The sequence below is a fragment of the Pseudomonas sp. B21-047 genome, assembly GCF_024748775.1.
GTDB classification, from domain to species: Bacteria; Pseudomonadota; Gammaproteobacteria; order Pseudomonadales; family Pseudomonadaceae; genus Aquipseudomonas; species Aquipseudomonas capeferrum.
Genome location: NZ_CP087169.1, coordinates 5,147,844 through 5,204,701 on the forward strand (window position 1 = coordinate 5,147,844; position 56,858 = coordinate 5,204,701).

53 protein-coding genes (2 of these 53 cut by a window edge) are annotated in these 56,858 nt (G+C 61.5%); 15 read left to right on the forward strand and 38 right to left on the reverse strand.

The genetic code is table 11. From position 1 onward, the window contains the following. The 8 genes from LOY26_RS23270 to LOY26_RS23305 form a co-directional block, all read left to right on the forward strand. Positions 1–530, forward strand: partial view of a hypothetical protein gene (locus LOY26_RS23270; RefSeq protein ID WP_095063806.1) — the 3' portion only. Its footprint begins 304 nt before the window's first position; only the last 530 of its 834 coding nucleotides appear in the window; the start codon falls outside the window, past its left edge; it ends in the stop codon at positions 528–530. Between the two features lie 12 nt (positions 531–542). Continuing rightward, positions 543–1,298: a hypothetical protein gene (locus LOY26_RS23275; RefSeq protein WP_095063807.1), complete on the forward strand. Its 756-nt coding sequence runs from the start codon at positions 543–545 to the stop codon at positions 1,296–1,298. 46 nt (positions 1,299–1,344) lie between these two features. Next, entirely contained in the window at positions 1,345–2,436 is a 1,092-nt protein-coding gene (locus LOY26_RS23280; RefSeq protein ID WP_227696460.1) for a hypothetical protein, read from the forward strand. 7 nt (positions 2,437–2,443) lie between these two features. Next, a complete protein-coding gene (locus tag LOY26_RS23285) occupies positions 2,444–3,619 on the forward strand; it encodes a hypothetical protein (RefSeq protein ID WP_186652613.1) in 1,176 nt (391 codons plus the stop codon). Positions 3,620–3,632: 13 nt separating this feature from the next. After that, complete coding sequence (locus LOY26_RS23290) at positions 3,633–4,766, forward strand: M23 family metallopeptidase (protein ID WP_186652614.1); 1,134 nt, start codon at positions 3,633–3,635, stop codon at positions 4,764–4,766. A gap of 28 nt (positions 4,767–4,794) precedes the next feature. Next, entirely contained in the window at positions 4,795–6,114 is a 1,320-nt protein-coding gene (locus LOY26_RS23295; protein ID WP_258714158.1) for a hypothetical protein, read from the forward strand. A gap of 95 nt (positions 6,115–6,209) precedes the next feature. After that, the gene (locus tag LOY26_RS23300; RefSeq protein ID WP_095063812.1) at positions 6,210–6,635 is read left to right on the forward strand and encodes a hypothetical protein; all 426 of its coding nucleotides are present in this window, start codon (positions 6,210–6,212) and stop codon (positions 6,633–6,635) included. 15 nt (positions 6,636–6,650) lie between these two features. Continuing rightward, the gene (locus tag LOY26_RS23305) at positions 6,651–7,100 is read left to right on the forward strand and encodes a hypothetical protein (protein WP_095063813.1); all 450 of its coding nucleotides are present in this window, start codon (positions 6,651–6,653) and stop codon (positions 7,098–7,100) included. Positions 7,101–7,126: 26 nt separating this feature from the next. Here the strand turns inward: LOY26_RS23305 and LOY26_RS23310 are convergent, their stop codons facing one another. Beyond that, complete coding sequence (locus LOY26_RS23310; RefSeq protein ID WP_258714159.1) at positions 7,127–7,873, reverse strand: hypothetical protein; 747 nt, start codon at positions 7,871–7,873, stop codon at positions 7,127–7,129. An 85-nt stretch (positions 7,874–7,958) separates the two neighbouring features. Continuing rightward, a complete protein-coding gene (locus LOY26_RS23315) occupies positions 7,959–8,570 on the reverse strand; it encodes a hypothetical protein (RefSeq protein WP_258714160.1) in 612 nt (203 codons plus the stop codon). Between the two features lie 111 nt (positions 8,571–8,681). On the opposite strand from LOY26_RS23315, the gene LOY26_RS23320 reads away from it, so the two are divergent. Continuing rightward, entirely contained in the window at positions 8,682–9,029 is a 348-nt protein-coding gene (locus LOY26_RS23320; protein WP_095063816.1) for a hypothetical protein, read from the forward strand. Here the strand turns inward: LOY26_RS23320 and LOY26_RS23325 are convergent. Together LOY26_RS23325 and LOY26_RS23330 are read right to left on the reverse strand one after the other, a co-directional pair. After that, positions 8,997–9,704 carry an OmpA family protein gene (locus tag LOY26_RS23325; RefSeq protein ID WP_258714161.1) on the reverse strand — a complete coding sequence of 236 codons (708 nt, stop codon included), beginning with the start codon at positions 9,702–9,704 and terminating at the stop codon, positions 8,997–8,999. The two genes, LOY26_RS23320 and LOY26_RS23325, sit on opposite strands and share 33 nt — an antisense overlap. Further along, positions 9,701–10,192, reverse strand: a complete 492-nt coding sequence (locus tag LOY26_RS23330; RefSeq protein ID WP_095063818.1) for a hypothetical protein — start codon at positions 10,190–10,192, stop codon at positions 9,701–9,703. The genes LOY26_RS23325 and LOY26_RS23330 overlap by 4 nt, the downstream gene beginning before the upstream one ends. A gap of 305 nt (positions 10,193–10,497) precedes the next feature. On the opposite strand from LOY26_RS23330, the gene LOY26_RS23335 reads away from it, so the two are divergent. Both LOY26_RS23335 and LOY26_RS23340 read left to right on the forward strand, forming a co-directional pair. After that, on the forward strand, positions 10,498–11,031 hold the full coding sequence (locus LOY26_RS23335; protein WP_258714162.1) for a hypothetical protein: 534 nt from the start codon (positions 10,498–10,500) through the stop codon (positions 11,029–11,031). 38 nt (positions 11,032–11,069) lie between these two features. After that, positions 11,070–12,323, forward strand: a complete 1,254-nt coding sequence (locus tag LOY26_RS23340) for a DUF6685 family protein (RefSeq protein WP_258714163.1) — start codon at positions 11,070–11,072, stop codon at positions 12,321–12,323. A 48-nt stretch (positions 12,324–12,371) separates the two neighbouring features. On the opposite strand, the gene LOY26_RS23345 is transcribed toward LOY26_RS23340, so the two are convergent. From LOY26_RS23345 to LOY26_RS23365, 5 genes are all read right to left on the reverse strand, one after another. After that, on the reverse strand, positions 12,372–12,806 hold the full coding sequence (locus LOY26_RS23345) for a hypothetical protein (protein ID WP_227696463.1): 435 nt from the start codon (positions 12,804–12,806) through the stop codon (positions 12,372–12,374). A 132-nt stretch (positions 12,807–12,938) separates the two neighbouring features. Continuing rightward, positions 12,939–14,738 (reverse strand): DUF2235 domain-containing protein, encoded by a 1,800-nt coding sequence (locus tag LOY26_RS23350; RefSeq protein ID WP_186665806.1) that lies wholly within the window; start codon positions 14,736–14,738, stop codon positions 12,939–12,941. A gap of 26 nt (positions 14,739–14,764) precedes the next feature. After that, positions 14,765–15,217 (reverse strand): hypothetical protein, encoded by a 453-nt coding sequence (locus LOY26_RS23355; protein WP_186652621.1) that lies wholly within the window; start codon positions 15,215–15,217, stop codon positions 14,765–14,767. Positions 15,218–15,314: 97 nt separating this feature from the next. Further along, positions 15,315–15,734: a hypothetical protein gene (locus tag LOY26_RS23360; RefSeq protein WP_258714164.1), complete on the reverse strand. Its 420-nt coding sequence runs from the start codon at positions 15,732–15,734 to the stop codon at positions 15,315–15,317. Between the two features lie 156 nt (positions 15,735–15,890). After that, positions 15,891–19,478, reverse strand: coding sequence for a DotA/TraY family protein (locus LOY26_RS23365; RefSeq protein ID WP_258714165.1), 3,588 nt, complete (start codon positions 19,476–19,478; stop codon positions 15,891–15,893). A 972-nt stretch (positions 19,479–20,450) separates the two neighbouring features. Between LOY26_RS23365 and LOY26_RS23370 the strand changes: the two genes are divergently transcribed. Next, positions 20,451–20,996: a hypothetical protein gene (locus LOY26_RS23370; protein ID WP_238347547.1), complete on the forward strand. Its 546-nt coding sequence runs from the start codon at positions 20,451–20,453 to the stop codon at positions 20,994–20,996. A gap of 11 nt (positions 20,997–21,007) precedes the next feature. Further along, positions 21,008–21,361, forward strand: a complete 354-nt coding sequence (locus tag LOY26_RS23375; protein ID WP_095063826.1) for a hypothetical protein — start codon at positions 21,008–21,010, stop codon at positions 21,359–21,361. Between the two features lie 133 nt (positions 21,362–21,494). Here LOY26_RS23375 and LOY26_RS23380 read toward each other — a convergent pair whose 3' ends face one another. From LOY26_RS23380 to LOY26_RS23495, 24 genes are all read right to left on the reverse strand, one after another. After that, positions 21,495–22,343 (reverse strand): hypothetical protein, encoded by an 849-nt coding sequence (locus LOY26_RS23380; RefSeq protein WP_258714166.1) that lies wholly within the window; start codon positions 22,341–22,343, stop codon positions 21,495–21,497. A 37-nt stretch (positions 22,344–22,380) separates the two neighbouring features. Further along, positions 22,381–22,959 carry a hypothetical protein gene (locus LOY26_RS23385; protein WP_238347546.1) on the reverse strand — a complete coding sequence of 193 codons (579 nt, stop codon included), beginning with the start codon at positions 22,957–22,959 and terminating at the stop codon, positions 22,381–22,383. After that, complete coding sequence (locus tag LOY26_RS23390; protein WP_095063828.1) at positions 22,959–23,801, reverse strand: hypothetical protein; 843 nt, start codon at positions 23,799–23,801, stop codon at positions 22,959–22,961. The genes LOY26_RS23385 and LOY26_RS23390 overlap by 1 nt, the downstream gene beginning before the upstream one ends. 174 nt (positions 23,802–23,975) lie before the next feature. Continuing rightward, on the reverse strand, positions 23,976–24,767 hold the full coding sequence (locus LOY26_RS23395; protein ID WP_186652624.1) for a hypothetical protein: 792 nt from the start codon (positions 24,765–24,767) through the stop codon (positions 23,976–23,978). Positions 24,768–24,779: 12 nt separating this feature from the next. Further along, positions 24,780–25,745: a hypothetical protein gene (locus LOY26_RS23400; protein ID WP_258714167.1), complete on the reverse strand. Its 966-nt coding sequence runs from the start codon at positions 25,743–25,745 to the stop codon at positions 24,780–24,782. Between the two features lie 134 nt (positions 25,746–25,879). After that, positions 25,880–27,199 carry a type IV secretion protein gene (locus LOY26_RS23405; protein ID WP_186652626.1) on the reverse strand — a complete coding sequence of 440 codons (1,320 nt, stop codon included), beginning with the start codon at positions 27,197–27,199 and terminating at the stop codon, positions 25,880–25,882. 79 nt (positions 27,200–27,278) lie between these two features. After that, positions 27,279–27,551, reverse strand: a complete 273-nt coding sequence (locus LOY26_RS23410) for a hypothetical protein (RefSeq protein ID WP_095063832.1) — start codon at positions 27,549–27,551, stop codon at positions 27,279–27,281. A 47-nt stretch (positions 27,552–27,598) separates the two neighbouring features. After that, on the reverse strand, positions 27,599–28,798 hold the full coding sequence (locus tag LOY26_RS23415; RefSeq protein WP_095063833.1) for an ATPase, T2SS/T4P/T4SS family: 1,200 nt from the start codon (positions 28,796–28,798) through the stop codon (positions 27,599–27,601). Then, positions 28,795–29,742 carry a type IV secretory system conjugative DNA transfer family protein gene (locus LOY26_RS23420; protein ID WP_227696468.1) on the reverse strand — a complete coding sequence of 316 codons (948 nt, stop codon included), beginning with the start codon at positions 29,740–29,742 and terminating at the stop codon, positions 28,795–28,797. The genes LOY26_RS23415 and LOY26_RS23420 overlap by 4 nt, the downstream gene beginning before the upstream one ends. Before the next feature lie 14 nt (positions 29,743–29,756). Continuing rightward, entirely contained in the window at positions 29,757–30,260 is a 504-nt protein-coding gene (locus LOY26_RS23425) for a DotD/TraH family lipoprotein (protein ID WP_238338538.1), read from the reverse strand. An 81-nt stretch (positions 30,261–30,341) separates the two neighbouring features. Further along, positions 30,342–30,866: a transglycosylase SLT domain-containing protein gene (locus tag LOY26_RS23430; RefSeq protein WP_227696470.1), complete on the reverse strand. Its 525-nt coding sequence runs from the start codon at positions 30,864–30,866 to the stop codon at positions 30,342–30,344. A gap of 2 nt (positions 30,867–30,868) precedes the next feature. Continuing rightward, positions 30,869–31,486, reverse strand: coding sequence for a hypothetical protein (locus LOY26_RS23435; protein ID WP_095063835.1), 618 nt, complete (start codon positions 31,484–31,486; stop codon positions 30,869–30,871). A gap of 109 nt (positions 31,487–31,595) precedes the next feature. Further along, entirely contained in the window at positions 31,596–34,535 is a 2,940-nt protein-coding gene (locus LOY26_RS23440) for a TraM recognition domain-containing protein (protein WP_258714168.1), read from the reverse strand. A gap of 11 nt (positions 34,536–34,546) precedes the next feature. Continuing rightward, the gene (locus LOY26_RS23445; protein WP_095063837.1) at positions 34,547–37,609 is read right to left on the reverse strand and encodes a type IV secretion protein DotO; all 3,063 of its coding nucleotides are present in this window, start codon (positions 37,607–37,609) and stop codon (positions 34,547–34,549) included. Between the two features lie 63 nt (positions 37,610–37,672). Further along, positions 37,673–38,419 (reverse strand): HNH endonuclease, encoded by a 747-nt coding sequence (locus LOY26_RS23450; protein WP_095063838.1) that lies wholly within the window; start codon positions 38,417–38,419, stop codon positions 37,673–37,675. Positions 38,420–38,492: 73 nt separating this feature from the next. Beyond that, positions 38,493–38,873 carry a hypothetical protein gene (locus tag LOY26_RS23455; protein WP_095063839.1) on the reverse strand — a complete coding sequence of 127 codons (381 nt, stop codon included), beginning with the start codon at positions 38,871–38,873 and terminating at the stop codon, positions 38,493–38,495. A 37-nt stretch (positions 38,874–38,910) separates the two neighbouring features. Beyond that, a complete protein-coding gene (locus LOY26_RS23460) occupies positions 38,911–39,495 on the reverse strand; it encodes a type IV secretion protein DotIE (RefSeq protein ID WP_095063840.1) in 585 nt (194 codons plus the stop codon). Between the two features lie 14 nt (positions 39,496–39,509). Continuing rightward, a complete protein-coding gene (locus tag LOY26_RS23465; protein WP_095063841.1) occupies positions 39,510–40,130 on the reverse strand; it encodes a type IV secretion protein DotF in 621 nt (206 codons plus the stop codon). 10 nt (positions 40,131–40,140) lie between these two features. After that, complete coding sequence (locus tag LOY26_RS23470; protein ID WP_186652627.1) at positions 40,141–41,583, reverse strand: DotG/IcmE/VirB10 family protein; 1,443 nt, start codon at positions 41,581–41,583, stop codon at positions 40,141–40,143. Beyond that, a complete protein-coding gene (locus tag LOY26_RS23475; protein WP_095063843.1) occupies positions 41,580–42,599 on the reverse strand; it encodes a DotH/IcmK family type IV secretion protein in 1,020 nt (339 codons plus the stop codon). The genes LOY26_RS23470 and LOY26_RS23475 overlap by 4 nt, the downstream gene beginning before the upstream one ends. Before the next feature lie 2 nt (positions 42,600–42,601). Then, positions 42,602–43,366 carry a DotI/IcmL family type IV secretion protein gene (locus LOY26_RS23480; protein WP_095063844.1) on the reverse strand — a complete coding sequence of 255 codons (765 nt, stop codon included), beginning with the start codon at positions 43,364–43,366 and terminating at the stop codon, positions 42,602–42,604. Then, complete coding sequence (locus LOY26_RS23485; RefSeq protein ID WP_095063969.1) at positions 43,356–43,622, reverse strand: hypothetical protein; 267 nt, start codon at positions 43,620–43,622, stop codon at positions 43,356–43,358. The genes LOY26_RS23480 and LOY26_RS23485 overlap by 11 nt, the downstream gene beginning before the upstream one ends. 866 nt (positions 43,623–44,488) lie before the next feature. Continuing rightward, on the reverse strand, positions 44,489–46,882 hold the full coding sequence (locus LOY26_RS23490; protein WP_258714169.1) for a TonB-dependent siderophore receptor: 2,394 nt from the start codon (positions 46,880–46,882) through the stop codon (positions 44,489–44,491). A 117-nt stretch (positions 46,883–46,999) separates the two neighbouring features. Then, positions 47,000–48,547: an MFS transporter gene (locus tag LOY26_RS23495; RefSeq protein WP_258714170.1), complete on the reverse strand. Its 1,548-nt coding sequence runs from the start codon at positions 48,545–48,547 to the stop codon at positions 47,000–47,002. A gap of 176 nt (positions 48,548–48,723) precedes the next feature. On the opposite strand from LOY26_RS23495, the gene LOY26_RS23500 reads away from it, so the two are divergent. After that, positions 48,724–49,587, forward strand: a complete 864-nt coding sequence (locus LOY26_RS23500; RefSeq protein ID WP_186652631.1) for a LysR family transcriptional regulator — start codon at positions 48,724–48,726, stop codon at positions 49,585–49,587. A gap of 111 nt (positions 49,588–49,698) precedes the next feature. On the opposite strand, the gene gabP is transcribed toward LOY26_RS23500, so the two are convergent. From gabP to LOY26_RS23515, 3 genes are all read right to left on the reverse strand, one after another. Beyond that, positions 49,699–51,090, reverse strand: coding sequence for a GABA permease (gene gabP, locus LOY26_RS23505; RefSeq protein ID WP_186652632.1), 1,392 nt, complete (start codon positions 51,088–51,090; stop codon positions 49,699–49,701). Positions 51,091–51,469: 379 nt separating this feature from the next. Then, a complete protein-coding gene (gene gudD / locus LOY26_RS23510; protein WP_258714171.1) occupies positions 51,470–52,825 on the reverse strand; it encodes a glucarate dehydratase in 1,356 nt (451 codons plus the stop codon). Between the two features lie 19 nt (positions 52,826–52,844). Next, positions 52,845–54,197 carry an MFS transporter gene (locus LOY26_RS23515; protein WP_033701668.1) on the reverse strand — a complete coding sequence of 451 codons (1,353 nt, stop codon included), beginning with the start codon at positions 54,195–54,197 and terminating at the stop codon, positions 52,845–52,847. Between the two features lie 256 nt (positions 54,198–54,453). On the opposite strand from LOY26_RS23515, the gene LOY26_RS23520 reads away from it, so the two are divergent. Further along, on the forward strand, positions 54,454–55,155 hold the full coding sequence (locus LOY26_RS23520) for a FadR/GntR family transcriptional regulator (protein WP_033702574.1): 702 nt from the start codon (positions 54,454–54,456) through the stop codon (positions 55,153–55,155). A gap of 158 nt (positions 55,156–55,313) precedes the next feature. On the opposite strand, the gene LOY26_RS23525 is transcribed toward LOY26_RS23520, so the two are convergent. Then, complete coding sequence (locus LOY26_RS23525; RefSeq protein WP_258714172.1) at positions 55,314–56,075, reverse strand: ABC transporter ATP-binding protein; 762 nt, start codon at positions 56,073–56,075, stop codon at positions 55,314–55,316. Further along, positions 56,072–56,858, reverse strand: partial view of an iron ABC transporter permease gene (locus tag LOY26_RS23530; protein WP_258714173.1) — the 3' portion only. The gene runs 275 nt beyond the window's last position; only the last 787 of its 1,062 coding nucleotides appear in the window; its start codon lies off the right edge, out of view — the gene reads right to left on this strand; its stop codon occupies positions 56,072–56,074. Before LOY26_RS23530 ends, LOY26_RS23525 begins: the two co-directional genes overlap by 4 nt.

Consider the following 56,858-nt stretch of genomic DNA (forward strand, 5'->3'; position numbering starts at 1 on the left):
CGCTGTTCAGCGCCACGGCGGATTGCTTCGGTGGCCTTAGCAGCCTGTTCGACCTGTCGGGCTCCATCCCGAGCCTGGGCAGCATCCTCGCCTCCGCCCAGGCGGCGGTTCTGCAATACGCGCAGAAAAAGGTGTGTTCGGCGGTACAGCAGGTCGCCTCGATGGTTACCACGCCGATCAACCAGGCGATTGGCAAGGTCAGCAGCGGCACCTCGCTGGGCGACCTCAACGGCCTCACCAACGGCCTGGTCAGCCAGGGCATGAGCACGCTCGACCCAGAGCTGGGCAGCGGCTACCACAACGCCGCGGCAGGCTACGAAGCCACCTACACCGTGGATGTGAACCCCTTCAACTACGTGCAGACCGACTTCGGCGGTGGCGCCGGTGCCGGCACGGGTACCACGGCCCCAGCAAGCACCAATAGCGTAGCGGCGCCTGCCAGCGCAGCACCGGCCCCCGTCAGCACGCCAAGTGCCTCGCCAAACTCGAACAGCGGGTCGTCCAGCTCCGCTGCGGGCCTGTTCAACTAAAAGGGGCTGTCGATGAAAAAGATCGCAGCAGTTCTGGCGGTGGGTCTTGCGGTCGGGGCCACGGCGTTGCCGGCCCAGGCGCTGACCTGGGCATCGGTGCTGACGTTCTTCAACACGATGCAGAGCGAAATGAGTGCCTGGTCGGTGACGGTCAAGCAGACCGCGCTGTCGGCCAACGTCGTCTCGCAGGTGGACAGCGACTCGAAAAAGCAGCTGGCCAACGCGGTAGGCACCATCGACATGTCCGACCGGGTGATGAAGGCCGTGACATCGTTCGATTCTGCCGTTGGGCAGCCGGTAACCATCAAATGCACGGCCCAGGAGCAGGGCAAGCTGTTCGTGGAGGCCGTGTCCCAGCGTGACAAGGACACGGCAAGGCTGATGGCCACTTACGCCTCCCAGCGTGTGGGCTCCAGGGTTACGGCCGATCAGTCGGCCCTGGCCATGCACCGCGATACCTACTGCACCGTGTCCGAGGCCAGGCAGGGCATGTGCACGCTCAACGCCAACGGCATGCAGGGCTGGGATGTGGATTACGCCGGGCCGTTCAGCGAGAACACCCTCGCCCCCGAAGGCGAGGCGGCCGCGTATGCCTACACCGCGATGATCACCGATCAGCGCGCCGAGGCGCACATCGACTGCACCTCAGCCGCCTGCAACGCCGCCCAGTCGCAGCAGCTCGCCACCTCGGCGATGAGCGCGATGGCTGCCAACTCTCTCGTAGGGCAAGTGACGGACCGTCGCGTGCCAATGCTCACAGGGCAGTGATATGAATTTTCGGCTCAAGTTAGCGGGCATTGTCGCGGGGTCGACAATGCTCTCCAGTGTTTCCTACGGTGCGCTGTACGGTTTCGGCCCCGCAGAGGCATGGACCGCAGCGCAGATATCGACGCACACGGCGACAGTGGGCGCCAATATTGCCGCCTTTGGCACCAGCTTCGGTGCGCAGATGACGACCAAGTTCGAGCAGATCATTTCGGCGGTGGCCATTGCCACCAAGCAGGAAGCGCTGTCTGCAAACGTGGTGGCGGACAACAACCGGCAAACGTCTGAACAGCTGGTGAACGCCATTCGTGCGCAGCAGCAGAACACTGCGGTCGCCAAAGCCTACCTCGACTTCAACGCGGCGACCGGCCAAGGCTTCGACCCTTGCGGTACGGTGGCCAAGAACAAGTCGATGGACTTGGCCTTCACCACCCTGGCCGCCAAGGCCAAGGCGGCAGTCGGTGTACTCGACGCCTCCCCGGGTCGCCTGGTGACGTCAACCTCCCAGGCGATGCAAGCGCGCCTGAAAGAGCACCGCGACAAGTTCTGTACCGCCGCAGAGGCGGATGCCGGGCTGTGCACGCTCAGCGCCTTGCCCGGCGGCGATACCAATGCCGCCCTGCTGTTCGAGCCTGCGGAAGAGAACTCGCTGACCACCGAAGCGCGTACTGCCTACATTCAGCATGTGATTGGCCCGCCGGACGAGAAGCTTGCCAAAGAGGCCGGTGCGACGCCTGCCGGTGAAACCTACATGGTCCAGAAAAACCGCAAGGACTCGATGTTGTCGGTGCCGGCCTACAGCTTGTCGACGATCAACGCAGCCAACACCCGCAGCACCCAGTTCGGCGGCAAGTCGCCCAACGAAGTGCTCAAGCTGCGTGTGAACCAGTACTTCGGCGGCAAGGAAGCCGAGCAGTGGTCGGGCAACCTGGCGCGCCAGACCCAGCGCGGGCTATTGGTGGAGGCCGCCAAGATGGGCGGCCTCGAGGTATGGATCCATCAGCAGCAGTACGAGCAGAACCAACGGCTGATCGCCAACCTGGCGACACTGGTGGTCGCCTCGTCCGATCGCCTCGACGCGCCGCTGGAGTCGCGTTATCAGAAGGTGCTGTCTGAAACCGCCAAGCAGGCGGTGCAATGAGATGCGTATGAAAAAGGACTTCGACGAAGCGCGCGAGTCGCGTAAATGGAAGGTGTCGTTCGGCATATCGCTGGCCCTCACCTCTACGCTGGCCTGGGCCTACTGCCCACCGCAGTATCAGGAAACCGTCGTGGCGCCGGCGTTCACGGCGGCTACCCAGACGCTCAACGGGGCGGTGTCCACAGTCGACGCCTCCCTTTCGGCGTTGCTCGAGACCCAAAGCCAGCGCCTGACCTCCGCCATCGCGGTAATGACCAAGCAGAAAGCCCTGTCGGCCAACACCGTTGCCGAGGCAGGGCGCAATGCGGCGCAACAAACGGCGACCGCGCTGAACGTGCTGGCGCAGACCCAGCGGGTCAAGCAGGCCCGCTTCGACTATGGCGGTGAGTTCGGCCAAGGCTTCTCGCCGTGCAAGGTCTACTCGACCCGAACGCTGATGAGCAACCGCGATGCCGACATGACCACCGAGGTTCGCCAACGGGTCAAAGCCGAGATCGTCGCCGCACCGGGCACCTATGCCGAGCCGATCAGCGCCCAGTCAGCACTGGTGAAGGCACGGCAGAAGTTCTGCACGCAAGACCAGGCCGATTCGGGCATGTGCCAATCGACCGGGTCGATGCCCGGCGCCGACCTGACCGTGGCTACCTTGTTCGAACCCGCCATGGAAGGCGAAACGCTGTACGAGGCCAAGGTCGGGTTCGTCAACAACATCGCTGGCCTGCCTGACGGCCCGGTACCAGCATCGGCCGGCAAATCGTCTGCCGCCGAAGACTATTCCCTGTCCAAGGCCCGTAAAGACGCGCTGGTCTCGCCTGCACTCTCCAGCCTCAAGGCCATCCAGCTCGACTACTCGGGTGTAGAGGGCAAGGAGACAGGCTCCGACCTGCCGCTGGCGGTGCACTTCCGTAACGAGGTCAAACGCTATTCGGGCAACACCGCCGAATACGACAGCTGGGCCCGGGTGATGGCGGCGCAGAACGAGCGCGGCGCGCTGGTCGAGCTGCTGAAGATCAAGGCGCTGGACCTGGCCATCCAAGAGAAGCAGTACCGCCAATACGAAAGCATGGAAGCCCAACTGGCTTCGCTGGTGTCGCTGGAAGTTACTGCAGGTGGCGCACAAGCCCGCACCAGCCAAGCCGCCTCGGATGCCGCCAAGCAAAACGTGAAGCAGAGTGTTAAGTGACGGAGCGCAAGGTATGAACAGAACGATCTTGCGAGGCGTGGCTGCCTTGGGGCTGGCGGTTTACGCTCACAGCGCCATTGCCGACACTTGCATGGTATCGCCGACCGACAAGGAAGTTGTTTCCGGGCGTTTCGGCAAATTCCGCGGCGGCGGCTCGGGCAACTTCGGCTCGGCCAACAAGAAAGCGCACATGCACGATGGCCTCGACTTCTCTACCAGTGGCGCGTCGCAACCGGTGTACGCGACCACTGAAGGTGTCATCGCATTTGCCGGAAGCCGAGGGTCGGCGGGCAACACAGTGCTGATCAAACGGGACAACGGCGATATCGTCGCGTATTACCACCTTAGCGGTTTTGCTAATGGCGTGAAGCGCTACGCTACGGTAAAACCCGGGCAGCAACTTGGCCTGTCGGGCAATACGCCCAGCAGCAGCATGACCAAGCATTTGCACTTCACCTATGGCACCGCGCAAAAGGATGCGGCCAGGGCCAAGGCGTTTGCCGAAAATGCTCACCGTGGGCCCTTTAACCCGGCCCAGTTACCGCCCGTGTTCAATCGCCAGGACGACATTGGCTACAAGACTGACCCGGCCCCCTATTTCTGCCAAACTTATTCCATTCAGGATGGCCACCCGGAGCACTACCCGATCCTGGGCAAGGATACCAAGGCGCAACACCAGATCCTGTTCGGCAATGTGCCCTCAGGCGGCGTCGCCCCCGACTCCACGGCCGAACCCGTGCAGGTGGCCGCTGCCAACGCCGATGCCGCACTCGCCGAAGCAGATGGCAAAACACCTGAGATGTACTTGTCTGACGCCGATGGCTATGGTGCCTTGCCGACAGCCCCCATTGGTGGCTACGACACCATGTCGGTTTCGGAAATGATGATGACTGAAGCGACCCGGCGGTTCAGCGACGCTGAGTGGAACAACAGCATCACGCACGTTTCCAGCCGCGCCCTGTGGGTCGACTACAACCGGGCGACAGGTGTCAGCAATTACCTGTCGGAAGCGATTTATCGCAAGAAAGAAAAAGTTGAAGCATTGCTTGCCGTTTACGCGTCGCAGAAATTGGCAGGTCAACGGGCACAGACCGATTGGGCGCATCAGCGCGCCCAGAAAGGAGCTGTGTCCAGATCCATTGAATAACGCGGCGCCCACGAAAAGGTAATCAAAGATGGAACCCAAAGAACTCGAGAAGCCTGAACCGGCCGTCGCTCACTCTGCTGCCGGGCCGCACGCCGAGCCAGGGCGCAGTTACGCAGGCATCTTGGTCCATCATGGCGCGGCGCCCGCTCACAACGACCCTGCACAACCAAAAAGCTACTACGTCACCTTGAAATCCCCCGCTGGCGAGCAAACCCTGTGGGGCGCCGAGCTTGAGCAAGCCATACGCGGCGCTGCAGTGCAGCGCGGCCAGGCTGTGCAGCTGGATTACCAAGGCAACGCCGAGCATTCGGCGCAAGCCACCTGGAGCGCACGCTCGATCGATGCGGCAGCGTTGCAGGCCGCTGACGCCAACGCAACGCCGCAGGGGGCGGCTGCTGGCCGGGATACCCCCGCCAGCCAGGCGCCAACTGCCCGCACCGAGATCGACCCCGTGGCACTCGATGCGCTGATGCAGGTGGCGGGCGATGTGAAGAAGAAAATGGACTCGCTCGACCCCGAGGAAGTGCGGCGGATCAACGCCTCCTTGCATGAGAATGACGCTGCCTCTGGCAAACGCTCGGAGCGCGAGGCCAATGGTGCCGAAACCTTGTTGCGTGGCACTGCCGAGCTGGTGGGTGGCGTCGCGTCGTTGACGGGTGCTGCCATGCAGGGCCTTGGCAAGGGTGCGGACGCGCTGGCCAATGCCTGGCGCGGCGGCTCAAAGGCGCAGGAAGCCGCAGAGCCTGCGTTCTCGGAAGAAACGGCTGGCCGGGTGCCGGTTTTGCCTCGCCTTTCCGAATACCGGGTCGATCAGGTCGAGAAAGCCGCCAGCAACTACGAGAAGGCACATGTTGCCTTCTGGAATGCGGACAACATGCCCCAGGTTCGCCAGCAGATCGAAGCGCGCGCCGAGCAAACCGGCCTGACCGTGCCCGAAGTGATCGAGAAGATGAAGCCCGATGGCGAATTCACCGACCTGCACGAAACATTCGTCGAGGCTGTAGGCCGGTCGCCCGAGGCCCAGAGCAACAAAAAAGCCATGGACAAGGCCCTCACCGGCTGGGCGCGGCAATACGGGCGCGCCCAGGAAGAGCTGCTGAACCCGGAAACCGACGGCAGCCCGCATTACGACAAGCTCAAGAACCGGCTCGAAACGTCCAGCCAGAGCATGCATGCCAACGCCGGCAATACACCGGCCTTCGACGGCGAAGCGCAATCGCACCTGGAGCGCCTCAAAGACGTCATGCAGCGCATCGCCGAGCGGCTCAAGGAAATGCTCCAAGGGATCGTCGACATGGTCCGTGGCAAGCCTTCGGGCCCATCGTCAGGCAACGATTACACCCCGTGATGGGGGCCGCCACCCCGGCGGCAGGCTCAGCACCAGGCCAATGCCGAATGGAGCCATGAAGGCGCAGGCATAAACATCCAAGCAAGGAGAACGGAATGAAAGAATACAGCAACTGGAAAGAACTCACCGCCACGCCAGAGGCCCATCTGGATTTCCTGCGGGTGGTCGATGCCAGCCTGGACGAGGGCCTGGGTGGCAAGAACCTCTATCAGAAACTGGCCCAGGAAATCACCGTGGATGGCAAGGCGTTCAGCCAGGCCTTCCACTTGAACAACTTGGAGAACAACTCGGGTAACTGGGATACCGACGAAACACCTGACCCGGTGAAACTGGAAATCGTCTCGCTGACGTCGAAGATCAAACAGGCTGACCCTGGCTACGACATGGCCCATTTCACAGTCGGTTACGAATACATGATCAGTGAGATGAAAGAACGTGGCGTAGACGTGGATGCCGGCCTGGATCACAGCGACCCGGCACCCGCACGCACCAGCGGTTCGGACTACGAACCTGGCATGTAATGCCTGGAGGCGCCTGTGAAAAACACCCTATCGATCGCCCTGGCGTTGAGCGCATTGGCCCTGGTGAGTGCTGCCCAGGCTCAGAACGCCCCTGAGCCGGCTGAAGAGCAGTGGCAGGAGTTACCGCGCAACACCACCATCTACGTGCCAGTACCGACGCGGATCACCCCCGTATCCGCCTACCGGTCGTGTTCCGGTCGCTATGAAGGTGAACGTTGTGACTTCGCCACGCCTCAGCAGGGGGTCGTCGAAGGCACCTGCCAGGCCCCCGAAATGCGCCAACCGCCGGCGTATGGGTATCAGGTGCAGCAGTACCCTGCACAGGTGCGAACGGGGTTGGTGTGCGTGCCGCCGGACGCCCCACCTTCCGGCGGCCAAGGCGCTGAGCCTGGCAACCCTGGCCATGAGACCCCTTACGCGCCCCCACCTGCCCCACTGCCGCCCGCTGAAGCCCCGGCGCAATAGCCAGCCGAGGCTGCCCGGCTCAGCGCCTAGGGCGCTGGGTCCGAGTCGTCCGGTTGCGAGCGCGGTGCAACCGCCGCCTGCATGCTCAGGATGAACTGGTGTGTTTCAGGCAGCTGTTTCTGGAACGTTTCATCCTGCTCCGGCGGGCGTTGGATGTGCCCCTCACGCAGGCCCAGCGCCACCTGCTGCTGATAACGCTCGACGAACCGCTCACGGATACGCCGGGCCTCAGGCGTATCTTCGCCGGCAAGCTCCTCCAGCAGCCCTTGTGCCGCCTGCGTGAAGACCAGGGTGCGCTGGTACTGTTCGGTCTTCAGCTCAGATTGCGCAAACGTGGACTCGAATTGCTTCTCCATCGCCTTGATGGTGAGTTCCTGCAACTCATTGGCGCTGTTGAGGGCGGCGACCACACTGGTCAGGCGGGCCTCCTCGGCCACTGCGCTGCGGTTGGCTTCGTTGGCCTTGGCGACTTGCGACAACTGCTCGTACATCAGGTCGATTACCGCCTTCTGACGCTTCACATGGTCCCTGAGCTGTACCGCTTCTGCGAAGTACTGGCGCACGTGCCCACGCAGCGGCTCCAGCTTCTGGTTGGCGTGGGCCGCGCCCGCATCCCAGCCTTGTGAATAACCGCGGGAGCGCCCCTGCTCGAAGCCCTCCCGGCGCCCTTGGTCGCGGCCAACGTGGAGGTTGGCCTCAGCCTGTTGCGCAGAGCCGTTGTAGCCGCCGTCCAGGCTCATGTTGCCCTTGCGTGCTGCCCAGTTTTGGTCCATTTCGTTACCTCCTTCCATTGGCGCATCGTCGCGTCACACGCCTCACACTCTAGATGATGGGTGCCGCGATCAGGGCTGACAGCGCCTAACGTGTGGTCTTGATCTCGGCGCCGGCTGCCTGCTCCGCCGCTGCCTGGGGCAAGGCGAACTCCGTCAGCCGGTGCACGGCGACCGCTACCCAGTCGCCCCCGAAACGTTCGTCTTCCAGCACCGACTTCAGCGCCAGGATCGGCACACAATGCCGTGCATCCCCTTGGACATAGAAAGCGGCCAGCCATTCGGGCAGCAGGTGATTTATTGCATCGTGGGTTTCGACAGTGAACATCAGTGCCAGCGTTCCGGGCATGGCCTTGACCTCTCGGCTGGGCAGCGCATCGGCCAGCCAGAATGCCACGTCGCCCAACTGGTTGGCCTGGATCGGCAACAAGGCAATCAATTTGCCGCCGTCGTGACTCACCACGATACCCGGTTCGAGGTTGATGGTGGGTGCACCGAAGCCCAGCGCCTCATGGCGAATGGGCAACGTCTTCAGAAAATGCTCCAGCAGCGTGTACATCTCGAATGCCGCCGGGATGTCTTTTTGAATGGCCGGGGTGCTCTTGGCCATCACGCTGACAAAGCCGCCGCCTGACTGCGCAAACACATTGCCACTGATGGCCTGCGCCACGAATGCTTCAAGTTCACCAAGTGAATACATGTTCAACTTCCCTGCACCGGGTCGACTAGACTGAACTTGAAGCGGCTTCAAGGTCAAAGTTACTGTCAACAGTGTGTGTATGTTTGCAGCCCAAACTTCAAGGAAGTATCAATGAGCCATCAGTTTCATTGCGCATTTCAAGCTGCCCCCGGTAACCCGGGTGGAGTACTGAATATCGGCCCGGCCTCGGTCAGTATCGACCTTGAGAACCTGCGCCTGTTTGCAGACGTGGTCGGGCAAATCGAAAAACGTCGTACGGCCGGCGAAACCCGGTCTGAAATCCTCGGCGAGTGGGCTGCTCGCGAAGGGATCGACTGGGCCCATATCGGCTTTCACCCCTGCCGCGAAAGCTACAGCCTGCGTTACAACGGGGTGGCCTGGGAATCGCCCGCCGACGCTACGATCGCGGCAGCTGCCGAGGCACGGTTATTCCTGGATAACATGCGCCTGCAGGCCTGATACCGGTGCGCGGCCCTCACTGACTTCATAGGACGGCCTGGCTTCATTGGCCGTGGTCGAGAACTCGAATTCGACCCGGCGATTGGCGGCGCGGCCATTGGCTGTGTCGTTGGACGCAATATAGTCCCCCACCCGGCCTTGGGCACTGATCTTCGAGGCCTCCACGCCACGCCGAACCAGGTACATCTTCGCCGCTTCCGCTCTAAGCTGGGCAACGCGGCGATTCGCTTCCAGGGTGCCCACACTGTCGGTGTAGCCAAAGATCTTCACCTGCCGCGCGGCATGAGCAGAGCGCACCAACACGTCTTCATCGGCGGCGTTGGGGCGGAACCTTGAGTGGCCAAAGGCGAAGTTGAGCGTCATGTGGTTGATCGAGGCCTGGACCTGCTCCTGCCCCGCCCTGATGGCCAGCAATTCCTGGCGGCTGCCGTTGGCATCGGCCTCTGCAGCTGCCAGACGAACCCGCAGGCTCTGGATTTCCACACGCAGCGCGTTGATCGTCTGCTGCATCTGCGCAGTGTCGTCCACGTGGGGCGCCGTAGTTACATAAGACACCGGCGCGGCTGGGCTTTCAATCAATTCAAACCCCGCAAAAGCGTGTGGGGCAAGCGCCGCAGACACTACCGCCAACACCAACGGTAGCAATTTGCGCGGGGTGACAATCAGGGTGCTCATACATCTCTCCAGAACCGCAGGATCACGAAAACGATAAGCGACCAGGCATAGCCCAATAGCAGCGTCAGTGCGCCTGCCAGCAAGTACATGCGCAGCGGGTCGATAGTGTCCTGGCCAAGTGGCTTCAGGCCTGGCACCAAGGTGACGGGGAACCACGCAAACAGCAGCGCCACCAGCGGGACAAGCCACAGGCCCAGGCGCAGCCGACGGTGGTCAGCGCCGTGCGTCCACCAGGCGTACCAGCCCACGCTGAGCAGGTAGGCCGGCAGCAGAATCACGCTAAACAAAAGCACCGAGAACGACAGTGCCGCGGCGTAGAAGCGTGGCGAGCCTTCAGCCATTTCACCCATCATGGTCGCAGCGACCGCAATGACGAAGGCCAGCAGTGCCCCCAGCAATGGCACCAGCAAAAGCCACAAGGCCGCGCGGCGATCGCCCACCACCCTCAGGCCCGGCTCCACAGCAAGTGGCGGTAATGGGTAGGACATGCCTGAAAACTCCTTGTAAGGGCCAGCTGAACGGTGATGTTCAAGACAAGCGTCGCAGCATGCGGAGGCGATGCCGATCAGCCAGCGTTCAACGTCCTGTCAATTATCAAAATGGCCTGTTAGAAAAATGTTGCTCGTGATGGCGAGTATGAATTTGAGGCCATTTGCCGTCAAGGTGAAATCCTGAGGATGCACTGGCGTTTGCTTGACCAGCCGCAAGGCGTAGCGCACACTGCGGCCATGCAAAAAACGTTTTTCTAACAGGCTAAATTGATAGCACTTTGTCATCCAGAAGGATCTGCCGCATGAAAGCACTGCAACTCGCCGTACCGCTGCTGGTTTCGCTCGCCTGCTCTGGGGCGTACGCCGAGCAAGTCGACCAGCCTGAGGCCAACGCACGCCTGGCTCAGGTCTTGACCTGCCAACGCAACGTCTCGCCAGAAGAGTTCGAAGCACTGGTTAAAGCAGCCAAGGGCAAAGCCATCGTGCAGGCCTCGGACTTGTCCGATGGCGAATACACGGTGCCGAACCCGCTGGACGTTTTCGGTCGCCCCGTCACCCGGCTTGCACTGCACCCAGGCTCCAATGGCGAAGGTGATTTCAACTCCTACTCCGGCGCATTCAGCGGCGAAAGCATCCAGACGGTGGCCAAGCTGGCCGGCGTCCCCAAGGACCCAATCGGCGACTACAAGAAAGAGGTCGGCAACCATGACCAGTGGCTGTATGTAGATTCAGGCAGCACCTACATCAGTTGCGCGTACGATGTGCGCACAGTGGCGAAAACCATCAAACGCACAGCGCGCGACGCCGCGGACGCCGTCAAACGGGCCACCCAGTAACGCCACGCCAACCGACATGCGCTGAATGGAGTCATGCCATGAGCTTCAGAACACTGGCTGCAAAGTTTCTGGAAACGGTCAAGGACGACCTGGGCATCCCTGCCCGGCTGCGTCGGGTCATTGCCGAGCAACCCGCCCTGCGCAGGCGGGTCGATGACACTGCAAGTGTCATCGCGTTATCGAGCGTGGTTCGCTGGCATGAATGGTCGCACCGCATCGGCTTCGGCCACGGTAGCGAAAGCAGCGGCGAAGTCAGAGGTTGGCGCTCGGCCAACGGCCGCTATCAGGGTGAGCACCGGCACATCCCCGCACTGGCCCGGCTCAGCAGGCGCGAGACGACAGCAGACTTCGCCTGCGACATCACCGACGTGTCCGGCCTGTCGGCGTCGAAGTCCGAACTGTATCGCTTCAACTCCATGCAGCAGATGGCAGAGCAGGCCTGCCAGGCATTCACCCAAGACCTGAGCCAGGAGGGCCTTGCGCAAAACCTGCGCTGGCCCGAGGTGCGCATTGTTCATGGCGGCTCCGACTTCATGGTCAGGCACGACTGGGATGATGGCTTGTACCTGGTCAACAGCGGCGGTTCGCACCACTTTGTCGCGGCCCAGCATATCGCCAGGCACCTGCAACAACCCGTTGCCTTGCAAGGCCGCCTTGAGCGCTACGGCCTGGATGCCGATGCGGTGGCTCAGCTGAATGACGAATACGCCATCTACGCCGTTGCCAAGGACGCCTACTTCTCTGACGCGCTCGATGCCCTGCGCGACTTCAAGGCCACGCACTTCTGGGGCGATCTGCCACACCCTTATGACAATGGCCTGGCCATCTTCCTGCCCAAAGAGGAACCGCGCTCACGCAAGGTTGCCGAGGTTTTTGCCAGTGAAGGCTTTACCAACGTCGGCGAGATACTGGTGGAGCTGGCCTCGGAGAACGCAGCCGTGCAACGTCGCGACCGCCAGGACGAGATGCGCAAGCGCATTGAGGCCTTGCCTGGCCTGGAAGCAAAGGCTGGCGTGGCGCACGTGTTCGGCAAGCATGCAGCGGCGAGCCTGCGCCACGAACTGGCGACACAGGTGGACTGGCCAGCCGTGGAGCGAGCGACGCTGGAGGAAGCCTTTGGCGTGCATCGGCTCGACGCCCACAGCGTGTTCGAGGGCCTTTGCCAGCACAGCCCAGGCGCTGTCTCCCGCCACTCCCAGAACACCCTGCGCGCTACCGTGGACGGCTATGCAGCCCTTCATGAGCGGCAACTGGACAGCCAGGCAACCCCAGATGCACCGAGCCCCGACTGAAGGCGGGGCTCGGACGTTTCGGCTCGAACAAGCAGTTGGGTGCAGTCGCTACGCTGAACAATACTGCTTGGCCATCTGGTGGATGCGTGCTGCTGCTTGCGCCTGGCCTTGAGCCTGTTCGCACGCCCAAAGCAGTGTCGCTGCGTCAGGCACGGCCTGCGCCCCGCTCGCCCGCTTCGACACGAACCACAACGCGCGCATGACAAACAGCGGGTCGCTATCGAGGCGCTGATCACCCACTGCACGCAAATGGCCGACCAGCGCCTGAGTCGCCTTGACCAACCCGTTGCCCTGGCCAAACTGGGTCAAGGTGCCCAGCGCCTGCGGCGCCATGGAAGGGTGAATCGTCAGCGGTGTGCAGAGGTCGGAATCGAGTAAATCCCAGAACGTCACGCCATCCTTGCAGACCATCCCCACCCGGCGGCCACCGGCCATGTCATCGACCTCGATAAAGGTGCCTGGCTGGTATTTGTGGATTTTCATCATGTAGCCCTTACGGATTGACTGACCGACCCACGTCGGTAACAGGTGCATTCTAAGCAAGCAGCCTGCAAAAAGCGTAACCGCATGCGCCTACCGACACCTGTTGTTGATGCAACGCAACGTCGAGCCCTTTCACGGCTCGGGGGCATCCCAAGTGACGGTACGCTCCAGTTCGCGCTCGGCAGAATAGGCAATCATCGCACGCGCCAATGGCTTGCCATCCGCGCCGGGTATCTCGCAGGCGTCCTTCAAGGTGCCTTCCGGTCGCTCGGCGATCCAGGTTGCAGCTTGCTTGAAGCCATCGTAGAGCATCCCTGCCTGCGCCGCCGGGTCTATATGCTGCAGGTCGATCGCGACCAGCACGCCGCGCGCACTGGCAAACGATGGCGCTTCATGCACAGCCTCCAGGGTGCCCACCACATTGCCGTTGGTGTCATGCAGCATGAACGGATCATCGATACCCAAGGGCGCTTTGGCAAGGGCGCCGATAGCCGCATCGGCGACAATGCGGCTGGCCTCGTATTCAAAACCCAGATCGGCAAATGCCGAGGAGCCTTCGGGGTCAATGCGTACCACGGCATAGTTGGCTGAAAAGGCCGGCTTGGGTACCGGAACCTCTTCAAGCGCCAACCTTTTGAGGTGTTCGACTTCGGGCTTGGAGCTTGCTAGCAACGACGAGAGTTCCGCCACTTGCTGCTGGGACTGAGCTGCCAATCGTGACGCGTGCTCAGCCTTGCGGGTCGCCAGCCTGTCCTTGATGTTGCTGCCGGCAGGGTTTTCAGGGGTGGCCGCGCTATTTTCAGCCTTCTCGTCCCACGCGAAGAATTTCTCACCTACCTTTCTGCCGATGCGCTGGACAAGCGGCTCGCCCAGCGAGTCATCGTTTTCAAAGATGACCTTGCGACCATTGACTTGCTGGCCGAACGGCTGGTCCTGCCGCCTGAACGGCAAGAGCGTACCGCGCTCGGTCGGGAAGGCTTGATTATTGACAAGCGTGAACGACCCATCGGCATTGCGCTTGAACGCCTCGTTGCCTTTGATCAGGCGAGAGTCGATCAACGCTTCCTGCAGCCGTTCGGGGTCTTTGATCAATGCATTGTACTGCTCGATACGCTTCAACTCTTCCGGCGGCATTGGCCCCATCTCGATGCCCGCCGACTTCAAGCGATCGTACATGAACGCCAGCGGGCCAGCGGCCAACAGATCATTACGGTAGCCGCCACCGACCTGGGAATGCGCGCCCGCGAACTTCACCTCTTCAATGCGCGAGTTGTCGTCATTACGCAGCGCACTGGTCAAAGGGAACGTTGAGCGATATTCATGCATCGCCACCAGATGCGTGGTCGACTTGACGTTTTTGCTTATCTCCAGATTTTTGTTCGGGTGACTATCGGTGATGGGGATGCCATAGGAAGCAACGGTGTCGAATATGCCGAGCTTGTTAATCTCGGCCTGGCCCGGCGGGACAAGATACTCACGGGTGGGTTTCCAGTTGCTGTCGAGCCTTGGCACACCCCGGTCGATGATCTCGTTCGCCAACGCGCGGGCCTGCGCCGCACCACGGCTGAAGCCGATCACGTTGACATCGATATCGAGGTCCTGGTTTTTATTGCAGAAGGCGACGAAGGCGTCGTAGGCCTGCTCGATACGGTTCTGGCCACCCAAACCGGTTCCCCGTTCGAGCAACGCATTGGGCGTGCTCGACCTCTGGCTGCCCACGCCATCGAGGTAGATCTTCTCCGACTGCCCGGCGTATTGCGCCGGGTCGTACTTCAAGGGCACATGGTCGGAGTTGACAGCCAGATTGGTACCTTGCGCGGTATCCAGCTCGAAGAGCCGGGCTACATTGGTGTGGCTACCCGTGGGTTTATCATTATCTTTGCTATTAGCCGTACCATCCAGGTACACACTAAAGTACACAGATTTACTCATTTCATGTCCCTATGAACAACGACGGCTCAGGCTTCATTCAACTTGAGAATGTGGGCCTTTATTGCGTTACCCGCGCGCTCCATAAAATCTCCGTAGAACGCCTCACCCAGGTGGAGCAAGGGTGAGCCGTCCAAAGAATCTGCCGCCGCATCCAGCGCAATGACGCCGAATTGCTCCGCAATTATTTCGATACTGCGTGTGCGCATTTCTGGGTGGTCGTAGGGCTTCTGGTACCACGTGGCAATTTGGTACTGAATGTCATTTCGCTCGAATGCTGCATACAAATGCTCGGCTAACGCAATGACGGTTTCGCGGATCAGGCCGGGGTCGATAGCGCGCTCTTCGAGCAATGCTTCGACGGGGGCGTTGGCAACCGCGAGCAGGTCAGCAGTGGTGTAGCCTGGCATCGGCGGAAATACCCCAGGGGGTAGTTCTTCGTGGGGACCAGACGCTTGACGCGTGTTTTCGTCGTCGTGCATGGGATGCTCCTAGCGCGGCACTGTAGCCTGAATACTAACTACAGATATGGTGAAAATCAATTTTCTAACAGGCTATTTTGACAAAAAGATGCAGCGATCAGCTCGCCCCCCCCACCTTGTCAAAGGCACGCCCAGGGCCATCCTGCAAAGCTTGTACAGCAGCGCGGTACAACAGCGTCAGATCTTGCCTGGCTGCGAGCACCTCACCGTAGAAAACCGCCGCCACGAAGGGTGCCACCCGAAAGAAGTCAGGCAGCTCACCTTGAGGGCTGGCGTGCAGCGGAAAGATTGGGTTGGCAGGCGCAGCCAGCTCGAACTCATAGCCGAACCCGCCCAGCCCCGTACGCTCGGATAACGCCTGGGCAATGCACAACACGGCCACCAGGCCGATATCGGCTACATCGTCGGCATACAACTCCCCGCCATCGTAGAAGAACTGTTCACCACGCACGATGGCCTGATCAGCCAGCCCGGTAAGGAGCCGTCGAAGCTGGTCTTCCAGTGGATTATCAACCATGCGAAGCCTCTGCTCAGCGCGGCCTCAGCCGCGTATCAAGTTGCGCACACCCATTGCGCGTCACCGTCCAAGACAGCCAAGGGCGGGAATAATTCCCCGCCTGCCGGCTATCCGTGGGCAAATGGCCACCCGCTCGGAGCAAGGCGGCCTGCCTGCTTATCGATCTTCTTCGTGGCCGACATTGGAGCGGCCGGTAGCATAAGGCTCACCGGCACGCGATGTGCCGCGACCGGTCCACTGGCCATCGGCACCCTCCTGCGCAGTGCCGGCGGAGCGTTCGGTAGCTGTCGCTTGCCCGCCTTGGTGACTCGCCGAGGATGCCCCGGCAGCAAGCGTCGCGCCGCTGAACTGATGGTCCTTGGCCCCAGCGTCGCCTGCCCGCCCAGCGGAGGCTGCAGCCGGCTGCTGAGCACCGCCATCCGCGACGGACGCCGCACCACCTGGTGCAGCGCCGCTGGCGGCATAAGGCTGCCCGGCAGACGCCGTGGAGCGACCCGCCGACTGGCCAGCAGCACCAGCCTGCGCGTTGCTGCTGGCTCCGCCGGCAACGGCCCCGCGCCCGCCCTCGTTACTGGCCGAGGATGCCCCAGCAGCAAGCGTCGCGCCGCTGAACTGATGGTCCTTGACCCCAGCGTCGCCTGCCCGCCCGGCGGATGATGCAGCCGGTTGTTGATCGCCGCCACTTGCGCCGGTCGCCGCACCGCCCGGTGCAGCGCCGCTGGACGCATAAGGCTGCCCGGCAGACGCTGCCGAGCGACCCGCCGACTGGCCCGCACCGCCATCCTGCGCATTCAGGCCGGAGCCGTCGGCAGCTGCCGCTTGCCCACCTTCGTTACTGGCCGAGGACGCCCCGGCAGCAAGGGTCGCGCTGCTGAACTGATGGTCGCTGAGCCCGGAGTCATCCGCACCGCCGGCAGATGAGGCGGCTGATTCCTGATCGCTCCCCCCTCCGACAGGTGCTGCCCCGGCCGATAGCGATTCCTTGAACGCCTGGATACGTGCGTCAGCACCTTCGTGATACGCCGCCTTGCCTTCCGCACCAGCGGTCGAAAACGCTTGCTTGTAATCGGCCCCGGCGGCGCTCGCAGCAGACGCCAGACCGGCACCGGCCGTCAACGCGCCCGCCTTCACCCCATCACGCATGCGCCCACCAATAGAGCCTGCTTCCGAGCCGCGGAACGATTCCACGCCCGCACGGCCGGCAGACAGCGCAGCACTGCCGGCGCTGCGCATGGCCCTGCCTGTCGAAGCGGCCCCCCCCGCAACTGCCCGGCCAAGGGCAACACCGGCTGCATCACTGACTCGCTGGCCGTTCGTGCGGCTGTCACTCGGCGCACTGTCGCCGGTCGCATCCGACTCCCGCGATGCCGCCCCACCTGCGCCTTGGCCGTTTGCACTGAGCAGTGGCGTGCCGCCGCCTGAACCGCCGCCGCGAGGCCCACCCCCCTTGGGATCATTGGGCGAACCGCCATCAGGCGGTGGCAGCCTGCCCTGGGTGCCGCCACCCAGGCGCATGCCGGTACCACTGCCCTGAACGCTCGAGCCAACCCGGCTCATGCCGCCTCGCATATCAGCCACCGCACTGGTCTCACCCATGCTGCCGAGGCCCCCGCCGATCCAGCTGAGCACCTGGTCAGGCAGGGTCTGGGGCAAGCCGAAGATCATGTACAACACGGGCAACAACGTCAGCCCGAACACCATGAACCACCACGCGAAGGTCAGAAACTCCGAAATGATGCCCACATTGCCCGAGGAGGTCACCACCGCACCGCGCATGGCGAAAAAGCCCTGGGCTATGTAGTCGATCACCGGGTCGGACACCAACACCGCCGCGAACAAGCCAAGCACGGCCAGCGCCGGGCGAGCGAACAGCGACAGCAACAGCAGGTAGCCTTGCGTCTGCGAGCCCACGAACGTACGGTCCGGCGTCATGTGCATCACAGCCCAGAGCGGCGCCGCAATGATCGACTGCAACACAGCGAGCAACCAGCCAACAAAAACGATCATGAACAGCGTGTAGGGCAAGCTGGGGAGGAACACAGCAAAATAGAACGCCAGCGGCTCGATGTAGCTGGCCATCAACGCCAGTTGCTTGACCGGCACTTCCATCACCCAGTCCCACAGCGGGGTCACGACCTTGTCCAGGTCCAACCCGTTGCCCAAGCCTTTGACCGACGAAAGCGTACCCGCAAGCACCCTCACCGCTGTTCCCGCACTTTTGATGGCGACATCGGCCACCAGAATGCCGGCGCGAGCTACGACCAGGTAATCACCCACGCACTTCATGCGGTTGAGCGAGCCACCCATCTGCCCCGCCGTTCCGCAGAGCGGCGTCTGCCCATTGCTGCCCGCCCCCGTGGCGATCTCCACCACGTTCAGCATCACGCCGTTGACGAACGACGACATCTTCGCATCCATGTCGGCGCGCAAGGTGCTGACACTGATATCGCTGCCGGGGTCCTTGGGGATCAGGCTCGCGATGTCTTCGGGCTTGGCCGAGGTCGAAGATTTGTAGCTGGTTTTCTCTTCTGCCTTTTTGTCGATTGCCTCAGTGACCGTTGTCACGCTGTTGGCCAGCAAAAAGAACCGGGCATCGCCAGGCAGTGCACCCAGGGAGGGCGCACTGACCGCACCCACCGGCTCGGCAAGCACGCCTGCAATTTGCCCGCGGACCATGCCTACACGCTGGAACCACCCCCCGGCTGCCGCCCAGCCATCATTGGTAAGCGTCTTCAGGAAGTCGTCGAGGCCCCCGTTGACACCCGACGCCTGGTTGGTGACCTGGGCGACGATATCGGTCGCCACCTTCTGCTCCCACTTGTTCACAATGACGTTGAACTGGCCGGAGTCGACTTGATCCCAGCCCGTATCATTGATGGTGGCTGGCCACTGCCGCACCCAGTCATCCAGCTCTTTCATCATGTTGATGGCTGCTGCGCGCTTGATGCCCTGAACCTGCACGCGCATCTGCTCCAAGGCTTGGGCAGTGGCGTCCGTCTTCGTCTGCGCCTGGTATTCGGCCACTTTCACAGAGCCGCAAAACGCGGAGCCGCCCGCCAGGTTGGTAACCTTGTTGCGGTCTTTCAGGTCGAAAACCCATTCCTTGCGGCCATCCACAATGGTGAATTTGTCTTCGGTCCTGTTCTTTTTCGCGCCAACTTCAGGGAGTGCACCTGAGGCGGTGTTGTCGGCATAGATCGAGTTGGCCGCCGTCGCGCAGTAAGACCCCGCCAGGTAGCCGCGGGCAAAATCGCGCAGCCCATAGAAGTTGCCGGGGGAGTTCACCCCTTCGACAACACCGTTTGGGGACAGAACCCCCATGGCCATGCCCGCTTTATAGGTGCCGTTGGCAAAACCAACGCCCCACAAGGCGAACATCAGCACGATGAGCTGAATGAAAGAAAAGCCACTGGTTGTCGGCAGCAACACGGCGCCACCTGCCACGATCCGTACCGGCGTCCACAACGAGGACCAGCTCTTGCCCATCGCCTCACCGTCGTTGGCGGTGTTGGTCACGCCCATCACCGCTACGTACGAGACGATCAGCGAGCCGATGATCAGGATCCCGCTGTTGAAGAAGCCGAACATCGTCGCAAGGATATTCGCGCTTGCCTCAACCGTATTGGGGTCGGTGCCTTTGACCAATGCATCGATGACCGGGCCGAATATCCGGCCTAGCATCTTGACCGATTGGTCGGTGCAGGCGCTTGGATCGCTGCACGGAGAGAACGGCATCTGAGCCATTGTGAATACCTACCTGAATCGAATTGCGGACGGATTATCTGAATCGTTCGCGACGAATTCCCCTTGGAGTGCTCCGTCGTCCTTGAGATGAGCTGTCGTGCAGCCGCGTAAGCGAAGGCCTAGACGGGCATGCGTTCTAGCTTGAGCCATGGTTCCACCCTGTGAGCCGTAATCCTGCGGATAGCTAAGGTCGGGCAATCTTAAACCAGACATCACAGAATTATCAAAAAAATGTTACGAAAGAAAACTAACAAAACAATTTCAGAACGCGTGCGCTGCTGAAAATCGGCGATCTCACAAGCCACCCAAGCTTGCCAGCTCACCACAGTAAAACCTATAAAAACAGGCTATAAACGAGCTTAAATCCATGAAAAATCATGAATACTGCTTGAAATGCACATACTGCCCCTGGGGTTAAATCGACCTCCATTCGCATACTCGACCCGTTCTCGAATGATCCATGAAATGGCGAAATTTCATCTTCAATTAGGCTTTCACATGGCTGCAAAACCGCTAAAAAAGTAGATTGCTCTTACGCAGCCCCACCAGGCACGCAAACGCAACAACAGGCGAAAACGCCCGTATCACTGGGGTTTCAGCGCCTAGCTTGAAAATGGGCGGTTTTTTTCGTGCTCAACCCGCCTCGGCACATCCGGACATGGTGGGGGATACTATAAAACACTGAAAAAAGCGTTTGACTCGACTCGCTCACAAGAAATAAAACAGTAAAAATGCTATGGTCACTCATGGCAGACGCACCCAGGTCTGCGAGGGAGCACCCACAGCACGTCGCAAAGCCGCAATCGACGCTTCGCATCAGCCTATGCGACTGGCGTACGGTGAGCCGCGCAGGGAAGCTGACGTTGCTGGATGCCGACTGATTCGGGCACGTTCAAGCCCTGTGAAAAACGACGGACATAGATGCAGCTATCAATACGTGATGCCAGCCGATTCGTGATCGGCGCCGGGTTAATGCGCCAGAAAGCCATCGAGGCCTCGGGCAACCCGGCAATTAGTTTTGAGAACGTAGCGCAAGCCGCACTGCGCGAAGGCCCCGACGGCCAGAAAATCCGGCAAACCATCGACACGCTGGCTGACCAGGAATCGGCCTGGCTGCGCAATACGCCGCCTCACACCCTGAACTCCGATCGGGTCATGCAGAGCCGGGCAGCCGAAATCAGCGCATTCACAGCCATCCACCGCGCCGTGATCAGCACCGTGGCCTTCGACGCGGCCCCACAAGCCGAAAAAGGCGCCGCCGAAACCGAACTTCGCCAATCGCTGCTGCATGTACTCGAAGCGATCGACAACACGCCCGGCTCACGGGCCGACCGTGAAGGGCTGCTGAGCAATCTGCGCGATCAGGTGGTTGCGGTAGCGGGCGACGGCGACTTCATGAAGCGCGCGCTGCGCGACAGTGAACAGGCGTACCTGGCCGCCGACCTGGACAAGACATTTGCCCGTTACGCCAATCCATCGCTGTCACGCAGCGAGGGCCTCGACGACTACAGCATGTAAGGACGCACGCCATGCCGAGCGCACAGGATTTCCAGAGCTTCACAGCCTCCGTATTCCCCTCTCAAGCGGCGGAGATCGTCATTGACAAGCAGCCTGTTCTGGCCGATTACGGCCGAGAGCTGCGCAGCGCCATCAACCAGCTCCCACCGGAAGCGACCCGAACGCTGCTCAGCGAGTATGGCGGCGCGACCGCGCAGGTCGTCACCTCGATCGAGGACGCCATTCTGCTGCGCGAGTTTGCGCACGAGCGTGCCGCTCAACAGGCGGACCTCAGCCAGGAATGGCTGAACGCCGCAGACAGGCACGGCCCCGGCATCAATGAGGCAGCGGTGGCGGCTGACGATACATGGAACATGGCGCCATGACCGCCCTCGGCAACTGAGTGGCGCAGTAAACGCAGGCAAGTACCCCGCAGCATGGAAGATGATGGGCAACCACCTCCACACTGCGGGACTGGGCTTGCCGGCGATCAACTGCGCAGCAAGCCCACTGGCAGCGCTAGCGTGCAGCCGCCGAGAACTGCCGGGAGTGGTCTTTGCAGCCCATCGATGCCACCGTGAAGCGCACTTCATAGCGCGAATAGTCGCCAGCTGAAATATTCGAAGGCCGAGGGCCTTTATCGACGGCCTTGCTGTACCCAAGCACCGCCTCACAGGCAATCAACTCACCGATCTGGGTGTTGAGCTCTGCCACTCGCTTGCGCATACCCTGCGCGAAGCCAGCATCGTCCAGCACCACCGGCGTGCGCTCGGGCGTGGTGACCAAGTCTGCATACTGCCCATCGGCAGCACCCATGAAGCTCACGCGAATGGAGATGTTGCCGTTGCGATCAACGCGCGGATACCCGGCAAAACGGACCTTGAACTGGTTGATCGGCGCTAGCTGGCTGACGGTTCGGCCGGCCACTTTTTCCCAGTAGGCATTGGACGGGTTGGCAGGGTCATAGGCAGGCACGCCCCTGTCGTACGGCTTGCCCGCCATGCGCAGTTGCTCCTGGCGCAAGAAATAGCCGTCGCGGCAGGTTTTGCTGATTTTTGCATCCATGGGCTGGCCCGACTTCGCGCTGTACAGCATGGCTGCGGCACATTCGAAGTCGTATTGCCCGTTCAGGTACAGGTACTCGCCACTGTTGAGGGGGCTCAAGCTGTAGTTGAGATCCAGCCCACCACTGCCCGCGCCACCTGCGATCCCGCTCACGACGCCAGTAGGCATCAACGAGGCCAGGGAATTGGCGGCCTCATCGGAAAAGCGAATCTTGGTAGTCCCGTCCGGCATCTTCTCGGTGGTTACACAGCCCGCCATGGCCACAGCGGCCAGAATAGGCAGGATGAGTGTGCACTTAGTCATGCTCGTATCCTTACTTGTGAATTCTGCTTGAGCGCGATCAGAAGAATCGCCCCATGTCTTGCTGCTGAACTTTCGCCTGCTGGGTCTGCTGCAGTTGCTGCACCACATCACCTGGGCGCATCTCGACAGGCTCGCCACAAGGCTCACCGACATCGATCACGTAGCCGTCACGCACATTCACATGCACGAACCGAACGAACTTGGCGCGCGCCATGAGCGCACGCTTGCTGCTCTCATCAACAAAAATGCCGAGCGACAAGGGCGGCATGCGGGCATCCATGAAGCTGACGCCTTCGACCGACAGGTACAGGCGATCGGAGACGTAAGCGGCCTGGAAAGGCATGTGAGCAGCCCAGGCCGCCTCGAATGGCTGAACACCCACATACAGGGTGTCGCCCTCCAGCGCAAAACTGAAACGCCCACTTTGCATGGGCGAAAGCAACATCACGCGCTCATGCCGGGGATGACGCAGCACTTCGTCCCGCTTGAAGTTCGCCGTCCAACGCAGAAAGTTGGCGTAGGCCACCACTTGCCTGGCAGCCCGCGTTACCCGTGCCCGCTCTTCTGCGCTGATTGCCGGCCCCACATCCTTTTGGCCCTGGATACCCATCTGCATCAGTCCTCGTGCTTTTTGCGTTTTTCCAGCATGCCGAAGAAGTCATCAAGGATCTTGTTCAACATCTTCTGCGGCGTGTGGCCGAAGTTTTTCGCATGTTCGGAAACGCGCTCATGGTTGTCATTGCGCAAGGTGTAAGAGTTTGACGGGTCCTTTTTCCGATTGCGGAAGGAAATAAGCCCCGACCGGCGCGCCATCGACATCATGCGCTCGTAATCCGTGTGCGAAATGTTGAACTTCTTGCGGATATCGACCTTGGTCAGCCGCTCATCCGCCTTCATCAACCGCACACTTTCCAGCATCAGGTTATGCAACTGGTTCAACCGCACCAGGTGGTTGAAGCCACTGTCGATCTGCCCACGCTCTACTGCACCGCGATCGGTGTCGGGGCGGGCCAACCCGCTCGAAAGGTTCTTCAGCACGACTTCATCGGACAGATCGAGCGGGTTTCGGTTCTTCTTCGTTTCTTTAAAGTCGGGCGACTCGCCGCTCAGGTAGTACACCGAGCCTTGTTTGGCGATTTCCACTTCCAGGAAAGAACACGCCACCATGAAAATGTCTTCGGTGCAGAGCTTGCGCGAGACGCCTTGCTGAATGGCTTCGCGGCTCAGCGCCTCACCCGCGGCGCGCATGGCGGCGTGGGTATGCTTGGTCCGCTGAATGTCCTGGACCATGTTGAAATACGACTTCAACGGCAGCACCTTGTCAGACAAGTTGACCAAGGGGTGCAACTCTTTGACGGTATCTGCCAGTACATCCGGCGAGGGGACCAGCAGCGACCTCAGGCCTTGGGCAAGGGATAATAATTTAGCCCCGTCTTTTACTTCATTCGCTGGTCGCATATACGTACCTAAAGGTTCTCCAATCCAAAATAGTCTTCACGTGCTGGCGGGCGCAGAACCCCGCTCAAGCAGAACAGCAGACGAAGGCTTCACGAGCATCGCCTGCTTATCTCCAATCCTGGAAAAGATCCTCCTTCGGCACCTGCCTAGCAGCGAAGATGGGAGCAATTGAGATCATTGCGGTGCCAGGCATCCGAGGTCTCCGCCCTGCCCTGGGTCAAGCCCCATGGACTGCAGCGTCTGCTTGGTCAGCTCGACCTGCGCCTTGATCGACTCGGGATCGTTCGCCATCTGCTGCGCGACAGCATTTTCAATCGGCGACTGACTGGAAGCAAGATGTGACAGAGTCGACAATACGGCAATGACCAGAACCGGCGGCACGACCCACGCCAATACCGCCTTGCGCCGGCGTGACCGGGCCTGGCGCTCTGCGTCGCTGGCGGCCTGCTCGCGCAGCGCCTTGCGTGACGGCTGGGGCGCTGCAGCGTGGTACTGCGCACTCGCCACAGCCGGCTGCAAGGTCTCCGGCTGCACGCTAACCTTTTGCGCTTCTTCACGCTGGAAGTAGTCGTTCAGGGCCTCGTTCAAACATTCCGAAAGCGCCTGGCGCACCTGATAGGCAACCAGTGCCGGGTCGATGTGGGTGAGCGCGCCCTTGCGATCCGCCTCGGCATGGAACACCAACTGCAGGGCAGCCAGCTCGTAGCTCGACAACACGTCGGCATCATCCTGGATCGCCAGGCTGACACTTCCCGTCAGCATGCGCCGGTGCCCATCGTCTTCAGCGGCGTCCAGCCCTGCCACCACCAGGGACAGCTGCTTGAACGCCTTGGGGATACGCACGGTGCGGGTAGCCCGCAGCGCGTCATGTGGGCTCTGGCTGTCGAACACCACCAACAAGTGCTCGGCCGAGCCGAAGAGGCGGATGCTGGGGTCGAATTCGAAGTTCGGGGCTTTGGCTTTCATGTACTTTGCTCCTTAAAGTTTTCCAAAGATGTCTTCAAGCACGACGGCCTGCGAAAGGCCCGTCATCATCCTTGGCTTCCCTGTGCGGTGGTCGACGAAGAAGGCAGCCGGGACACCCGCTTGCTCCTTGCCGTTGTTTTCGAATGCTGCGTACAGAAACGCCAGGTTGGTGCTCAGCTGCTCCACCGTCTCCGGCGAAGGCTCGGAGCGAATCTGTTCGTGTTTGCCGAGCACCCGCTCAAGCGTGCGCTGGTCCTTGGCCTGCAGGATCGTGGCAGCAAGCGGCACGCCATCTGCCGGGTTGCCCAGCGCAGCCGACGGGATCCACTTGATGGTGTGGCCCTTTGCCGCGTAAGCCCTTGTTAAGTTGTACGCCTCGCGACAATACGGGCAGCGTGGGTCAATGATGATGTAGACGGTATCGCCGATACTGCCATCGCCTTCCTTGACGCCCGCCAGCGAGTCAACCGTCTTCATCGACTCAGGTACCGCGCCCTGGTATTTACCGTCCATGGCTGCAGCCTCCCGCACGTTCGTGGCTTCAACCGGCGACATCTGCGGCGCGGCCGGTGCAGCGGCTACGGGCGGGGCCGGGCGAGTGTTGTTCAGCTGGGCCACACCCGGCAGGAAGGCGTCGGATATGTTCGCGCCTGTTTCAGCATTCCAGGCCACCCCGGTGAACAGCACCGAGGAATCCGGCGTGCTGAACAACACCACTTGGTGGCCGTTCTTTTCCACGGTCCAGGCAGTCAAGCCGCCCAGGCCGACAGGGCGGGCGTTGACGATGCGGCCGTAGCGCGATACCCGCTGCGCAGTCAGGTCATCGAGTGGCTGTTGCGCAGGGTTTGCCGCAACGGCACCTTGAGCGGTGATGAAGGAAGAGAGGTCTGCCGTTTGAGCAGGGTCGGCATGGGCGACTGAAACCCCCGCCGCAAGCGCCGCCAACACGGCTACAGGTCTTGCAATCACACCTTTCATGGCTCGATGTCCTTATTAATAATCCAATACGACCTTATTCTAACAAAAAAGTAGAACTTGGCACCAAAAAAACAAAAAAGGGCCATCTTTAAAGAGGGCCCTTTAGTGGTACCGATACGCTCAAGGCCGCAGCGTCAGGGCGCACCCTCAGCAAGTGCTGCCGCCTGGGCCGCAGCATGTTTCTCTTGTTGCACTGCCTCGTAGCGCTTCTTGTCGGCATCCAGGTACTTGTACGCCGACATGGCTTGCTCAAGGCCGTTAACCGCCTTGTCGAGCTGAGGCTCTGCCAGCGACATACCCGCTTTGCACTCGTAAAGAAAGTGCGACAGGATCCCCGGCGCCTCCGGGAAGCCCGCCTGGCGCCCGATGGTCTGCAGGGCGTACCACATGTCCCGATCAAAGAAACGCAACCAGCGCATCTCGGCCGGTGGCAATACCCCCAGGCGCCGGGCCTGGAAGAACATGGCGAAAATGATGGTTCTGACAAACGCATGGGCGTGCAGGATCGCGCTTGCGTTAGGGTGCTTGATGTACTTCTGAATGATCGCCCGCGGCACTTCCAGTGGCACTTCAGGTTTCAACCACGCATAAGGGTCGGGCGCGCCCTGCCCCTTGCTGCCCTTGCCCGAAGGCGCTTTGAACTGGTCCCAGCACCAGGCAATCATGTAATCACTGTCGGCCATGGCCGCCTTGAAGGCGGCGTCGTCCAGGGCAGCATCCGTGGCAACCACACGGGGTAGCGCGATGGCCACCAGCAGGGTTTCGGCAGGGGTCAAGTTACCCACCCGGGTCCAGTGCTGGCCCAACTGACGACGCATCACCTCGGTGGCTTTTTCACGATCCAGGGTCGGCGCCCAGCTGCGGTCCGCCTGCTCTGCCCACCCGCTGATCAGCAGGTGCTCATAGGCAAACTGGCGGGATGTCTGCGACATGCCGAATACCGGATGATCAAGCGGCTGAGCAATCAGGTCGAGTTCCGCGAACATACGCAGGTGCGGGTACTGCGCCTTGCTCTCTTGCACATAACTCTTGATGTTGTGCGTCTTGGTGAATTTGAGTTTGGGGTGGGTCTTGTTGATGCGGATGAACATGCGCACCGACAGCACCACCATCACCACAAGCAGGAACCCGTTCACCACCAGGGAAGACGAGGTGATTTCACTCCATGCCACCGTCGAAAAATCGCGCTGGCAGGCGCCGACAATACCGTCCGGCGCACACATCCGCCCGACCCATTGGTTGATCGAAGCAATACCCGGAAGCGCCGCGAATTCGCCCGCAACGCTCAACAGCCAGAGCTCCACGTAACGGATGTAGACATAGACAGTCGCAATCTTGTCATGGGCGAAAGACCACGCGCCCCAGCCTCCCAGGTACAGCACCAGAATGATGCCGATGAGCACGGCGGGGTCATCCCAGGTAAAGCTTCTTTGCCCACCGCCTTGCTGTTTCATTCAACGCCTCCCTGGGCCAAAAATGCCTTCACACCCGCAACGCCGCCACGCCATGTGCCGGCCCTGTGCAGCGTGCTTTCTACCTGACCAGCTCTTTGAGAATGTTGTGCGTGGTGCGCACCCGCCCTACCAGGAAAACCCCGGCCTGGCGAAACACCGCGCGCACGGTCATTTTTTTCACGACTTCGATGTAGACCAGGCCGAACGTCATGCACAGCGCCAACGGCAGCAGAAACTTCCACAACGCTGGCACCAGCAGCAACATCAACCAAGGCAAGGCGGCGCTTGCGTTGATGACGAAAAAGCGTGCCGGTGGCGCGCTTCTGCTCCAGTGGTACCGTCCCTTTGCCATAACCCCTCCAAAATCTCGTTTGCAATGCCATTACAGGGCGCTCCGGCTCAACCATGCCGCAGATCGCGGGCGGTCGACTCGCTGATCAAACCTGCTGCCAGCAGGCGATCTGCTTCAGCAGCAAAGGTATGCCCTTCCTCACGCACGAATTCGGCGACCCGCTGGGTCACACGGCCCATGTCGGTCAAGTCCATCAAGGTGTCGCGCACCTGCTCGGTGAACCGCAGCCAGGAACGGGCCGCCGTACGCTTGCCATCCACCGTGGGCACGAGCTTCTGCGCCATCATGAACCGGCTGGTATCGACCAGGTCGTAAATCGCGGTCGCCCGCTCCTGTTCGGGGAAGCGGGAGATCATCCTGCGCATGATCGCCGCGACATCCTTGGCGTGAACCGTGCCGAACACCGGGTGGCCTGTCAGCGACAGCTCGACCGCCGCCCGAATGGTTTCCTGGTCACGCAATTCACCGATCACACACAGGCCGGGCGCACGCCGCATGGCCTCGCGGTTGGCCCTGTAGAAGTCTTTGAAGTGCGTAGGGATCTGCGACTGCACGAAAATCGAATGCTTGCTCTGAATCTTTTCGTACGTAAATTCGATGGGCTCTTCGTGGCTGATCAGGTTGCCCTTGATCGGCGTGTCATTTTCAAGAATGAAGCGGTTGATGGCGGCAAAGGTGGTGGTCTTGCCATGGCCGGTCGCCCCCGCGATATACACGATGCCGTCACGCGGCGTGGCCATCCTCACGATGTCTTCGCTCAGGCCTACGTCCTGAATCCGCGGTGGGTCGTCGGGGATCGCCCGGATGACGATCTGGCAGGACGTATCGCCATGGCAGGCAATGGGCGAGGCGTTGACCCGGTAGGCATACCGCAGCCGAGCACCGCGGGCATCCTTGCGCTGCGGGTCGAACAACTCGTAGCGCTCGTTGACCGCAGTACCGGACACGATATCGGTGGTGGCTGTGTCGCGGTTGGCGGCCATCTTGAGCAGCTCGTTGACCTCCCCGACATCCAGCGCACGGCGGGTGACCGCATACAGACGGCCGTACTTCTTCACCACGACCGGCAATGCGGGCTGAATGAAGATGTCGCTGACGCCATGGCTCAGCGTTTCCAGCATCATCGCCTTGAACTGCTCGGCACGGTCGAAGCGAAAGGGGTCTTCATAACTGGTCAGCCGTTCCAGGCGCTCGATCATCGCACCGGGTTCCAGCATCATCACGTCATCGTGAAAGTCCTGCTTCATTGCGGCCCGCCTTCACTGCCCGAAGGCTGGGTGCGCAGCTCACCACCACCGGGCACGGCAAATGCCTTGGCCGCACCGGGCTGGCTGGAAACACCAGGCGCCGGCGCCGGGCTGGGTGCACGCGGTGCCGGCGGCCTGCGCACAGGGTCGGCTGCGGTCGACGTTGCAATCGAACTGCGCCATACATTCATGTTGTCGTTGAACTGCGGCAACGCGGTGATGCGCAGCAGGGTCTCGTCCACCGCCATGGTCTGCCCCTCTTTGGTGACAGGGATCGCGGCACCGGAAATGATCGGCATCGTGATCTGGCCGTGGCGGGCGAACGTGCTGAAACGGCGCATGCCATCGATGTCGCGGTTCATCCGGTCGAAACCATAGGTCAGCATCAGGTTGGCCTGCTCGACGCCTTGCTTCCAACCGTCACGGACGGCCAGTTTCCACACGCGTTCTTCTTCGTCCGAGCGTGGCATCAGCGCCGACACCAGGGACGTGCGGTCCATGGCGGGCAGCGGGAAGCTCAGGTACTCGCGCCAGCTTGGCGGGACCGACGAAAAGCGTGCCTGCGACTCGATCTTGTAGGACGCGCCCGAAAGGCGAAGCGTGTAGTCACCGTCCTGGTTGTACAGATCGCGCGCCTCGGTGATCACCGGCGGCACCACACGGTCCTGGATCATCAGGTTGCTGAAGTCGTAGACCGTATCGAACTCACGCTCGCGCTCCTTCAGTGCCTTGTTGATGTTGGTCAGCTGCCACGCCAGGCCAGCCTTTACCCCCACCTGCAATGCCGCATCGAGAATGGCCTCGCCGCGGGCCGCCGAGGCCTGGTTCTTCTCGTCACGCATGGCTTCCACGGCCGACCTGGCATCACCGGCGTCACCCTGCTGCTGAACATAAGCCGGCTTGTCGTAAAGGCGCTCAGCGTCTTCGAGGGTCATCGGGGGCATGTCCATCGCCATGTTCAGCCCCTCCCCAAAGCCAGCGGTACAGGCTTGTAGATCAGGCGCAGCGTGTTGGTGCTCTTGTCGAGTACCACATCGGCGCCGGTGTCGATCTGCACGCCCACATCCTTGAGCACGTTAATGGGCGTGGCTTTACGCACCCAGATGTTGATCGGCTTGAGGTCCACGCGCTTGCCGCTTTCGACATAGGCATAGCCATAGCGGCTGGCGAACGTCTGCAACAGCTCCTGGGGCTTGCCGATGAAGTCGATATCCACCTGGTCGGTGTCGACCGCAGCCTGCCTGGAGGCCGCCTTGACGCGGTCGGCCGTCAGCGACGAAACATAGTTGTGCTGCGAGTTGACCGCCACGGCCACCTTGTCCGCGATGATGCGGCTGGCAAAGGCCTCGGTGTCATCGGTGGTCGGTTTGGCAGAGCTTGCGCACCCACCCAGCACAAACAGCGCAAGCAGCATGCCCCCAGCCTTGCAGCCGCCGCGTGCACCCATGAGCATTCCTTTCATGTAAAAACTCCTGAAGTTGTCATTCTGATCGACCCGGCGTGCCCTACGCTCAAGCGCTTCGGGCACTGGCGGTGGCCTGTTCTACTGGTAGCTCACCACGTACTGGGCGTGGCGCTGCTGTTCGAGGTACTTGCCCCATTTCACCGCGAGCGGAATCAGGCCTTTCTTGTAGATGTCGTTGAATTTTTTGGTACGGGAATGGTAATTGGCAGCGCGGGTCCAGAAATCCTGACCGTTTCTTTCGTCGAGCTTCTGACGCAGCAGCCATGCTGCCAATTCCGCGTTGTAACAGCCCCGCCAGGCGACATCGGACTTGGTGATTGCCGGGTATGAGGCGAACACGCCTTTCGGGCCCCAATGGGTGGTGTTGATCTGGAAGTGGCCAAGGTCGAAAGTGCCGTTGCTGTTCGAGACACTCTGCCCGTTCTTGCCACTTTCCTTGCTGGAAATGGCCAGCAGCACATTGGCAGGTACGCCCTGGCGCTGGGCTGCCTGAACGACACATTCGATGTCCGCCGGCCGCACGGCATAAAAGTCGTCCGCCTGGGCCAGCGCGGGCCACAGCGTCAACGGGACGACTACGCGGTACAACCACTTACCGGCCATGCTCAGATGATCCACTTCTGGTGCTGGAACCAGAACCAGAATGCCCCTTCGACGAACAACTGCCCTGTCGAGACCTGCCAGCAGCGGTAGGACTTCTTCATGCCGAAGACCCACAGCGCGAAGCCGATCGACAGCCAGTTCAGGGCCACCATCACGCCCGCGCCGGTTGCGAGCATGTAGATAAACCCGAGGATGGCGACAACGCTAGCGATGAAAAACGCCCTGGAATGCAACCGGTGGTTGCGAGCGATGCGGTCGATCTCATCGCGCTCGATGGTCGTCAGCTGTTCTTTGACCCGCTCGTTGCGATAGCGCGCGGCGTGGTCCCGGACCTTCTTGACGTCATCCTCTTCGAACAACGCAAAGTCGCAGTTGTTGCAGCCCCAGCTGTGCAGTACGCGGATCTTGCCCTTGGGGCTTTGTTCAAGCTCCTGGTGATCGCCTTCGGCCTTGAGCAGCACACCCCGCTCGCACTCCGGGCAGGCGGGGCTGAAATTCGACTGCCACAGCGACTTGATGTGCTGGTTGCCCATGCGCAGCTGGTTTACGCCCAACGCCGCCATCGGCATTTTGATGAACGCGTACTTCGCTACTTTCTTCCCTGTGCTGAACAGCCCCATCGCCTCACCATAGCATGCAGAAATTCTAGTTTCTGATTATCTGTCAGATTTATATCGTCGTCAATTTATGACACAACCATCAAACAGCTTCCGACCAACGGGTTGCCACTTAGCTGTCTGGCTGCCCCTTGATCAACTCACGGCATCGCGCATCCAGGTCACTCAACTGTTTGCGTACCCCAGCCACGCCGAGTGCTTCAGGCTCGGGCGCGATGACATAGGCCGTTTCGCGGGCGATGGCATCGCAGGTAGTCTGGATCCGCTCCTGCGCGGCCCATTTGTCGGACAACGATTCAAAGCCCTCGCCGGCCGCCATCAGCTGCATGTCGAGCAACTGCTGCGGCTCGGCAATGGCCAATTCACCCTCCCACGCCGCGTCCAATACCTTTTCATCCGGGGCGGCAACCACCGGCGCCACTGCCGTCTCAGCGATCATGTCCGCCACGGCCAGCAGGCTTGCTTCGATCGACGCCTGGCTCAGCGGGTCAGGCTGCGGCGTGGGTGCAGGCGCAACAGCAACTTGCGCCACGGCCTCAGGCGCTGGCGTTACCGGCAAGGGCGCAGCGGCCGGTGGCTTTTGCAAACTGCCCGACAGATATGCCCCAAGTACAGCGAACGAGGTGTCCAGGCGGCCAAGCACAGGCCGGTCGGCATCTGCATAGTTATGCTCGAAGGCGCTGTGCATGCGAGCAAAGGTCGGGTCGCCCTTCACCACCGAGCGCACCCGCTTGGCGAATGAGCCGTCTTTCAGGCTGTCGACAAACGCCTTGCGCGACGCCCTGCTCTGAGGCAGGTCCGAAGGCTCTGGCGGCTCGACAGGGATGAAGTCGTTGATCCGCATTTCTTTGGGTGCAGGGCCAGCGGTGTAGAAGCCAAGGCCACGGATAAGCGCCACGCCACCGGTTTTGCCATTCTGCGATTTCTTGCCGATCAGGAACGTGAATTCGCCGTTTTCCTGCATGGCGACGTCGTCGTAGTTCAACCGGCTACGCTGCTCGATCGCGACATTGTCGGACTGTCGCAGTTTTTCATTGGCGCCCCCCGGCGAGCGCTCGAAATTACCTACCATGGCCTGCGAAGACTCCGCCGCCGCACCCTGCACGCGCCGCCAGGTCTCGGACTCGGTACCCGAAGTCAGTCGGCCGACGGCCCGGATATTGGTGTTTTCCCAGGTGGCATCGGCTTCTTCGGCACTGGATTTTTTAAGCGAAGAGAAGTCCTGCGCGGCAAACGTCACGCTGAAGCCCAGGCTGCGCGCCTGGGCCGGGGCCACCGCGAAGCCGACCACGGCGTAATAGCCGTATTCATCGAGGATGGTATAGAACGGGAACTCCGAGCCCGTGGGGCGGCTGTCGATGATTTCGCGCACAACCCCTTCAACCCGGTTACCCAGGCAGCCGGCCATCATCTGCTTGATGCTGCCGACGATCATCTTGCCGAGCATGCGCATGCTGTCCGGTGCCCGCTCCAGTGCAGGCAGCAGCACCACCAGCAGCCGTCGGTTGATCACCACATCGTAGAAATCGACATCGCCGACCCGGGTCTTGAAGATGTGCCCATAGTTGAACGTCAGGTCGTTGAAGATCCGCCCCAGCTGCATCACGATGTAACCGTGCTGTTCGAGGGTCTTGGTTTCCTGCTTCTTCAACTTGGCTTTCTGATAGCCCGGCAGCGTCAGCAGGTACGAGCGCAACGGTGCGACGATGACATCGAACATGTCGCCGTATTTGCCACCGTGCTCCCACACCAGTTCTTCGATGATGTTCAGCTCGAAGTATTCCAGGTACTTCTCTGGCGACAGGTTGATGTGCCCCTTGTCACGCAGGTAGGTCAGTGGCCGGGTCAACGCCGCCACGAACATGATTGCGCGGCCTTTCCACATGTCGCCGCCACCGCCCGAGTCATCCATCAGCGAGACGATCAGCTCGATCAACATGCCGGACGAGGTGTTCCCCATCATGTTCATGTTGTTGGTGACCTTGTCGACCTGCTTCTCCACGAAGTCGCGGCCAGAGGTGATGAAGTTGATGATCAACAGGTCATCTTCACGCCCCAGGTAGCGCGACAGGCGGAATATTTCCTTCTGCAGCTTGGGGTCGCCCTTGCCATCGACATAGATGAAGCCCGTGTTCTGTACCAGTGCGTTGAACACGATGCCCAGCAACAGCTCGGTGTTATGGGTGACCAGGCTGTCGTCGGTGATGTACAGGTGGTGTGGGTGATCGATCTCGATGCACTGGCACTGCGCCTGGCCGGCAGCGGTGACTTTCCAGACCTCTGCCCAACCGTCGAACTTGGCCGTACCGCGCTTCTTGCGCACCTTCGGCAGCATCACCACGACGCCACGGGCCATCAGCGCCCGAATGGCATCGGTGGTCACGGTATGGGCTTGTTCATTGCCGTCCGGTTCGCGGCTGAGGACGCGCCACAGGTGGTCGCCGGTCGCCTGGGCACGGCGGCCGTCGCGCGTGGCGATGGTCCAGATCGGCTGGATGCCCTGCTCGATCACCCGCAACACAGCGGCGTGCTTGCCATCGGGTGTGCACACGCTATCGCCCACCTTGACCTGGCCCATCGCAACCCAGCCCTTCGGCGTGAGTACCTTGGCATGCTTGGGCTGAGGCTTGCCAGAACCGGTGGTGCCCAGTACCAGCTGGTGCGTCCTCAGGTCACTGTCGCCGGCGTAGATCTGCTCTTTGGTTTCCAGGTCGTTGCCGAAGAGGGTGACACCCTCGCCCTTCTTCTTGCCCTTGTAGGAACCATCGTTGACATCCGCCAGCTTTGGCACCCGGTACGGGAAATCGAACGCCCGGTTATCCACCGCCACGAACTTGCGCTTGAAGGCCCAGGCCAGCAGCAACAGCAGCTCACCCGAAAAAGGCACCTTGATCAGTACCAGGGCCAGGATCGGCAACGCGAACGTACCGAACACCGCACCTTCGGCAGATTGAAAGAAGTCACTGAAGCGCTGCCCGGCCAGGCGAGTATCTTTGCGCCGCCGGCTGCTGCTGACTTCATGCTGACGGGATGCGCCCTTGTACTGAGCCATCTGTCGCCCCCTTAAACCACGTCTTCGAATGCACTGGCGCTGATGTAGTCAGCGACCAAATCCTTGGCGATCCGCGCAATCACGGACTGCTCCATGTCGTCATCGACAAACTCGACGTCCTTGAACGTTTCGCGCTTGAGCCGCTCGACCATGTCCTTGCAGCCCCCTGACGGGAAGCGTCGGGCAAGCAGCGCCAACGCATCCGGGCGCGGCATATGCTCATAGAGCATGGTGCGCAGCTTGCGGTCTTCGGCGGTGGTGGTCAGTGCCCAGAGCCGCATCGGCCCGGCAGACATGGTGAACAGCTGGCTGTAGCTGGCATTCTTGGTCTCGAAACGCGCCAGGAACGTACAGCCGTGCTTGTTCGCACCGTGGACGAAATTGACCAGCGCATGTTCTTCGGTATCGGAAAGGCCAATGTTCTTGCGGAGCCAGTCGCGGGTTTCCTTGGTGCCCGAGTCGAGGATGAACGTGGCCGTGGCGATCTTGGTGAGCGGGCCGAAGTCCTCCATCAACTGGGAAGCGAGGATGATTTCCATGTTCCACTTTCGCGCCTCACGGCCGTCGGTCTGCATCTGTTCCTGAAGCCCGGAGTGGCCGCCCGTCTTGTGGAACTCGTCCATGCACATGACCTTGTATTCGTCTACCAGGTCGGCGACCAGACGCTCGTAGAACGGCAGGTACTTCTCGGTGAAGAAGGGGAAGTCCTCTTTCGAGAAGGCCACCTTTTTCATGAAGCACTGGCGAGCGATCATGTACATCAGTGCAGTCTGCTTCTTGGCCGAAGCAGAGCCCTGCAGCGCCACGTCCTGCAGGTCGAGGGCAACGATGCGGGCACTGCCCACGTCGAAGCGGGTGTGGTCGGAGAACACCGGGAAGTCGCCGACCGATTCGCGAATGCCAAGGATGAAGGCATCGACCAGGCTGCGCCCCACCTCACCAGAGCCTTCGTATTCGGCGCGAACCTCTTCGGTCGATGCCACCGCTACCAGATCATTGAGGGTCGGCACCGCATAGCGCTGGGTCACCTCGGCTTCGTACACCATGCCGGCGTCGAACATCGCATCGACCAGTTCCCAGTAGGTGGTGGCAGGAAGAATGCGGAAGCCCAGCTGCGCCACCGCCGTGTCCACCACGTCGTTGTGCCCGGGCTTGTAGGTCTCCGGGCTGGCCCGCTCGATCTTGTCGTCCTTGCGTCGGTAGGCCAGGTCGACCATGCGCCCCACAAAGTTGCTCATCCCTTCGTAAGGCTTTTCGCGCTCGGGCGGCGTCACCAGGATGGTCAGGAAGTTCTTGTTGAACTCACGGTCCTTTGGCAGTGGATAACGCTGGCCCAGCGGCGTATCAAGCGGGTTGATGCAGTCTTTTCTGGCGTTCTGCAAACGTTTGTACACCACCAGGTGATGAAGCCTGGGTGGCAGGTTGTCGCGAACCAGGTCGCAGAAGCCGGACGAGGAAATCCCGATATCGGTAATGCCGATGTAGGGCAGGCCCGTCAGGCCCGGCATCAGGCAGGACTCGAAATGGTTGTTGTTCATCAACACCGATTTGCCCGAACCCGGCTTGCCGGCGATCAAGGTGATCCATGTGGTCTGCTGGGACGAGAAGCGCTGATACTTGAGGATCTTGCCATCCAGGCTACGGTAGATGGTCGACCCCTCCTGGAACGGCGACGCGGGCCGGGTCAGCGGCAGCATGGCCACCGCATCGCCCAGCGGCGCGGCCGCAGGGTCGCCGAGGTGCTTGGTGGTCAAGGCCAGGCAGTTGGACTGGAACGCCTGCATCGGGTTGCCGGTACGCTCGATGAATACCGGTTGCCCCCATGCCTCCAGGGTGCGCCACAGCTTCGATTTGCGCAGCGCAAGTTCCTTCACGCCTTTCTCGTCGGGGCTGGACCAGGTCATCGCGGCAATTTGCAGCTTTACCATGCACTCGCCGTCGCGCACACGCTCGCGCAGTTCTTTGGTGGCCAGGTTGATGTTGCGGTTCTGTTCGGAGGTGACCGAAAGCAGTTGGGCAAACAGGCTTTTCCAGGCCAGCACACTCATGCCATCGGAAGACAGCATGATCGACATGGAGTACGGCAAGGCCCTGGACACGCCGTTTTCCTGGGTTTCTGCACGGTTGAGGCTGTTGAACAGGGTATTGAAGTACTGCGGCTCTGCCGGCGGAATCGACATCAGCAAAGGCGCATACACCCGCGAGCCGACCCTGACGCTGGTGGGGTCTGGCAGCAGGCTTGTGCGCTGCCCACTGCCAATTTCGCCAGAGGTGACCATGATCTGGCTGGGCAGCGTGGGGTACATGAACTCCGACTTGTCATTGCTGCGGTTGTTGGCCTTCCAGCGCATCGGGATTGCGCTGCCAGGAATGTAAGGCTTCCAGCTACGCGGAGTAATGTCGGGGTTCACCTTGGCACGGATTGCGCGAATCGCTTCGCTGACGTCGAGCACATCGGCCGAGCAGCCGAACTCGGGGGACGTCAGGTCTTCGGTAATCTTGGCGACGAAGGAAAGGTGGCGATCCTTGAGGTAGGAGATGGGGCGCAGCAGGTTCTGCGCCTCGGCGGTAGCGGGCCAGTCCGAGGCTTTTCTGAACTCGTTGGTGGCTTCGCGGGCCATCGTCTTTTCAGTCTGGTCAAGCAGCGCGGGCCGCGACCAGAACACCAGGTAGCATTCTTCGTCATACACATACTGCGCGTACTTTTTTACCCCTTCATTGATCAGGTGGCGTACGTTCAGGTTCAGCCGCTCGGCGGTAGCCGCCTGCTGCAAGGCGTTCTGCTCCAGCGGCGCGGTGGCATCCAGGTCACGGCTGAAGACAATCTGCAGGTGATGGCCGCGCACCTTGAAGTACACGGCAAGCGATGCTTCCAGCAAGCTCACGAGCCGTTCGAACTGTTCGCGACCCAGCACGCTCTTGGTGCCGTTGAAGCGCACGATTGAAGCCAGCGAACCGTCGTTGGCGACGATGGACTGCCCACCATCGACCGTCTCCAGATCGCAGTAGTCCTGCACGTCTGCTTTGAGCTGGCTCAGAACCGTCAGGATCACCGCCTCGAGTTTGTTAAACATGTCCTTGTTCTCCCTTGATAACGTTCTCAACGGCGAGGCTGATCAGCTCTGCGTTCGGGTGCATTAAGCAAAATGCTTGAATAGTTGGCCGGTCAATGCAGACCAACTGTCGGGCAAAAACAGCGCGCGGTTATGCGTTGCGTAGTATTCAAGTTGCCCGTCCTTGAATGCGCGCTTGGTGGGAAACAGGCGCAGCGGGGCCAGCCACTCACCACGCCTGGCGTATTCCTCATCACTGACCAGGTGCTTGCTGGCGAGTGTTTCTGCCACGCCAAGCACGGTGATCAGTTCACCGCCATACACTTCCTTGAGGGTGTCGCTGCCACGAAACTTGAACGCCGCCAGCAGGCTGGCCAGTTTCTCGTTGACGGCCACATCGCCCAGCAATTCGTTCACGTAAATACAACGGGCAATAAGGTTGATTTCGGTCTGCGTCAACTCCTGAACGGCCACGAAAAAGCCCGTGTTGTTCATGGCACACGCGCCCAGGTGATGCACCTGGCGGCACAAGTTGCACGCAGTGACGAGATTCTCTTTGCTGCAGTTTTCGGCATTGCCATCCAGCGCGTGAAGTTCCTGAAACTTGGCAGACTTGAAACCACAGAAGCGGCAGGTGTAATTGTCGCGCTGCCACACGGCCGTGCGAAGTTTGGCGTTCGCTTCACTCAGCAACGTGCGTTGGTCATCGTCGGAGCGCCAAAGCGGTCGACGCACACCAAATACCGGCTGGTTGGCAGTACGGCTGAGATAGCCACTTGCCAGGGTGGGGACATTGACGGCCTTGTTCTCAGGAGAGGGTTGTTCGCTCACGTCTGAAATCCCCGAAACGGTTATTGAGAATGCGGGGCATTGCGCCCCGCGCTACGGTAGGCGGCGCGCAGCCTTAGCCGACGGTGGTGTTGCGCATGATCCACATCACGGTACCGACACCCGCCATCAAGCCGCCGATGAACAGGCCGACGATGGCGGACAGTGGCTTTTCACGCTCGTCCTTGGAAGCTTTCCACAGGGTGTAAAGCGACATGGCCACGACCACGAAGCCACCAATCGACACCAGGGAGATCAGCAGCGTGGCACCGCCCTGGGCGGTGTCGTCGATGTTGGTCATGACATCGCTGGCCGTCTTGCCGCCAGAGGTATCCTGGGTCAGGTCGGTCTTGGTGATGGCGAATGCCGATGGCGCGGTCAGGGCGCCGACAGCAGCGGTAATTGCGCGAACTTTGGCCGAATCGTAAGCAGCTTTAAGGGTTTTGAGTGCTTTCATGAGTGACGCTCCTTGGGTTTCATAGTGCGTGAAGCCGTTACGACCACGGCGTGAAAAGTCCAACCAGATTGAATCCGATTGTGTTGTTGAGTACATCGCTGAACCATTTGAAGTTCCACGCCAAGATGCCGCCAATAATCCACCCACTGGCAGTACCCAAGCCGGCTTGCGTTTGATTGTTGTAATAACCGTTAACCGTCAACCAGCCTTTCACCATGGCAATGAAACCGACCACTTGCATGATGCCCAACAGGGCCAGCGTTGCCAGTTGTGCTTGCGCTTGCAACGTGCTCCCGGAAGAGGAATAAGACAGCATGCGCGAGTTGGCATAATCGCCTGTCAACGTGCGCGACATGATACCCATCCACTCCAGTGTGCCGATGGCCAGTAAAATCGAGCCAATGACCAATTGCACACACGCTGAACCGACGGAAAACCGCTGGCGCCCGGCAACATACTTCAATGCGTTGTCGTGGGTAACGCCCCAAATTTCCACCAACGCAGCAGAGGTCAGGTAAAGCCCGATAAGCGCGGCAATACCCTGGCACATCATGATCGCCGTCGGTATGACTTTACCGATGTTGACCATCACATCTACGAGATCGGCATATCCGGCTGCCATGTGTATTTCCCTATTTAAAGCGCGGGCGCGGTGACCACGATGCCACTGTTGCCATCCACCGCGAGTACATTCAGTTCACGCTGTACAGGCGGCAATCTTTCGCCGGCTTTTACGCTGTCTTCACGCTCGCCGCTCTTGACCCAGGCGCGGTGCCCGACAATCGCCTGCACCTTGTAGCCACTGGACTGCGGGATTGCATGGCCGCCTTTGGCAAGCCCTTGTGCCGGGGTGGCTACCGGGGCCTTGCGCGGCGGCTTGACGATGTCTACCCGCTGACGGCTCGCCTCGAAATAGTCCATGCGCTGGTTCAGCCCAGAGAGGGTGCTATCCAGCTGCTTGATCTGGTTGAGCAGCAGCTGGGTATTGTGCTGGGATTCCTGACGCACGATCTTCAGCTGTTTCTCACTGTTCTGCTGGGCCTCGAGGGCGGCTTGCGCCTGCTCCTTGGACTTGGCCAACTCAATGCTCAGCACATCCATCCGCGGCTGTTGCGCAGCCTGCGCCTGGGCTGGCGTCATGCGCTTGGCTTTGGCGGGCGAAGACGACACCTTCATCACCATCACGGCGATGAGGATGAGGGCCACGAAGCTGCCGGCAAAAACGCCTAAAAGTTTTCCGAACGACCAGTTCTTCATGTCGAACTCCTTATCGAGATTGATCGTGAACGTCTTGCAGGAAGAACAGGCCAAAGCCCTTGTTCGCAGGCGTCGCGTAAGTAGCAGGCCGGTTGAACCCACGGCGCACTTCCGAGGCGATGGAGGTACCCAGCTCACCAACCGACATGCCGATAACCTGCTTGGAGGAAGGCTCGGTGGTGGTCTGGGCCACTACGCCGCTCGGGCTGATGACCGTGGTGCCCGCCGTCTGCTGGTAGGCCCGGCCGTAACCGGACAGCAGCGAGGCAGCGCCCAGTGCAAAGTAGCGCTCCATGGTGTGGTGGTCCTTCGTCTCGGCAATGCCTTGCTTGGCATCGTCTTCGCGAAGCGCCACTGCACTGATACGCATGGTGGGGCGTGTGTCGTTTACCGGCGGCGCAAGAATGGTGAACTTGACGCGGATGTTGTCCGGCGCCTGCTCGATCTTGCCGATCAGTTTGGAGCCGTTCCACTTGCCGCCACGGATGGTTGCCAGGACATCGCCGCCGTCATCGGTGTTGACCTCGGCATCGAGCGTGGCATACATGATCGTGCCGGTCTTGATCAGCAATTCGCGGTCGGTATCGCCCACGGCCTCGATGGCGCTGGGGTCTTTCTTGTCCTTGGCGGTACGCGCCATAGCGCCCCCGTCGTCGGCCACAGCGCGCTCGGCCGGGTAGTAGCTGACCGTGCTGAAGCTGCTTTTTTCAGCAAACCCTTTGGCGCTTTCCGACTCGCCCATGAGCTGCTTGATCGACTTGAGCGTTTCGCTTTTCAGCTCGCTGACGTAGGCATCGCGCTCTTGGCGGGCCTTTTTCAGCTCTTCCTCCAGGCGCCGACGCTCCTGCTCCTCTACCTGGGCGTTGCCCGCACCACCTTGCTGGCGAGCCGCTAGCGCAGCGTTCGCCGCCTCTTCGCGGGGCGGTTGGCCGGCCCCGACATAGATCGGCGGCGGAGCACTGGTATCGTTGTAGGGTTGCCCAGGTACATTGAACTGCACCGCCTGATCGCGGGCGTAGTCCTTGCTGGTGGAGGCCACGATGTTGGGGTCGAAGCCCGGCTGATACGACATGCCGCGCTCGGCGGCCTGCTGAGCTTCCAGTGAGCTGCGCTGGTTGCGACGTTCGGCTTCGGCAGCCGAAATCGGATCGACCGACACTTCGGGCTGTGGCGCACGAGGCACATCGACCTTGGCTGTCTGGCCGACCGGCTCGTCCTTGGCGGTCATGCCGTTGTAGGCCAGCGCCCCCAACGCAACCACCACGATGCCAGCAGCAATCAGCGAGACCTTGCCAACACCCGAGCCGAACACGGCTTGCAGATTGCGCTGCATCTCGTTCGACTTGCGCGCCTTGTCCGACTTCCCGGCAGAGGCTTCGTCGCGATCGGCCACCAGGTGATCGTGCTCTTCATCAAAGCCTGCGTCACTGGGCGGTGTATTGTTCTCACTCATTGCAGATTCCCTTGCTCGATGAAGACGGTAACGGCTTGCCCACCGGTCGTGAACGTGACGCTGTTCTGCAAGCCGGCGTAGCGATACACGGCCACCCCAGTCGTGCTGCGCGCAGCGTTGGTGTACGCCGGGTACTGAGCGTCAGCCTTCGCTTTCACATACATGTTCTGGCGATAGCTCCAGGCCTCCACGCCATCCAACCCGGTCACCCTCAGGCGCAGCGCTTCCTTCGGCGGCACGCCATCGAGGAAGTAGGTCAGCGCATTGTCGATGCTTGGCATGTTCTGCAGGGCAACCGAGGCCGCAGCGTCAGGGTTGCGCCCTGGCACCTTGGCATCCACCCGCATGTCCACTTCCTCCTGGCCTGCGGCCAGAATCAGAATGATCGGGGTGGACAGGCCACGCAGGGTGACGGTCACGTTGCCATAGGCAGCAGCAGTGGCTGGGTCCAGGGTCAGGATGTTGGTAGGCGTGACGCCGCCGCCCTGCCCCTGACCGCCTTGCGCACCGCGCTCGCGCCCATCGCTGAACAACTCACGGTTGATCGAGACGTTCTGGATCATCCACGGTTGCCCGGCATAGTCAGAGAACACGATCGATGATTGCTGGCCTTTGCTCAGGCGAACGATGGGCGGCGACACGCCCGGATCCAGGTTCAGTGCCAGGGTGCGAGTCACAGGCTTGGCCGGGCTGACGTAGGGCGTGGCTTTCTGTTTTTCACGATCGAGCCAGAGCTTTTTGACCAGCTCCAGTTGCGCAGGGGTCAGTTGCGAGTCCTGCACATCCTGAATGGTTTCGTTGACGACATCTTCCGGACGTGGGTAGACCACTTGAGCAGCGCTGGCTACTTGCCGACCGAGGCCGTTCATGGGCGGCAGGGGTGGCGCTTCATTGGCCTGCGCGGCATCGACTTGCCCGGCGCCATCGGCGGTAACGGGCGCGATTTGCGGCTCGTTGGCAAACGCAGGCATGACAATAGCGCTCGCAATCAACGATGCGATCAGATGCTTCTTCATGGTCACTTCCTTGAGATATACGGCGACAGCTGAACAGAATCGACGGCGATCCCTTTGGTGTTAGTGGCCGAAGCCGGGATCTGAACGATGGTGACAGCCGCCAGGAAGTCCTGGCGCGAGCGCGCCTGCTGGTCACCACCGACATAGAATTCGATGGCGACAGGCACCTGTACCAGCCAGTAGTTCTGACCTGTTGCGAGCACACCGCTTTCTTCGACCTGGGCAACTTGAGTCGCCATGGCACGCAATATCATCCGGCCCTTGAGCACGCGCTCCAGGTTCCCCGAGTCGTCCAGCGTCTTCAGGAAGGCCTTGCGCCCGTCATCCGTGTACCAGCGGGCACCGGCGGCATTGAGGTTGGAGCGGTAATTCACATAGTCGTAGGAATACGAATTGACGACGGCGTCTTTGGCGTACTCAGCCAAGGTCGCAGGGGTGACCCGTGGGTTGCTTTCAGTCGAGACTTCACAGATGGCGTGGTTATCCGTGGTCGGGATCCAGCGGTACTTCGGGTACCAGAAAACGACGGCGCCGATGGTCAAGCCGAATACGCATGTGAGTGCCAACAGTTGGCCCCAGACGCGCTTGTTACGGCGCTTGAGGTCGAGGCACTCCAGCTGCAGACGCTTGACTTCCCGGACGGTAGCCGCTGCCTCCCCGGGCGTTTCGTCCAGCGCCAGCTCCAGCAGCTTCTCTTCATCGGTGCCCCGACGAGCTTCCGGCCCATCGCCACTCGGGGTTCCGTGCTGGGTTTCCTTACTCGACATTCCGGATTTCCCCTGTCGTTCCGTCGTAAATGCAAATCGAGTCGGTTCCGTCATAGAACACGACGTTTTCAAAATTCGTTTGTGTCACGAGCCAGATGGCGGCGACCGCTACACAGGGGAGCAAGGCCATGCAGGCCCACTCACCGACATCCAGCAGCACGCAGAGCATTCGGTTGTAGCGGCGCAGCGCGCGTACATCCACGTCTTCGCTGGACCTGCTGCCCCATGATGTTGTCGTTGACTCGAGTTCATCCATATCTCGCTCCGTGAGCAGCATTTTCAGCCAAAACTTAGAAAGGTGCAACACCGAAATTTTGACAGATAGGGACAATCCTTGCAATCCGCGACGTATTTTTGCACGCCTCTGTTACCCCTTCATAAACCCTCATGCCATTTCTGGACCACCCGTCATGACGCCTTGACCATGGGAAAGACAGGGTTATTCATAGCTGCGCACTGCCGCTAAAAGGCAATAAATACCTGATTTCAAAGGGTTTTATTCATCGGCAAGGCCATAAGGTGCCGCACCCCTTAGGCGAGGGGGCGCACCATCAGAACACCACTTTGAAAAATGCGTGGCAGGACTAATCTTTCGATCTATACAGCCTGGTCATTCATGAGCGTTCAGAATGCCGGGCAGGCGACCGGGCAGCGCTGGCGCAAGGGCCAGGCCGACAGGATGGCGGGCAGGGTGAACAGCAGATTTCGCAACATATCCTCCATGACAGGCCTGGATCGTGGTCCAGACCTCTCCATAAACCCTGTACGGACACAGGGTATTTCGCGTTTAGAGTGTGATCGTTCAAGGCTTGAAGTTCGCCCTCGACCCGGTCTGTCCATCCTGCTTTCAAGCGCGCCTGGGGCCGCTACGATGGACCCTGCCGAGGGTCGGACGGCGATTTTCCACTATCCATTCACCTTTATGCGATAGGGGCCTTTTGCCATCAACTTGCTTGATTGACCCCTAGCCACCGCGAACGTTGCGTCGCAGCCCAAATTTTCTGGCTTAAATTGTTGAACGAGCGGGTAAAAATAATTGCATTACGCCACCTCTGGGCAGCCTGGCTAGCGCATCAGGCCGCTTGCTGGCCCGCCGCGAGGCGGGCCTCACAAAAGCCCGCCTTACCAGTTGTAACTCAACTTGGCCGTGAACTCGCGCCCCGGGTTGTAGTAGTTCGCCGTGCCAGAACCCACCACATGCTGCTCATCAAACAGGTTGCTGACATTCAGGGCAAGGTCGGTGCCCTTGGCAATTCGGTAGTTCAAAGCCGCATCGAACAACGTGGTCCCATCGCTCTTCTTGGTATTGGCAGCATCCATGTAATAAGCGCCAACATACCGCGCGCCCAGGCCGACACTCACGTCTGTATCGGGAATGCTGTAGTAGCTCCACAACGAAGCCGAATGCTTCGGCGCGGTGGTAAATTCCTTACCCTTGAGCGACGAGCCGTCATACAACGCCCCGCGCAGCACTTCGGACTCCATATACGAATAAGCCCCGATCACGCTGATGTTCTGCGTCACTTGCGCCTTGGCTTCCAGATCAAGGCCGCGCACGCGGGACTCACCTACCGTCTGCTGCTCGATGATGCCGCTCGGTAGCACCACGGCGATGGTGACGTTTTCCTGGGTCAGGTCATAAATGGCAGCGGAGAACAACGCGTCCATGCCCATGGGCGAATACTTGATACCCACTTCGTACTGCCGGCCGGTCTGCGGGGTGACGCCGACCTGGGGCGGCGAGACCGATTCGACCATGCTCACGTAGGTCGAAACCTCATCGTTGACGATGTAGGTCAGCGCACCGCGGTAAGAGGTTTCGGAGAAGTTGTCGCTTTCACTCCCCACCGCGCCGATGTACTCCTTGCTGGACAGCTCCATGGAGTCATTACGCACGCCCGCAGTGGCGATGACGCGGTCGTAGAACGACAGGTTCTGCTGCAGGAACACCGCCTTGGTCGTGGCGTCATTCTTTTTGCGGGTATAGGGCGTGATGCCGCCTGGCACACCGGTGAATACCGGGTTGGCGATGTCGATCGAAGGCGCCAGGCCATAGACGGAGCTTTGCTTGGTGGTCGAGTCCAGATACTCCACCCCCACCAGGGTGCTGCTGTCGACGTGCTCGAACTGGGCATCGTACTGCAGCATCAGGTTGCCGTTGAGTTGGTCGGCGTCGCTGTCGGTACCAAACACGTAGCGGGGAATGGTGGTGCCAACGCGCGTCGGGCTATCGCTGAGGTAGGCGTAGTCAAAGTCATCGCTCAACTCGCTGTAACGCAGGTTGCTGCGCAGCACGAAGCCGTTGTCGAAGTCGTGGGTGATATTACCGCTGAGGCTGGTGCGCTCGACGTTGTGGAAGTTGTAGCTGGGCTCACCGTAAAAATCGCTGCGGTCGTATTCCTTGTCCAGCGGGTAACCACCGCTGTTCGGCGAACTGTCGGTCTTCAGGTAGTCCAGAATCATTGTGGCGGAGGTGTAGTCGGTGGGCGCCCAGGTCAGGCCACCCATCACGAAGCGGTTGTCGTCCTGGGAATGGTCGTACTCGCGGTCGCTGTTCTGCAGCTTGGCGGTGAAGCGGCCGGCCAGGGTTTTTTCGTCGTTCAGGGCATCGCCTACATCGATGCCTGTTTCGGCATGGTCATAGGAGCCGTAGGTCACGTAGCCTTGGCCGAACTGCTCGAAGCGCGGCTGTTTGGTCACGAAGTTTACCGAGCCGCCTGGGTCTGCCGGGCCAAACAGGGTGGAGTTGGCGCCGCGCAGAATCTCGATGCGCTCGTAGGCGAACGGGTCTTCACGCACGCCGCGCATCGAGCTCAAGGTGAGGCCATCGCGGTAGGTCGTGGCCTGGAAGCCGCGGATCTGGAAGTAGTCGTTGCGGTCGTCCGAGCCATAAAAGTCGCTGATGACGCCGGGGGTGTAGAGCAGCGCCTCTTCCGTGGTGCTGACACTGCGCTGCTCCATTTCCTTGCGGGTAACCACAGACACGGACGCAGGTGTGTTGAGGATGCTGGTGGCGACCTTGCCACCCACCCAAAGCTCCTTGGCAACCACCGAGTCGGTGTCGTCGTCAGCACTGGCCTTGACCTTGGCATTGATGATGACCGGCGCAAGGCGATAGTCCTCGGTCGCACCCAGTTCGAGCGGGCCGGCAGGCTTTACTTGCGGGATCACCAGGTAGGCGTTCGGGCCTTGCTGCTGCGCCTGTAGCTCGGTGCCCTGCAACAACGACGACAGGGCTGCCGGTGCTTCAAGCGGGCCTTGTACGCCTTGGGTCGTGCGGTCGGCGATGCTCTGCGCATCGTAGGAAAGGCTGACACCTGCCTGCCGCGCAAAGCGGTCAAGCGCCGGCGCCAGCGGGCCGGCAGGGATGCTCCACTGCTGCAGCGGGTTGTTGTGATCAGCAGGCAATGGTTGCGCTAGCGACGGCAACGCATAGCTGCTGACAACCAGCCCCAGGAAGGCGCCGTGCAAGGCTCGATTCAAGGGGTGGCGCTGGGGAACCGGGGTCGAACTCATTTTCTCGCTCCGTGGAGTGCTGGCGGACTGGCCTGTATTCCGGCCTTCCCTACAAGCCGAACGAGAATGAGAAAACACCTCATTTATTTTCACAACATTGTGCAAAAGCCGCCGGCCCTACAACTGCCCGTCCGCCACCAGCGCTTCCTGCAGGGCGGGCAGTGGCCGGCTCAGCAACGCGCCGACCAATACCGCGAACAGCAGCGCCGCCACACCTGCGGCCTGCAACACTGCCTCGAACCCACCCATGAACGCCTGGCGGGCCAAGGGGGCCACCGCCTCCCGCAAGCCGGGCTCAAGCACGGCCAACGCCGCCTGCAGGTCGCCCGCCGCAACCCGCGTGGCCATCGCGGCAACCTGGCCCAGCTGCGCGGGCGCCACGGCGGCCATCGAGTCGTAGAGCAATTGCCCGCTACGGGTAGCCAGTACACCCCCAAGCACACCGATGGCCAGCACAATCGCGCCGAACCGCGTGGTAGTGCTCAGCCCGGAAGCCATGCCGGTGCGCTCACGCGGCACGCAGGCCATGATGTTCTTCTGCGTATCGCCATTGAGCAGGCCTGCGCCCGCGCCCAGCACCAGGCTGGCCAGGGCAAAGGCGGTGTAGCCGCCGTAGCCTGCGGCCCAGGCACACAGCAGGTTGCCCACCCCCACCAGCACCAGGCCAAGGGTGAACACCTGCGCCGGGCTCAAGTGCGCAGCCAGGCGCATGCCCAGCCGCGGGGTCAGCAACATGGCCACGGCGAATGGCAGCATGCCCGCACCGGCCGCCAGGGCCGACAGTTGCAGGCCGTTCTGCAGGTACAGCGGCAACAGGGTCATCATCACCTGGGCGCAGGCGGCGTAGGCGAACATGCCCAGCAAGGCACCGACGAAGCGCCCGCTGCGCATCAGCCGCAAGTCGATCATCGGCCGCGCCTGGCTGCGCTCGACCATGATGAACAGGCCGAACAGGAACGCGCTGATCAGCATCCGCCCCAGGGTCTGGGCGCTGCCCCAGCCGACCTGGTTGGCGTCGATCATGGCCCAGATCAGGTAACCCAGGCTGCCGGCGAACGTCAGGCTACCCCACGGGTCGAGGCGTGCTGCGGCGCTGTCGCGCGAGGGCTCGACGCTGCGCAGCACCATCACTGCCAGCACCACCACCAGCGGCAGGTTGATGTAGAAGATCCAGCGCCAGCCCAGGGTGCTGGCAATCACCCCGCCGAGCAGGGGTGCGAAGGTGATGGTGGCGCCCATGCAGGCGCCCCAGAAGGCCCAGGCGCTCAGGCGTTGCTGGGGTTCGTGGAAGCGATGGCCGATGGCCGCGAGGGCGGCTGTCAGTAGCATGGCCGCGCCGATGCCCTTGGCGGCCCTGGCCAGGTCAAGGAACATCAGGGTGGGGGCGGCGCCACAGGCCAGCGAAGCGGCACCAAACACGGCCAGGCCGATAAGCAGCATGCGCCGCCGACCGAAGCGGTCGGCCAGGCTGCCGGCGGGCAGCAGGCACGCGGCGAAGGCCAGCAGATACGCGCTGACCACCCATTCGATGTCGGCAAACGAGCCGGACAAGTCGCGGGCGATACTGGGCAGGCTGACGGCAACGATGTTGGTGTCGAGGATGATCAGCGCACAGACCAGCGAGGCGGTGAGCAAGGTGAAGCGCGGGGAAGCGGTGATGGGCATGGCAAGGCTCCAGAAGCGGGCTGGTTGTCATGGGGCCCCTTGCTGTGTCACCGGCAACTGCCGATACCTTTGCCGCCACGCCACCAGCCTTGTAGTGTTGTCCTCACCTTAACGCCGTCAGCCCCGAGGCTTGTTAGCCGCCAAGGCCCGCGTCATTAGCTTGCAGGTAACACCGCATGGAAATCCGCCATTTCCGCTACTTCCTCTGCGTCGCCCAACATGGCCATTTCACCCGGGCTGCGGAACAGCTGGGCATCGCCCCGCCCACCCTCAGCCGGCAGATCCAGGACATGGAACGCGAGCTGGGCGTACGCCTGTTCGAACGCAGCCAGCGCGAGGTCAACCTCACCGCCGCCGGCCAAGCCTTGCTGATCGAAGCCGAACAGGCCGTACGCCAGTTCGACGCGGCGCAACTGGGTGCGCAGCGTGCGGGCCGAGGCGAGAGTGGCAGCATCGAGTTGGGCTATGTGGCCTCTGCTGCCTATTCGGGCATGCTGCAGCGGCAAGTGATCGGCTTCAGCGAAAGCCACCCCGGCGTGCGCCTGAACATCCGCGAACTGCCCATGGCCGAGCTGCCCGACAGGGTCAGCGACGGCCTGCTCGACCTCGCCTACGTGCGTTCGCCCATGGAGCTGCCTGACACGCTGCAAGCCATCGGCCTGCACCAGGAAGGTTTTGTCCTCGCCCTGCCCGCCAGCTCACGGATCAACGAGCTGCCACAGATCCCGGCGGCACGCCTGGCCGGTGAAACCTTCATCCTGCCCGAGCAGATTTCCGGCACGCTGGAAGTGGCGGCACAAGGGGGTTTTGTCCCGCGACTGGGCCCGCAACCCGGTAGCCTGGTGGCGGTGATCACGTTGGTGTCGTTGGGCCAGGGCATAGCCGTGGTGCCGGAGTCGGTGGTGCAGCGCATCAGCTTGGCGCAGGTGAATTACCGACGCATTGCCGATTGCCAGGCCAGTTCGTGGCTGAGCCTGATTCATCGGCGTTTCGAGAAGGCGCCAGCGGTGGTCAGGTATATCGAAAGGGTGCGCCGCTGATTGGCTGTTTGAAGGGTGGTGGGGCGTCAGTGTTCGCCTCGGCATTTTCAGCGCCTGTGCGATCGAGCGCCACTACAAAACCCAAGCCAAGCACCTGCCCCCACCACTCCATCACCCCACCGACCGCGCCGCCACCACCTGCGCATGCCCCCGCGAAGTGACGATCCCCAAGAAGGAAATCACAATCGCCAAGCCCAGTGTCGAGCTCACTTCCACCCGGTGCTCAGGCGTGTACATCATCACCGCCAGCGCCGCCGCGATGAAGATGATCACGGCCCAGGTCAACCACGGGAACAGCCACATGCGGAACTTCAGCTCGGTGTTCTCGCGCTCCAGCCGGCGGCGCATGCGCAACTGGGAGATGGCGATGACCAGGTACACCAGCAAGGCGATGGCGCCGGAGCTGGCCAGCAGGAACTCGAACACGCCCTTGGGCGCGAAGTAATTAAGCACAGCAATGGCCGCGCCGATCAAGGTACTGCCGAACACCGCAGAGCGCGGCACGCCGACTTTCGAAGTTTTGTTCAGGAAGGCCGGTGCATCACCGCGCTTGGCCAGCGAATACATCATCCGCGAAGCAATGTAGATCGACGAGTTCATGCAGCTGGTCACCGCCACCAGCACCACCAGGTCGACCATGAAGGCCGCGTTGGGGATGTTCATGATCTCCAGCGCACGCTGGTAGGAGCCCACCACCGCCAGCTGTGGATCGTTCCACGGCACCACCGAGATGATCACGAAGATCGACAGGATGTAGAAGGTACTGATCCGCCAGATCACCGAACGCGTGGCCTTGGCGATGTTGCGTGAGGGGTCGCTGGACTCGGAGGCGGCGATGGTCACAGCCTCGGTACCGATGAAGCTGAACATCACGGTAATGAACGCGCCGATGACCGCTGACCAGCCCTTGGGCGCGAAGCCACCGTGCTCGGCGATCAACCCGCTCAACCCGCTGACTTCACGGTTTGGCAACCAGCCCATCAGCGCCGCGAAGCCCAGGCCGATGAAGCCAAGGATCGCCGTGACCTTGAGAATCGCGAACCAGAATTCGAACTCACCGTACTTGGCCACGCTGAACAGGTTGGTGCCCGCCAGCAGCAGCACCGAAGCCAGGGCGAAGATCCAGCTGTCCACCTGCGGGAACCAGGCGTTCAGCACATGCCCTGCCGCCAGTGCCTCGATGGGGATCACCAACACCCAGAACCACCAGTACAACCAGCCGATGGTGTAGCCAGCCCAGCGACCGATGGCCTGGTCAGCGTAGGTGGAGAACGATCCGGTGTCAGGGTGCGCTACGGCCATCTCGCCGAGCATGCGCATGACCAGTACCACCAAGGTACCGGCCACGAAGTAAGAAATTATGGTGGCTGGCCCGGCCGCAGCGATCGCGTGCCCGGAGCCTACGAAAAGTCCCGCACCGATGATGCCCGCGATGGACAACATCGTTACATGACGTGGCTTGAAACCTTGTGCAAGGTTGCCATCAGATCCCACGGTGTTCATTGATCTTGTTCTCTTTTTGCTGACACAAGGAAGGACGGGGGCAGGCGTAGGCGAACAATATCTCCTTGAGAGGCCATTGAAATGACACGTCGCTCACGCGCTGTTGTTGGCCTTCTGCACGCTTTCAGAGCAACACATCAGTAGAATTCGGGGTTCATTTAAGCCCCGTAAGGCGTAGGAAAATTACACGAGAACGTCCCGCAGGTGTGCGATCACGACAACGCTTTTCCATTCCCGTCAGATGTCGCGATTGGCATGTCCAAACGCGCCATCCGGCCGTCTGGCGCTATCGCTTTTCATTTGGGTGTGTATCGGCCATGCATGAAAAAACCCGCTCCCAAGCGGGAGCGGGTTTATCGGGGTAACGAACCGCCGTGACTCAGCGCACCAGGCAAGGCCGCTTGTTGTCGAAGCGCCAGCCCGGTATCAGAAACTGCATCGCCACGCTGTCATCGCGCGCGCCGAGCCCCATGTTGCAGTAGCACTCATGCGCCTTGGCCAACTGGTCCTCATCGATCTCCACCCCTAGCCCCGGCCGCGCAGGCACGCGCACCTGGCCATCGACGATGCGCAGCGGCTCACGCGTCAGGCGTTGGCCGTCCTGCCAGATCCAGTGGGTATCGATGGCGGTGATCTCGCCCGGCGCCGCTGCGGCCACCTGAGTGAACATGGCCAGCGAGATATCGAAATGGTTGTTGGAGTGCGAGCCCCAGGTCAGCCCCCAGTCATGGCACATCTGCGCCACCCGTACCGAGCCCTGCAAGGTCCAGAAGTGCGGGTCGGCCAGGGGGATGTCCACGGACTGCAACTGGATCGCATGGCCCATCTGCCGCCAGTCGGTGGCGATCATGTTGGTGGCGGTGGGCAACCCAGTGGCGCGGCGGAACTCGGCCATCACCTCACGGCCCGAGTAACCGTTCTCGGCACCGCAAGGGTCTTCGGCATAGGCCAGCACGTCGTGCTTGTCACGGCACAGGGCGATGGCCTCTTTGAGTGACCAGGCGCCGTTCGGGTCGAGGGTGATGCGTGCATCGGGGAAGCGCTCGGCCAGGGCGGTCACCGCCTCCATTTCTTCCTCGCCGCGCAGTACGCCACCTTTGAGCTTGAAGTCGCTGAAGCCATAGCGCTGGCGGGCGGCTTCGGCCAGGCGCACGACGGCTTCGGGCGTCAGCGCCGGCTCATGGCGCAGGCGGAACCAGTCATTGTCAGCATCGGCCTCGGCGCGGTAGGCCAGGTCGGTCTGCTGGCGGTCGCCGATGTAGAACAGGTAACCCAGCATCTTCACCGCTTCACGTTGCTGCCCTTCACCCAGCAATGCGGCCATGGGCACGTGCAAGTGCTGGCCGAGCAAGTCGAGCAAGGCCGACTCGACGGCGGTGACCGCGTGCACAGCGATGCGCAGGTCGAAGGTCTGTAACCCGCGGCCGCCGGCATCGCGGTTGGCGAACGCCTGGCGCATGGCATTGAGCACGCGCTGGTAATGGCCAATGGGCTGACCGACTACCAGGCTGCGGGCGTCTTCCAGGGTCTGGCGGATCATCTCGCCACCCGGCACTTCGCCCAGGCCGGTGTTGCCCGCGCTGTCGCGCAGCACCACCACGTTGCGGGTGAAGTACGGGCCATGGGCGCCACTGAGGTTGAGCAGCATGCTGTCGTGGCCGGCCACCGGGATCACGCGCAGGTCGGTGACCACGGGGGTGGCGGAGTGCACGGCGGTTGTCGTCTGCATGTTCATGGTTTTTATCTCGCAGTCATCAGTGGGTCTGGCCCAGGGCCGAAGGCGCCTTGAGCTCATCGGAAGGGGCGCCCTTGGGGCGGGTGCGGACGAAGAACACGGCGATCGCCGCCAGCACCGACGTCACCGCCAAGGCGTACAGGCCGCCCTGTATCGAGCCGGTCTGTTGTTCGAGCAGGCCGAAGGTGGTGGGCGCGACGAAGCCGCCGAGGTTGCCGACCGAGTTGATCAGCGCGATCACGGCCGCCGCGATGCGGGCGTCCAGGTAGCCCTGGGGGATCGGCCAGAACAGTGATGAGGCCGACTTGAACCCGATGGCGGCAAAACAGATGGCGACGAAGGCGAACACCGGGCCACCGGTGGTGGACATGAACATGCCGATGGCGGCGATCACCAACGCGGCGGCCACCCAGGCCTGCTGGAACTTCCAGCGGCTGGAACCGGAAGCGAAGGCGTACATGGCCAGAATCGAGATCAGCCAGGGGATCGAGTTGAAAAAGCCGACTTGCAGGTCGCTGAGGTCGCCCATGCGCTTGATGATGCTCGGCAACCAGAAGGTCGCGGCATAGATGGTCAACTGGATGCAGAAGTAGATCAGGCAGAACAGCACGATCTGGCGATCCTTGAGCAGGCTCCAGGCAGAAAGCTTGACCGCGCCGACTGCCTCACGCTGACGTTGCTCGCTGTCGATGGCCTGCACCAGCGCCGCCTGCTCGGCCTGGCTCAACCACTTGGCATCCTGCGGTTTGGAGTCGAGCCAGAAGAATACGAAGAAGCACAGCGTCACCGACGCCATGCCTTCGATGAACAGCATCCACTGCCAGCCGTGCAAGCCCAGCCCCTGAATCTGCATCAATGCGCCGGCCAGCGGGCCGGAGATCAGCGAGGCCAGCGCCGAACCGCTGAGGAAGATGGCAATCGCCTTGCCGCGCTCGGCGCCTGGCAACCAGCGGGTGAAGTAGTAGATCACCCCGGGGAAGAAGCCGGCCTCGGCAACGCCCAGCAGAAACCGCAGCACATAGAACTGGGTTTCGGTCTGGACGAAGGCCATGGCCGTGGCCACCAGCCCCCAGGTGAACATGATGCGGGTCAGCCACAGCCGAGCGCCGACACGCTGCAGCAGCATGTTGGAGGGCACTTCGAACAGTGCATAGCCGATGAAGAACAGCCCGGCGCCAAACCCATAGGCCGCCGCACTGATGCCCAGGTCGCTTTCAAGGTGGGGGCGGACGAAGCCGATGTTGACGCGGTCGAGGTAGTTGACGATGAACATGATGACGAACAGCGGCAGCACATGGCGTTTGACCTTGGCCACGGCGCTGGCCAGTGTGTCGCCGCCATTGCAGGCAGGCGGAGCGAGGGTGTCGTTCACTTTGCGGGTCTCCCACTAGTTGTTTTTATGCGGGTTGTCTGACATGACAGTGGGGGGAGCATAGGCTTCGCGAAGTTGTACGACAAGATCGATAAAATCGCTAAAAAGGCAAAATACAAGCTTTCATAATGAGAAAATGCTGCGATCTTTCAAAAAAAACTGCGCACAGCGCTGGCTTCAGCAGACTAAAAACCAGCAGAGATTATTTTTATGAATTAACTTGTCGTACAAGCCAACCGATAACACCGAGCCCACCATGGACACAGCCCCCACCCGTGTTCGCGGCCACAGCCGCGCCCACGACCTGGTTTCCAGCCTGACCCAGCAGATTTTGCTGGGCACGTTCAAACCCGGCGACAAGTTGCCCTCGGAAAACACCCTGGTGCGCGAGCATGGGGTCAGCCGCACTGTGGTGCGCGAAGCCTTGTCGAAGTTGCAGGCCTCAGGGCTGGTGGAGCCCCGCCACGGTATCGGTACATTCGTGATCGAGCGCCAGCCCCAGGCAGGCCTGCGCGTTGGCGCAGAAAACGCCGCCAGCGTGCGCGACCTGCTGGAGCTGCGCATCGGCCTCGAAGGCCAGGCCGCCGCCCTCGCCGCGGTGCGTCGCAACGACGGGCACGTGGCACGCATGCGCCAGGCGCTGGACGACTATCAAGACCTGGCGGCCGCCGGCGACAGTTGCATCGAGGCTGACCGGCGCTTCCACCTGTTGATCGCCGAGGCCACCGGCAACCTGTATTTCAGCGAAATGATGGTGCAGCTTGGCAGCGGCCTGATCCCACGTAACCGCATGGCCCTGGCCGAACGTGCCGGGGCCAGGTTGGCCCGGCATGCGTACCTGGCCAACCTGGAGCATGAGGCGATTCTCAATGCCATCCGCCGCCAGGACCCGGATGCCGCGCGGGCGGCGATGTGCCTGCACCTGTCCAACAGCCGCGACAGATTGCTGCCCGAATGACCTTGTGGAAACCACCTTGCGGGCCTTTGTAGGAGCGGCCTTGCGTCGCGAAAGGGGTGCGCAGCAGCCCCAGGTTCTATGTCACAGCAGAGATTGCCGGGGCCGCTTCGCACCCCTTTCGCGACGCAAGGCCGCTCCTACAAACCGCAGGCCGGGCATCAGGCCAGCGCCCGATCCACCAACACCTGCAAGCGCCCCTGCGAGCACTGCTCGACCCGCGCCTCGACCCCATACACCTCGGCCAGCATCGCCGGTTTCAGCACATCCGCAGGCGCCCCACAGGCGACCACCCGGCCCTCGCGCAACACCACCAGGCAATCGGCCTGGCTGGCCGCCAGGTTGATGTCATGCAGCACCGCCACCGCCAGCAGCCGATGCGCCACTACCCGCTCACGCACCGCGCCCATCACCCGCAACTGGTAGTGCAGGTCCAGCGCACTGGTCGGCTCATCCAGCAGCAGTACCTGCGGATTGCGCGCCAGCAACTGCGCCAGCGCCACCAACTGCCGCTGGCCACCCGACAGGCTGTCGAGCGAGCGCTCGGCCAGGCCCTCGATGCCCAACTGCCGCAGCGCCTCAAAGGCATGGCCGAGCAGGTCGTCACTGCCGCCGACACGCAACGCCGCAACGATGCTTTCCAGCACGCCCAAGGCAAGCCCCGGCGGCAGCTGTTGCGGCATGTAGGCCAGGCGCCGGGCGCGCTCGGCAAAGCCCAGCCGCGTCACATCCTGGCCATCCAGGCGCAGTGTGCCCTGCATTCGCTCCAGCCCGGCCAAGGCCCGCAGCAGTGTGGACTTGCCCGCGCCGTTGGGGCCGACCAGCGCCACCAGGCTACCCGCCGGCAACGCAGGCAGCGTCACCTCATGCAGAATCTGCCGTGCGCCGTAGGCAACGCAAAGATGATCGATCGACAGGCTCACAGGCTTCTCCCCCGTCGAAACACCAGCACCACGAACACCGGCACACCCACCAGGGCCGTGACGATGCCCACCGGCACGATCACGCCAGGGAGCAGCAGCTTGCTGGCGAGCGACGACAACGACAGCATCAGTGCGCCCACCAGCGCACTGGCCGGCAACAGAAACCGCTGGTCCTCACCCACCAGCAAACGCGCGATGTGCGGCCCGACCAGGCCGACGAAGCCAATGGTGCCGACAAACGCCACCGCAGTGGCCGACAGCAGGCTGATGCGCAGCAACGAGGCCAGGCGCAGGCGCCGGGTGTCCACACCAAAGCTGCGCGCGCGGTCCTCGCCCATACGCAGCAAGGTCATCGCTGGCGCGGCGCGCAGCGAAAACGGCAGCAGCACCGCCAGCACCAGAGCCAACAGGCCAAGCTTGTGCCAGTCGGCCCGCGCCAGGCTGCCCAAGGTCCAGAACACCAGTTGCTGCAACACGTCTTCGGTGGCCAGCAATTGCAGCAGCGACACCAGCGCGTTGCAACTGAACACCAAGGCGATGCCAAACAGCACCAGGCTCTGCACACCGGCACCGCGCAAGCGCGACATCATCTGCAGCAGCACCACCGACAGGCAGGCGAAGGCAAACGCCATCACTGTCACCTGGGCGCTCGGCGCCAGCCAGGCAACCCCGAGCGGGTAGGCAATCGCCAGCGAAGCGCCCAGCGCAGCAGACGACGACACCCCCAGGGTGAAGGGGCTGGCCAGCGGGTTGTCGAGGATCGCCTGCATCTCGGCACCGGCC

What these genes read in the sequence shown, in the direction of transcription:
- LOY26_RS23275 (WP_095063807.1), top strand. Translation starts at nt 543, where the DNA reads ATGAAAAAGATCGCAGCAGTTCTGGCGGTGGGTCTTGCGGTCGGGGCC.
- LOY26_RS23280 (WP_227696460.1), top strand. Translation starts at nt 1,345, where the DNA reads ATGCTCTCCAGTGTTTCCTACGGTGCGCTGTACGGTTTCGGCCCCGCA.
- LOY26_RS23285 (WP_186652613.1), top strand. Translation starts at nt 2,444, where the DNA reads ATGAAAAAGGACTTCGACGAAGCGCGCGAGTCGCGTAAATGGAAGGTG.
- LOY26_RS23290 (WP_186652614.1), top strand. Translation starts at nt 3,633, where the DNA reads ATGAACAGAACGATCTTGCGAGGCGTGGCTGCCTTGGGGCTGGCGGTT.
- LOY26_RS23295 (WP_258714158.1), top strand. Translation starts at nt 4,795, where the DNA reads ATGGAACCCAAAGAACTCGAGAAGCCTGAACCGGCCGTCGCTCACTCT.
- LOY26_RS23300 (WP_095063812.1), top strand. Translation starts at nt 6,210, where the DNA reads ATGAAAGAATACAGCAACTGGAAAGAACTCACCGCCACGCCAGAGGCC.
- LOY26_RS23310 (WP_258714159.1), bottom strand. Translation starts at nt 7,873, where the DNA reads ATGGACCAAAACTGGGCAGCACGCAAGGGCAACATGAGCCTGGACGGC.
- LOY26_RS23315 (WP_258714160.1), bottom strand. Translation starts at nt 8,570, where the DNA reads ATGTATTCACTTGGTGAACTTGAAGCATTCGTGGCGCAGGCCATCAGT.
- LOY26_RS23320 (WP_095063816.1), top strand. Translation starts at nt 8,682, where the DNA reads ATGAGCCATCAGTTTCATTGCGCATTTCAAGCTGCCCCCGGTAACCCG.
- LOY26_RS23325 (WP_258714161.1), bottom strand. Translation starts at nt 9,704, where the DNA reads ATGAGCACCCTGATTGTCACCCCGCGCAAATTGCTACCGTTGGTGTTG.
- LOY26_RS23330 (WP_095063818.1), bottom strand. Translation starts at nt 10,192, where the DNA reads ATGTCCTACCCATTACCGCCACTTGCTGTGGAGCCGGGCCTGAGGGTG.
- LOY26_RS23335 (WP_258714162.1), top strand. Translation starts at nt 10,498, where the DNA reads ATGAAAGCACTGCAACTCGCCGTACCGCTGCTGGTTTCGCTCGCCTGC.
- LOY26_RS23340 (WP_258714163.1), top strand. Translation starts at nt 11,070, where the DNA reads ATGAGCTTCAGAACACTGGCTGCAAAGTTTCTGGAAACGGTCAAGGAC.
- LOY26_RS23345 (WP_227696463.1), bottom strand. Translation starts at nt 12,806, where the DNA reads ATGAAAATCCACAAATACCAGCCAGGCACCTTTATCGAGGTCGATGAC.
- LOY26_RS23350 (WP_186665806.1), bottom strand. Translation starts at nt 14,738, where the DNA reads ATGAGTAAATCTGTGTACTTTAGTGTGTACCTGGATGGTACGGCTAAT.
- LOY26_RS23355 (WP_186652621.1), bottom strand. Translation starts at nt 15,217, where the DNA reads ATGCACGACGACGAAAACACGCGTCAAGCGTCTGGTCCCCACGAAGAA.
- LOY26_RS23360 (WP_258714164.1), bottom strand. Translation starts at nt 15,734, where the DNA reads ATGGTTGATAATCCACTGGAAGACCAGCTTCGACGGCTCCTTACCGGG.
- LOY26_RS23365 (WP_258714165.1), bottom strand. Translation starts at nt 19,478, where the DNA reads ATGGCTCAGATGCCGTTCTCTCCGTGCAGCGATCCAAGCGCCTGCACC.
- LOY26_RS23370 (WP_238347547.1), top strand. Translation starts at nt 20,451, where the DNA reads ATGCGCCAGAAAGCCATCGAGGCCTCGGGCAACCCGGCAATTAGTTTT.
- LOY26_RS23375 (WP_095063826.1), top strand. Translation starts at nt 21,008, where the DNA reads ATGCCGAGCGCACAGGATTTCCAGAGCTTCACAGCCTCCGTATTCCCC.
- LOY26_RS23380 (WP_258714166.1), bottom strand. Translation starts at nt 22,343, where the DNA reads ATGACTAAGTGCACACTCATCCTGCCTATTCTGGCCGCTGTGGCCATG.
- LOY26_RS23385 (WP_238347546.1), bottom strand. Translation starts at nt 22,959, where the DNA reads ATGCAGATGGGTATCCAGGGCCAAAAGGATGTGGGGCCGGCAATCAGC.
- LOY26_RS23390 (WP_095063828.1), bottom strand. Translation starts at nt 23,801, where the DNA reads ATGCGACCAGCGAATGAAGTAAAAGACGGGGCTAAATTATTATCCCTT.
- LOY26_RS23395 (WP_186652624.1), bottom strand. Translation starts at nt 24,767, where the DNA reads ATGAAAGCCAAAGCCCCGAACTTCGAATTCGACCCCAGCATCCGCCTC.
- LOY26_RS23400 (WP_258714167.1), bottom strand. Translation starts at nt 25,745, where the DNA reads ATGAAAGGTGTGATTGCAAGACCTGTAGCCGTGTTGGCGGCGCTTGCG.
- LOY26_RS23405 (WP_186652626.1), bottom strand. Translation starts at nt 27,199, where the DNA reads ATGAAACAGCAAGGCGGTGGGCAAAGAAGCTTTACCTGGGATGACCCC.
- LOY26_RS23410 (WP_095063832.1), bottom strand. Translation starts at nt 27,551, where the DNA reads ATGGCAAAGGGACGGTACCACTGGAGCAGAAGCGCGCCACCGGCACGC.
- LOY26_RS23415 (WP_095063833.1), bottom strand. Translation starts at nt 28,798, where the DNA reads ATGAAGCAGGACTTTCACGATGACGTGATGATGCTGGAACCCGGTGCG.
- LOY26_RS23420 (WP_227696468.1), bottom strand. Translation starts at nt 29,742, where the DNA reads ATGCCCCCGATGACCCTCGAAGACGCTGAGCGCCTTTACGACAAGCCG.
- LOY26_RS23425 (WP_238338538.1), bottom strand. Translation starts at nt 30,260, where the DNA reads ATGAAAGGAATGCTCATGGGTGCACGCGGCGGCTGCAAGGCTGGGGGC.
- LOY26_RS23430 (WP_227696470.1), bottom strand. Translation starts at nt 30,866, where the DNA reads ATGGCCGGTAAGTGGTTGTACCGCGTAGTCGTCCCGTTGACGCTGTGG.
- LOY26_RS23435 (WP_095063835.1), bottom strand. Translation starts at nt 31,486, where the DNA reads ATGGGGCTGTTCAGCACAGGGAAGAAAGTAGCGAAGTACGCGTTCATC.
- LOY26_RS23440 (WP_258714168.1), bottom strand. Translation starts at nt 34,535, where the DNA reads ATGGCTCAGTACAAGGGCGCATCCCGTCAGCATGAAGTCAGCAGCAGC.
- LOY26_RS23445 (WP_095063837.1), bottom strand. Translation starts at nt 37,609, where the DNA reads ATGTTTAACAAACTCGAGGCGGTGATCCTGACGGTTCTGAGCCAGCTC.
- LOY26_RS23455 (WP_095063839.1), bottom strand. Translation starts at nt 38,873, where the DNA reads ATGAAAGCACTCAAAACCCTTAAAGCTGCTTACGATTCGGCCAAAGTT.
- LOY26_RS23460 (WP_095063840.1), bottom strand. Translation starts at nt 39,495, where the DNA reads ATGGCAGCCGGATATGCCGATCTCGTAGATGTGATGGTCAACATCGGT.
- LOY26_RS23465 (WP_095063841.1), bottom strand. Translation starts at nt 40,130, where the DNA reads ATGAAGAACTGGTCGTTCGGAAAACTTTTAGGCGTTTTTGCCGGCAGC.
- LOY26_RS23470 (WP_186652627.1), bottom strand. Translation starts at nt 41,583, where the DNA reads ATGAGTGAGAACAATACACCGCCCAGTGACGCAGGCTTTGATGAAGAG.
- LOY26_RS23475 (WP_095063843.1), bottom strand. Translation starts at nt 42,599, where the DNA reads ATGAAGAAGCATCTGATCGCATCGTTGATTGCGAGCGCTATTGTCATG.
- LOY26_RS23480 (WP_095063844.1), bottom strand. Translation starts at nt 43,366, where the DNA reads ATGTCGAGTAAGGAAACCCAGCACGGAACCCCGAGTGGCGATGGGCCG.
- LOY26_RS23485 (WP_095063969.1), bottom strand. Translation starts at nt 43,622, where the DNA reads ATGGATGAACTCGAGTCAACGACAACATCATGGGGCAGCAGGTCCAGC.
- LOY26_RS23490 (WP_258714169.1), bottom strand. Translation starts at nt 46,882, where the DNA reads ATGAGTTCGACCCCGGTTCCCCAGCGCCACCCCTTGAATCGAGCCTTG.
- LOY26_RS23495 (WP_258714170.1), bottom strand. Translation starts at nt 48,547, where the DNA reads ATGCCCATCACCGCTTCCCCGCGCTTCACCTTGCTCACCGCCTCGCTG.
- LOY26_RS23500 (WP_186652631.1), top strand. Translation starts at nt 48,724, where the DNA reads ATGGAAATCCGCCATTTCCGCTACTTCCTCTGCGTCGCCCAACATGGC.
- gabP (WP_186652632.1), bottom strand. Translation starts at nt 51,090, where the DNA reads ATGAACACCGTGGGATCTGATGGCAACCTTGCACAAGGTTTCAAGCCA.
- gudD (WP_258714171.1), bottom strand. Translation starts at nt 52,825, where the DNA reads ATGAACATGCAGACGACAACCGCCGTGCACTCCGCCACCCCCGTGGTC.
- LOY26_RS23520 (WP_033702574.1), top strand. Translation starts at nt 54,454, where the DNA reads ATGGACACAGCCCCCACCCGTGTTCGCGGCCACAGCCGCGCCCACGAC.